Below are 55,165 nucleotides of genomic sequence, written 5' to 3'. Positions count from 1 at the left end.
CGGCGCCGTGCTCTCCGTCGGGCTGGTCGAGTTCCTCCGCCCCGAGATGAAGTTCGATGGGCTCGAGGCACTCGTTGCCCAGATGGACCGCGACAGCGCCGAGGCCCGCCATCTGCTGGACGCCCTATGACCGACCACATCGACCGCAAGGGGCTGGCCCCGCGCTTCTGGGAAAAGAAGCCGCTCACCAAGCTCAATGACAAGGAGTGGGAGGCGCTCTGCGACGGCTGCGGCAAGTGCTGTCTCAACAAGCTCGAGGACGAGGAGACCGGCGAAGTCGCGCTGACCTGCGTGTCCTGCCGCCTGCTCGACGACGAATCCTGCCTCTGCTCAAACTACGAGATCCGGCACCAGTTCGTGCCGGAATGCATCGTCCTGCGCCCCGACAACATCGACGAACACGCCTACTGGATGCCCGAGACCTGTGCCTACCGGCTGCTCTGGCAGGGCAAGCCGCTCTATGACTGGCACCCGCTGATCTCGGGCGATCCCGAGAGCGTGCATGCGGCCGGCGTGTCGATGCGCGGTCGCACCGTGCCCGAGTTCGAAGTCGGCGAGGACGACTGGGAAGACTACATTATCGAGGAGCCCACCTGATGTTCTTTGCCTCCGACAATTCCGGCCCCGTCCCTTCGCAGGTGCTCGAGGCGATCGCCCGCGCCAACGAGGGCCACACCTCGGGTTACGGGTCGGACGCGCTGTCGCTGCAGGTGGCCGATCGCATCCGCGATCTCTTCGAGGCCCCCGAGGCGGCGGTCTACCTCGTGCCGACGGGCACCGCGGCCAACTCGCTGGCCCTGGCGACGCTCTGCCCACCCTACGGCACGGTGTTCTGCTCGCCCGTCGCCCACATCCACGAGGACGAGTGCAACGCGCCCGAGTTCTACTCCGGCGGCGCCAAGCTGACGCTGGTCAAGGGCGGCGACCGGATGACCCCCGAGGCGCTGCGCGCGGCCATCGAGGGCGAGGGCAACCGCGGCGTGCACGGGCCCAAGCGCGGCCCGGTCTCGATCACCCAGCTCACCGAGAAGGGCAACTACTACACGCTGGAGGAGCTGCGCGCGCTGACCGCCGTGGCCCGCGAGTATGGTCTGCCTGTGCACCTCGACGGTGCGCGTTTCGCCAATGCCGCGGTGAAGCTCGGCGCCACCCCGGCCGAGATGAGCTGGAAGTCCGGTGTCGACATCTGCGTCTTCGGCGGCACCAAGAACGGGCTGATGGGCGTCGAGGCGGTGGTGATCTTCGATCCCGCCAGAGCCGAGGAATTCGAGTACCGCCGCAAGCGTGGCGCACATCTCTTCTCCAAGCATCGCTACCTCGCGGCGCAGATGGACGCCTATCTCGAAGGCGACCTGTGGAAAGAGCTTGCCGAAAAGGCCAACGCGCGTTGCGACCAGCTCATGCAGGGGCTGAAGGGGCTGGGGCTGACGGTGCACAATGACACCCATGCCAACATGATCTTCTTCGAGATGCCCCGCGCGGCGCATCGGAAGGTGCTGGAGGCCGGGGCAGTCTACTATCCGTCGGGGGATCTGGAGGGCGACGATGCCGAGCTGCTCACCGGAAGGCTGGTCTGTGACTGGTCGCTGCAGCCGTCGGACGTCAGCGCCTTCCTCGATCTGCTGCGCGATGCCGCCTGAGCGTTCCACGCTCTGAAAGGACACGTGAGGAGCCTGCAAAGGCTCTTCGCTGCCCTTCCGATCAGTTCATGTGGAAGTGCAACTCGTAGCTGCCGTCGACAAAGGCACCGAAGAGATCGGGAATGTCGGGGTGCTCCACCGGCTCGCCGGAATAGTCGGCGATCAGGTTCTGCTCGGACACATAGGCCACGTAGAAGCTCTGATCATTCTCCGCCAGCAGGTGGTAGAAAGGCTGTTCACGGCGCGGGCGCGAGTCCTCGGGAATGGCCTCGTACCACTCCTCGGTATTGCTGAACTCGGGGTCGACATCGAAGACCACGCCGCGGAACGGGTGCTTGCGATGGCGGACCACCTGGCCCAGATGATATTTCGCGCGCGATGTGTGCATGTTCACCTCTGAGAACAATTTTTGACATTTTTGCGGCAAATTGTCCAACCCTCAGGCGGGCCTTGGCGGAAACACACTGTGAACCTCGGGCCGACAGTTTGGCGGAATTTCGCGGACCCAATTGAAGGAATTGTGATTCCAACGCGGCTGGCTTTGCGGTAAAATCCCTGTCAACAAAAGGCAAAAGACTTCCAGAAGAGCAGAAAAAAGCGAGAGGCAGATGAGCAGATGGCTTCGCGCGGCGACGCTGGTGTTGTTGGCCGCGTCCTGCGGAGGCGGCGGTGCAGGCCGCGCCCCGAACAACCTAGAAGACGCATGCGCCATCATCCGTGAGCGACCCCAGTACATCCGCGCGTTCCGCGCCGCGGAGCGCAAATGGGGTGTGCCGGTGCACGTGCAAATGGCGACGATCTATCAGGAAAGCAAGTTCATCTCGGACGCGCGGACGCCGTTCCGCTACGCGCTCGGGGTGATTCCCTATGGCCGGCAAAGCTCGGCCTTCGGGTACAGCCAGGCGCTGGACGGCACCTGGGACGAATACCTGCAGGAAACCGGCCGCTGGCGCGCCGACCGCGACGACATCCGCGACGCAGCGGATTTCATGGGCTGGTACATGGCCGGAAGCCGCGAGCGCCTCGGCATCAGCCTGCGCGACGCGCGCAACCAGTACCTCGCCTACCACGAGGGCCGCGGCGGCTTCTCGCGCGGGACCTACAACAGCAAGTCCTGGCTGCTGCGCGTGGCCGAGGACGTGGGCAACCGCGCCGTGGTCTACGAGGTGCAGCTGGCGAACTGCCGCCAGGCGCGTCGCTGGTGACGCGAAACTGGCGAAACGGAGCTGGTGAGACACGAAAGGCCGGGCATGACGCCCGGCCTTCTCTTTTTGCACCGGCCCCTGCGGGGCGCGCGGTCACTTCACCCGGTTCACGTCGAAGACCGAGTTCGGCAGGTTGGCGTTGTCGAGCGCGCCCAACACCACGGTGGTCTTGCTGCCATTGCCATCGGTGATCACCCATTGCCGCAGCTGCACCGGCTGGCCGGTGAACTTCATCTGGATCGAGCCGCGGTCGGGGTGCTCGGGATCCTGTGCGGTCACCGTGGTGGCGGTGCCGTCGTAGCTGTGCCCGGTCACCATGCCGGCCCGGCCGAGGTTGACGTTCTGCGCCAGGATGATCGACAGCGGCGTCTGGCTCAGCGGGTAGGTCTCGGGCTGACCGCCCAGCTTCTTGTCGAAGACATAGACGGCCCCGGCCCAAGCCAGCACCAGAGCCTGGTCCGGCGGGTTGTACTCGAAGCGCACCTTGCCCGGGCGCTTGATCGAGATCGTGCCGGTCGAGATCGAGCCGTCGCCGTTGATCTGGGTGAACTGCCCCTTTGCGGACTGGATCGAGTTCAGGTACTGGGACACTTCGCCCAGCGAGAGCTTCTGCGCCGCCGCCGGCAGCGTGGTGAGCACCAGCGCCGTGAGCGCGGCGATGAGAGTGCGGATCATTCGTCAGGTCCTTCTGGCCGTGGTCTGCCCTTCTGTCGCACGCCGCGGTGCGGATATGCGATATCAGGCAGGCGTTGAAGCCTATCTAGGGCGTCGGACGCGGCGATCAAAGCCCCACCGGCATCGCGCCGGCGCGGCTCCGCGCAAGAGGGGGCTCCGCCCCCGCCCTGCGGGCTCCCCCGACGTATTTGAAAAGAGAAGAAGCCCGGGAGCGCGCACCCCCGGGCTTCTTCTCTTTGCAAATACGCAAATCCCTGCGCTGCCGCAGGCGCGGCGCCGGGTGGATCCTTATTGCTCGGGCACGAGGATCTCGCGCTTGCCGACATGGTTGGCTGCCGAGACGACGCCCTCGTCCTCCATCTGCTCCACCAGGCGCGCGGCCTTGTTGTAGCCGATGCCCAGCTTGCGCTGGATGTAGGAGGTCGAGCACTTGCGGTCCTTGATGACGATGGCCACCGCCTGGTCGTAGAGCGCGTCCTCGCCGTCGGTGTTGCCGCCGGTATTGAGGCCGAGCACCGCGTCGATGTTGTCGGCCTTCTCCTCATCGGGCCCCTGCACCACGCCGCTGACGTATTCCGGCGGACCGAAGGCCTTGAGATGGTTCACCACCTCCTCGACCTCCTCGTCCGACACGAAGGGGCCGTGGCAGCGGGTGATCTTGGCACCGCCGGCCATGTAGAGCATGTCGCCCATGCCCAGCAGCTGCTCGGCGCCCATCTCGCCGAGGATGGTGCGGCTGTCGATCTTCGAGGTCACCTGGAAGGAGATCCGGGTCGGGAAGTTGGCCTTGATGGTGCCGGTGATCACGTCGACCGAGGGGCGCTGCGTTGCCATGATCAGGTGAATACCGGAGGCCCGCGCCATCTGCGCGAGGCGCTGGATGCAGGCTTCGATCTCCTTGCCCGCGACCATCATCAGGTCGGCCATCTCGTCGACGATGACGACGATGTAGGGCATCTTCCGCGGCTCGAACTCTTCGGTCTCGAACACCGGCTCGCCGGTCTCGTCATCGAAGCCCGTCTGCACGGTGCGCTTGAACATCTCGCCCTTGCTCAGCGCCTCGGCGACGCGGCCATTGTAGCCGTCGATGTTGCGCACGCCCATCTTGGACATCTTGCGGTAGCGGTCCTCCATCTCGCCGACGACCCACTTCAGCGCCACCACGGCCTTCTTGGGGTCGGTGACGACGGGGCTCAGCAGGTGGGGGATGCCGTCGTAGACGCTGAGTTCCAGCATCTTCGGGTCGATCATAACCAGCCGCAGATCCTCGGGTGTCAGCTTGTAGAGCAGCGACAGGATCATCGTGTTGATCGCCACCGACTTGCCCGAGCCGGTGGTGCCGGCGATCAGCAGGTGGGGCATCTTGGCGAGGTTGGCCACGACGGGATCGCCGCCGATGTCCTTGCCGAGCGCCAGCGGCAGGCGCTGGGTGCCGTTGTCATAGTCGCGGCTCGAGAGGATCTCGCGGAACGAGACCATCTCGCGCTTGTCGTTGGGCAGTTCGATGCCGATCACCGAGCGGCCCGGGACCGTCGAGACGCGGGCAGAGAGCGCCGACATCGAGCGGGCGATGTCGTCGGCGAGGCCGATCACCCGGCTCGCCTTGAGGCCCGGTGCAGGTTCGAGCTCGTACATGGTGACCACGGGGCCGGGGCGGACCGAGACGATTTCGCCCTTCACGCCGTAGTCGTCGAGCACCGATTCCAGCATCCGTGCGTTCTCTTCCAGCGCCTCGTCGGAGAGCACGTGGCGCTCGATGTTGTCGGCGCTGGCCAGCAGGTGCAGCGGCGGCAGCTCGTAGTCGATGGCGTTCTCGGAGAAGCCGAGGGTCGGCTGCGCCTCTGCCTGGGCGCGGCGCGAGGGCTGCATCACCTTCGGCTCGGGCTTCTGCACCACCTTGCGGGGCTGGGCGACCGGGATGGCAGGGCGCGGCGTGTCGGCCGGCGCGCCGGTCGACCAGCTCTGGACGTCGTAATCGTCGTCCTCGGCGTCGTCGTCCATGTCGTAGCCCTGGACCGGCGCGTCGTAGCCATCGTCACCGTAGCCATTGTCACCGTGGCCGTCGCCATATCCGTCGTCGTAGTCATCCGAAGTGTAGTCATCGCCCGCGTAACCGTCCTCGGCGGAGTCGTCCTCAGCGTAGACCTGCGCGGCACGCGGGGCCTGCGCCTGCGGCTGCGTAGCGGGCTGCGCCGCGTAGGCAGCCGGGGCGTCCTCGCCGTAGTCGTCGAAATCGCGGAAGTCGTCGTAGCCCTGCCCCGCTGCCTCGGCAGCGTCGTAGGGATCCTCGGCGTGGGTAAAGGGCGCGGGGCCCGAACTCCGGGCATAGCCCTGCGCCTCGGCCATATGCTCGGGGGCCGGCGGCACCGCGCGGGCACCCGGTGCCGGGGCGCGCGAGGCGGTGAGCGGCGGCTCGGCCGGCAGCGCCTGCGCGGCCTGCGCGGCGGTGAGCGGCGGCTCGGCACGCAGCAGCTGCGTCGGTTTGTAGATCAGCGGTGACGGGCCACGTCCGCGGCCCTTGGTCAGCGGCTTGTTCGGGTCCTCGGTGCGGCTGGTGCCGCCGAAGGAGGGCATCGAGGGGCGTTTGCGGCTCTTCACCGCGTGGAGGATCTTGGCGCGGATGCGGTCCTCGCCATTGTCGGGTTCGATCGGCAAGAGCTCGACCTCGTCATCGTAGGCTTCGGGTTCGGGTTCAGCGCGGCGGGTGATGCGGGCCAGCAGGCCCGGCTTCTTCGCCGGCTCGGTCGCGGGGCGCGGGGCGGGCACCGGCGCCGGTGCGGCGGCCTGCTCCCAGGCCTGCATTTGCGCGTAGGCGTAGGCGTCATCCTCGTCGAGCAGTTCGGGCTCTTCGGGTTCCAGCTCCAGCGGCGGCGGCGCGGCGCGGCGCACGCGCGACGCCGGGCGCGGCTGCGGCGCCGGTTCGGGAGCGTAGTCCTGCGGATCGTAGTCGTTCGGCGCCTCGGTGTCGCCGTAGCGTGTTGCGGCCCAGGCCTCGGCCTCGGCGGCCTCTTCGGCACGGCGGGCGCGGCGGTCGGAATGCGCCGTCTGTGCTTTCTGCGCGGCGGCCATGGCCCCGCCCGCGCCGCGGCCCAAGAGGTTCAGCAGCGACGCGTAGGACATGATCAGCCCGACCAGCAGGAAGCGCGAGATGTTCTGCAGCTCGGCCTTGGTGAAGCCCAGCACGAAGGCACCGAGCGCCAACAGCCCCGCGCCCAGGAGCACGGTCAGCAGCTTCAGCCCGAAGCCCGCGCTCAGCGGCAGGATGCCGAGCGCCGTGCCCATCATCATGTCGCCGAAGAGCCCGCCGAGGCCAAAGCTGTGGGTCCATTCCGGCCCGGTGGTCAGCCCCGCGGCATAGACCGAGGCCAGCGCGATCCAGATCGGCGCAAAGACCACGCGCGAGAGAGCGCGCTCGTCGCCGCGGTGCAGGGCGAAGCGCAGTCCCCAGACCAGCAGCACAAGCGCGAGGCCCCAGCTGCCGAGGCCGACGATCATGTAGAGCGGCGCGGCCATCGAGGCCCCGAGCCGGCCAAGCCAGTTCTGCACCGGCGCGTCGGTGGCCGAGAGCCACGACGGATCGTCCGGCGTGTAGGAGCCGATCATCGCCGCCGCCATGAGGCCGAGAACAATCAGGGCGATGCCGCCCAGCTCCCTGCCCCGCTTCTCGATTGCGGCCTGCATGTTGCTGTCGAAGAGCGGGTCACGCCCCTTCACCTGATATGCCATCGCTCGCCTCGTCGTTTTTTCTTATTGCCCGTACAGGCAGTCCCGAATCCGGGTCAGCCCGCGCTCGGTTTCTTCGCGGGAGGCCACCAGTGCCACGCGCAGGAATCCCTTCCCCGGATTTCCCGCCTCGGTGTCACGCGACAGATACGCGCCCGGCAGCACCCGCACGCCGGTTTCCTTCCAGAGCTTCAGCGCCGCTTCCTCGCCGTCCTCGACCGGCAGCCAGAGGAAGAAGCCCGCCTGCGGCGGCATGTAGCCCGGCACGTTGCCGAAGATGCGGTCCGCCAGCTCGAACTTCTCGAGATAGAGCGCGCGGTTTTCGACCACATGCGCCTCGTCGGCCCAGACCCGCTCGGATACGCGCTGCACCGGCAGCGGCAGCGGCGCGCCGGCAAAGGACCGGTGCTGCTTGATCCGGCGCAGGGTTTCGGGCCCGCCCGCCACGAAGCCCGAGCGCAGCCCGGGCAGGTTCGAGCGTTTGGACAGCGAGTGGAAGATCACCACCCGCTCGGGATCGGCGCCCATCTCGGTCGCCACCTGCAGCGCGCCGACCGGGGCCTCGCCACGGTAGATTTCAGAGTAGCATTCGTCCGCGAGGATCTGGAAATCGTGCTTTTCGCCTAGCGCGATCAGCGTCTCCCAATAGGCGCGGTCGGCGACGGCGCCCTGCGGGTTGGCCGGCGAGCAGAGGTAGACCAGCGCGGTGCGCGCCAGCACGTCCTCGGGCAGGCCCGCAATGTCGGGCAGGTGGCCGGTCGCCTCGGTGGCGTTGACGTAGACCGGCTCGGCCCCGACCGACAGCGCCGAGACCGCGTAGACCTGGTAGAAGGGGTTGGGCATCAGCACCAGCGGCTGCTGGCCGTTCTTGGTTTCCGGGCAGAGCGCCATGCCGGCGTTGTAGAGCCCCTCGCGGGTGCCGTTGACCGTGGTCACCTGCGTGTCGGGGTCCACCGTCACGCCGTAGCGGCGGGCGATCCATTCGGCGATATTGGCGCGCAGCTCCGGCGTGCCTTCGTTCGGCGGGTATTTGCCGAACTCCTGGACAGACTCGGCCAGCACCTCGCCGACGAAGGCCGGGAAGGCGTGCTTCGGCTCGCCGATGGTCATGTGGATGACCTCGCCGCCGGGCTCGAAAGAATCGAGCAACGCCCGCAGGCGCGGAAACGCGTAAGCCGGAAGGTTCGAAAACCGTTCGGGGAACATGCCAGTACTGCCTCTGTAAGTCGGGATCGTATGCGCCCCGTTTGCGCCAGAGGATACGCAAGGCAACGGGCTTCGTCTACCGCAACTCCACGCGGCAACGGGTCCGTGGCAGGAATGTCGCAGCGCGGTAAAATTTTCGCCTCGCGGCGGGGCCGCCGGGAATTCCAATGTCACCCCGGCGACTTAGCGAAGCCCTTCCGTCACGGAGGACCCGCTGCAGAAGGGGCGAATCACGTCTCTCTCCGCGGCGATGGACAGGCCGGTCCAGAGCAGCACCGGCCTGCCGTGGCTTCAGGCGAAGTAGTCGCGCAGCATCCGGGTGTAGATCGCCTTGAGCTGGCCGATCTGCGCCACCTCGACGTTCTCGTCCACCTGGTGCAGCGTCTTGCCGACGAGGCCGAACTCGACCACCGGGCAATGGTGCCGCACGAAGCGCGCGTCCGAGGTGCCGCCCGTGGTCGACAGCTCGGGGCTGCGGCCGGTCTCGGCCTCGACCGATTTCGCCACCAGCTCCGAAAGCGGCCCCGGCGGGGTCAGGAAGGCCTCGCCGGAGATCTTGATCGTCAGCTCGGTGCGGGTGCCGAACTCGGCGTCCACCTTCGCGGTCTCGGCGCGCAGCCACTCGGACAGCGAGGCCCCGGTGTGGGTGTCGTTGAAGCGGATGTTCAGGGTTGCGCGGGTCTGCGCGGGCACCACGTTGGTCGCCGGGTTGCCGGTGTCGATGGTCACCACCGCCAGCGTCGAGGGATCGAAATGGTCGGTGCCCTCGTCCAGAACGTGGCTCGACAGCCGGTCCATCAGCCGCGCCATGGCGGGCATCGGGTTGAGCGCGCGATGCAGGTAGGCCGAATGCCCCTGCTTGCCGGTCATGGTGAAATGCGCGTTCATCGAGCCTCGGCGGCCGATCTTCATCATGTCACCCATCTCTTCCGGGCAGGTCGGCTCGCCGACGATGCAGATCGACATGCGCTCGCCTTCACGTTCCATGTACTCGAGCAGCGCCGTGGTGCCGTCCACCGCGTCGCCCTCCTCGTCGCCGGTGATGGTCAGCACGATGGCCCCCTCGGGCGGCGTCTCCCGGACGAAATCCACCGCGGCGGCAGCAAAGGCGGCGACACCGGATTTCATGTCGGTGGCGCCGCGCCCGTAAAGGATGCCGTCCTTCACCTCGGCACCGAAGGGATCCACAGTCCACGCCGCGAGATCGCCCACCGGCACAACGTCGGTGTGGCCGTTGAAGCCGAAGCTCTTGGCGTGGCCCTTCTCGCCCCAGCGGGCGAAGAGATTCGCCACCCCGCCCCGGTCGACCCGCGTGCAGGCAAACCCCGCGGCCTCCAGAAGCCCTTGCAACAGCACCAGCGCGCCGCCCTCCTCGGGGGTCACCGAGGGGCAGCGGACGAGGTCGGCCGTGAGCTGGACGGGATCGGTGGGCTGATGGGTCATGGGCGGATCTCCGGAAAACGTTTGCCCTTGGCTACAGCGCCCGGCGGACGTGTGCAAATGTGATGAAAAGGGCGCAGCGGGGCCTGCCGCCACCACCGCCGACTGACGCTCCGAGGGGTGCGGTGCTACGCTCGCGCAAAACGAGCAGGACCACCCCTTTCATGAGCTGGATCGCGATCGCCGCGGAGCAGACGCGCTGGATCGACAAGCAGGCCTTTGCCGAGGCCCTGGAGACCCGCGGCCGGCGCCTGGAGCGCGGCAGCCTGCTGATCGAGACCCAACTCTCCCCGCGCGCCGAGCCGAAGACGCTGCTGGCCTACGAGCGCGGCTTTCCTTTACAAGCCAGCCTGACCCTTCAGGTGCTGCCGGGCGGCAGCATCGTGCTGGTCGCCAGCCGCGACGGCGAGATCTTTCACACGGTAATCGGCTACCCCGAGGATGGCCGCCCCGAAACGTTGCGGCTGACGCTGTCGTGGGACGCGGGCCGGGAATGGGCGCGGCTGGCGGTGGAACGGCCCGACACCGGGGGCATGGAGCTGCGCATGGTCCAGGCACTTCCGCCGCCGCTCTACGAGGACGTCAAGGCGCTGACCCTGTACCCGCAGCTGCGCCATACCGCGCCCGACCTGCTGTTCTTCGCGGTCTCGGACGAGATCGAACCCGTCGGCCCGCTGCCCAGCCTTGCGGGCGCCACCCCCGTTGCCACGCCGCAGGGGCAGCGCCGCATCGACAGGCTGACCGAGGGCACCGAGGTGCTGACGCCAGATGGACGGATTGCGCCGGTCCTGCGGGCGGCGGCGCGCAGCCTTCCCGCCTTCGGGTCATTCCGCCCGGTACGGCTGCGGGCACCCTACCTCGGGCTCGAACGCGACATCCTCGTGGCACCGCACCAGCGCCTGCTGATCTCGGGCTCCGAGGTTGAATATCTCTTCGGGCGCGAGGCGGTGTTGGTGCCGGCGCAGAGCCTGACCCACGGTTTCGCCGCGCGCTTCGAGACCGGCGCCCCGCTGATCCGCTACCACCAGCTGCTGCTGCCGGGCCACGACACCCTGCAGACCGCCGGCATCGCGGTGGAAAGCCTCTATGTCGGGCGGCTGCGCCGCGATGCTGCAAAGCTCGAGGCCTCGGTCCTCGCGGACATGGATCGCCACGCCATGCCCGAACAGACCCGCGCCGGCTACCAGGTGCTGCGCCCCTTCGAGGCGGTGACCCTTGTCGAAGCGCGCGCCGCCTGACCCACCGGCAGAGGGGGCGCTACCCCTGCAGCCTGCGGCGTCTCCCCCGGGATATTCGGGCCCAGACGAAGTTGCGGACGCGACGGCCACGTACAAGAGAATCGCGATGACGCTGACTTCGGCGCGTGGTACGGCTGCGGCATGAGCAAATTGCCTTCGAAAGCCGAGATCCTCGAGTGGATCGAGGCGCACCCGACCCAGACCGCGAAACGTGACATCGCCAAGGCCTTTGGCATCAAGGGCGCTGCGCGGATCGACCTCAAGCGCATCCTCAAGGAGCTCGAGGCCGAAGGGCACCTGGAGAAGCGTCACAAGACCTACCGCGACCCGGACCGGCTGCCGCCGGTGTCGGTGCTGCAGGTCAAGGCACCGGACGAGAACGGCGATCTTTTCGCCCAGCCGCTCGAATGGCATGGCGAGGGTGTCGAGCCCATCGTGCTGCTGGTGCTGCGCGCCTCCGATCCGGCGCTCGGAGAAGGCGACCGCATCCTGGCCAAGCTGCAGGTGGTGCACGAGGCGGACCACAACTACGAGGCGCGGCTGATCCGCAAGATCGGCGTCAGCCCGCGCAAGATCGTCGGCATCTTCCGCAAGGGCCCCGAGGGCGGTCGCATCGTGCCGATCGACAAGGGCGCCGACAAGGAATGGCTGGTGGCGCCCGACGCCATGGGCGGCGCCAAGGACGGCGAGCTGGTCGAGGCCGAGCAGGCCGGTCCGCGCGCCTCGCGCATGGGGCTGCCGAAGGCGCGCATCGTGATGCGGCTCGGCGATCCCTCGGAGCCCAAGGCCGTCTCGCTCATCGCCATCCACCAGCACGGCATCCCCGACGACTTCCCGCCCAAGGTGCTGGAAGAGGCGGACCGGATGAAACCGGCGGGCCTGAAGGGCCGCACCGACCTGCGCGAGCTGCCGCTGGTGACCATCGACCCGGCCGACGCGCGCGATCACGACGACGCCTGCTTCGCCGAGGCCGACGAGGATCCGAAGAACCCCGGCGGCCACGTGATCTGGGTCGCCATCGCCGACGTCGCCCACTACGTGCTCCCGGGCTCGCAACTCGACCGCGAGGCCAAGAAGCGCGGCAACTCGAGCTATTTCCCCGACCGCGTCGTGCCGATGCTGCCGGACCGGCTGTCGGGCGACCTGTGCTCGCTGCACGAAGGTGTGCCGCGTGCCTGCATCGCCGTGCGCATGGTGATCGATTCCGAGGGCAACAAGCGCTCGCATGAATTCGTGCGCGGCCTGATGCGCTCTCCCGCCTCGCTGAACTACGCCGAGGTGCAGCAGGCGATGGACGGCGAGCCCAACGACAAGACCGGGCCGCTGCTCGAGGATGTGATCCGCCCGCTCTACAACGCCTACTACGCGCTGCGCGCCGCCCGCGACCGGCGTCAGCCGCTGGACCTGGAGCTGCCCGAGCGCAAGATCGTGCTGGCCGAGGATGGCACCGTGGCTTCGGTGAACTTCGTCGACCGTCTCGACGCGCACAAGCTGATCGAGGAATTCATGATCCTCGCCAATGTGGCCGCCGCCGAGACGCTGATCGCCAAGCGCACCCCGCTACTGTTCCGCGTGCACGAGGAGCCGCCGGTCGAGAAGCTCGACGCGCTGCGCGAGACGGCGCTGGCCGCGGGACTGACGCTGGCCAAGGGGCAGGTGCTGAAGACCTCGCATCTCAACAAGCTGCTGCATGATGCGGCGGGGCGCGAGGATGCCGAGCTGATCAACCTCGCCACGCTGCGTTCGATGACGCAGGCCTATTACAACCCCGAGAACTTCGGGCACTTCGGCCTCGCCCTGCGCAATTACGCGCATTTCACCTCGCCAATCCGCCGCTACTCGGATCTCATCGTGCACCGCGGTCTGATCACCGCGCACGGCTGGGGCGACGACGGGCTGAGCCAAGAGGACATCGAGCGGCTGCAGCAGACCGCCGAGCACATCTCGGACACCGAGCGGCGCTCGATGATGGCCGAGCGCGACACCACCGACCGCTATCTTGCGGCCTACCTGTCGGAGCGCGTCGGCGCGGAATTCGGCGGGCGGATCAGCGGCATCGCCAAGTTCGGCGTCTTCGTGAAGCTCGACGAGAGCGGTGCCGACGGGCTGGTGCCGATCCGCAATCTCGGCAACGAGTTCTTCCACTTCGACCGCGACGCCGGAACGCTGATGGGGGCCGACACCGGCACGCTGATCACCCTTGGCCAGCGGGTCCGGGTGAAGCTGGTGGACGTGACGCCGGTGACCGGCGGCATCGGGCTGGAACTCTTGGAACTCGCCGGCGAGGCGGTCGAGGCCCCGCGTCACCGCAAGCCCGCGGGCTACGGGCGGTTCAAGAAGACCCCCGGCAGCAAGCCTGGCGGCAAGGGCGGGCCGAAAGGCAAGGGCGGCAAGGGCAAGGGACCCGCACGCCGCAAGGACGTGCAGGCCCGCGCCAAGGATGCCAAGACGGCGCGCAAGGTCAGCCGGACACGTAAAGCCGATCGTTGAGCGGCGCGTAAAGCGCCTCTCGCCCGCGCGCGACGTAGTCCATGAGCGGCTGCCGCGCGCGGAGCGCCCGGCGCAGCGCGGTCTCACCGGGCAGCCGGTCGATCATGCTCAGCACCGGCAGCACCGAGGCATCGGCGGCGGTGGGCTTCGCGCCAAAGAGCCATGGGCCCTCGCCCAGCACCGCGATGAGCGCATCGAGGTCCATCTCCGCCAGCGTGCAGCGATCCTCTTCCGAGTAGCGGGCGACACCATGCCAGGTCATGCCCTGCCGCTGGCCCTCCTGCACCTTGGCTTCGAGCCCCTCGGGCATGCCCTTGAACACCTCGGGGAAGAACTGCGGCCAGACGCGGGCGTCGAGCCAGCGGTCATGGGCCACCTGCCAGCGTAGGCTCTCTTCGGCCATGCGCATGACCGCGAGGGCCATGCCGCGCGCCGCCAAGTCGAAGCCGGGGAAGAAGTCGGTCCCCTGCGCCTCGAGCCATTTCTGGATCAGCGCGCTGTCGGGCACCACGCCCTGCGGCGTCTCGAGCACCGGCAGCTTGCCATAGGGTCCCTCGGGCATGGGCACGAAGCGCGGCTGCCAGTCGAGGCCGGACATTTCGAGCAGGATCATCGCCTTGGCGCAGAAGGGGCTGTTGGACGGCTCGCCAAGGGTGGGCGGGAAGGAAATCAGGGTCAGCATGGGGATGGGTCCTTTTCGGGACGGGATGAAAGGAGAGTGCCGGCCCCTCGGACCGTAGCCCCCGCTCTTGCCGGAAACTGTCAGCAGGGTGCAGGATGATCGCGCCATGTCCCGTACCGAACGCCTCTTCCAGCTCATGCAGGCGATGCGCCGCCTGCCCGCCCCCGTCACCGCCGCCACACTGGCGCAGGAGACGGGTGTGTCCGAACGCACGCTCTATCGCGACATCGGATCCCTGCGCGGACTCGGCGCGGTGATCGACGGCGAGGCGGGCTACGGTTTCACCCTGATCGAGGACCCGCACCTGCCGCCGCTGTCCTTTGACGAGGACGAGCTCGAGGCGCTGGTGCTGGGGCTGCGCGAGGTTGAGGCGCTGGCCGATCCGGCGCTGGCGCATTCCGCGCGCAACGCGCTGGCCAAGCTGCGCGCCCGCCTGCCCGAGCGGCAGGCCCACCAGCTGCGCCACGCGGTGCTGACCGCGCACCGCTTCTCGCCACCTGCCCCGCCGACCATCGATGCCGCCCTGCTGCGCTGCGCCTGCCGCGAGGAGCGCCACATCCGCTTCGACTACCGCGACGCGCAGGGGGCAGCGACACAGCGCGAGGTGAAGCCGCTGTCGCTGCTTTTGCTCGACAATTCGCACTGCCTGATCGCCTGGTGCCTACTGCGCGAAGACTACCGGACCTTCCGGCTCGACCGGATGGCCGGGATGGCGGTGCTGGAGCTTTCGTTCCGGCCCGAGCGCGTGCCGCTGCTGCGCGGCTTCATGGACCGGATGGAGGCCGAGCAGGGCAGCTGTGCGATCCGGCTCTGAGGCGCATTCCCGTCCGCGGTCTCTTGCCGACAGGGCAAAAAGTGATCGCCGCCGCACCTTCGCAAATCGTCCCATCCGGGGTAGCCTTTTCGTCAATAAGAACACGAGCAGTAGGTGACACCCGATGAAACGGAGCCTTTCCGGCCTTGCGCTGTGCCTGATGGCCACGCAGGTGCAGGCCGAGCGCATAGACGACTATACCGCCCCGGTGATCTCGCAACGCCCGGCGCAGCGCCCCATGGCCTTTGTCGCGGCAAAGCCGGTACAGGTCGCGCAGGTGGTGCCCTCGACCGAGGTCCAGCAGGAGTTCGCGCGCTGGCTTGTCGGCTTCCGCGATCGCGCCCGCGCCGAGGGGATCAGCGAGCGCACCCTGGATGCGTCGCTGCGCAACGTGACGCTTGATGCCGACGCGTTGCACAAGATCAACAACCAGGCCGAATTCACCAAGACGCTCTGGGCCTACCTCGGCTCGGCGGTCTCGGACACGCGCATCGAAAACGGTCGCGCAGCGCTGGCGCAGAATGCCCAGCTGCTGCGCCAGATCGAGGCGCGCTACGGCGTCGACCGGCAGGTGGTGCTGGCGATCTGGGGCATGGAAAGCGCCTATGGCACCCACCGCGGCACGCATCCGGTGATCCCGGCACTGGCGACGCTGGCCTACGGCTCGCGGCGCGGCAAGTTCTTCGAGGGCCAGCTGATCGACGCGCTGCGTATCGTGCAGGACGGCGACACCACCGCCGAGAAGATGACCGGCAGCTGGGCCGGGGCGATGGGGCACACGCAGTTTATCCCCTCCTCCTACCGCGCGCTGGCGGTGGACTGGACCGGCGACGGCAAGCGCGACATCTGGTCGGACAACCCCGCCGACGCCCTCGCCTCGACGGCGCATTACCTTGCCGAGAACGGCTGGATCCACGGCCAGCCCTGGGGTGTCGAGGTACAGCTGCCGCGCGGCTTCGACTACGAGCTCGCGGGCAGCACGAACCGCATGCCCTCGGACTGGGCGAAGCTCGGGGTGGTCGGCATGGACGGTCGCCCGGTACAGGACTTCGGCTCCGCCAAGCTGCTGCTGCCCGCGGGACACAGGGGCGCGGCCTTCCTGACCTTCAAGAACTTCAAGGTGATCTCGCGCTACAACGCCGCCGATGCCTATGTGATCGGGGTCGGGCACCTGGCCGACCGCATCATGGGCGGCGCGCCGATCCGCGCCAGCTGGCCCGATGACGAGCGCGCGCTGACCAGCGACGAGCGCAAGGAGCTGCAGGTGCGGCTGAAACGGGCGGGCTTCGATCCCTCGGGCGTCGACGGGCGTATCGGGCCGATGACCATCAAGGCGCTGCGCGATTACCAGCGCGCGGTGGGCGTGGTGCCGGACGGCTACGCCTCGCTCGAGGTGCTGCACCGCCTGCGCTGAACCGGCTCAGCGGCAGCCCGTGCCACAGCTTCTCTCCAGCGCCCTGACCTGCCGGGCGCTGGGGCTCGGCCATCGATTGGCGCCGCAGGGATCGGCGATCAGCACCAGCCGGCCGTCCTCGCGCTTCAGCAGCGCCGCCATCGGGCCACTCGCAGCCTCGCCGCACCACGGCCCGTAGCAGGACACCCGGAGCGTGATGCGCTGGTCGAAGGGGCGCTTGAAGCCCCCCTGCCCCAGCGCCCAGCCCCAGAAGCGCGCCGGCACCTCCCCGGCGCTGCGCGGCACCGCGCCGGTCTCGAGCACGCCGTTCACCGCGATCCACTCGGTCTGCTCGCTTTCTGCGGCGCGCACGTCGCGCGCCACGTCCGGCGGCAGGCACTTCAGCGCGAAGGCCGGGCCCGCAAGGCACATCAGCAGGAGAGCAAAGGCGCTGCGGATCACAGCTTGTCCCGGAAGGCGGCGATCACCTGCTCGTAGACCGGGCGCTTGAAGGGCACGATCTGGCCCAGCACCTCGTCTGCCTGCAGCCAGCACCATTCCGAGAACTCCGGATGCTCGGTCTGGATGTTGACCTGCGAATCCTCGCCGTTGAAACGCAGCAGGAACCACTTCTGCTCCTGCCCCCTGTAGCGGCCCTTCCAGATGCGCGGGACGATGTCATGCGGCAGGTCATAGGAAAGCCAGCCCTCGGTCTCGGCCTCGACGGTGACCAGTGACGGGTTGACGCCGATCTCTTCCTCGAGCTCGCGCAGGGCCGCCTCCTGAGGTTCCTCACCTTTGTCGATCCCGCCCTGCGGCATCTGCCAGGCGGGCACCTCGCTGTCGAGCCGCTGGCCGACGAAGACGTGCCCCGCGGCGTTGACCAGCATCACGCCGACATTGCGGCGATAGGGCAGCGCAGCGATTTCTTCGGGGGTCATGGTCTTCATCGGAGGCTCCTTGGTTGTGGCCGCACGCTAGCGCCGGAAAAGGGGTTTTGAAAGATCGGACCCGCCCGAAATCAAGCCGAAGGCGCCGGGCGATCGCCGGCCCGACCTGGCGGGCTGGCGCTTTGCACCGTTCGGTATAGCAAGAATGTCGCAACGACCTGGCCGGGATAAAGCGCGGATCTTTTCCGCTTCTGCGCCACCCCACGGGCAGACTGTCACCCAGCTCAAGCTTCGCACACCGGGTTGCCAAACAAAAAAGGCGCGCCCCGCGGGACGCGCCTTTGGTCGTTCTCGGGCAGAAGCCTTACTTATCGGCGGCCTGCGCCTGCTGCATCAGCGCCTGCTCGTCGCCGAGCACGCTGAGGCCCTTGAGGATGTCGATCGCATAGGCCAGCTGGTAGTCGTCCTGGCGCAGCTTGGCGGCGTCCTCGGCCTTGGCACGGTCTTCCTCGATCTGGCGGATCTCGTCCTCGGTCAGGCTGTCATTGTCCAGCGCGCCGCGCAGATCGGCTTCGGAGCGGCTGAAGCCGGGCACCGCGTCCTCTTCGGCCTCCGGCTCGGGCGGCCGCTGTTCGACGACGATATCGGGCGAGACGCCGAGCGCCTGGATCGAGCGGCCCGAGGGCGTGTAGTAGCGCGCGGTGGTCAGGCGCATCGCGCCGTCGCCTCGCAGCGGCATGACCGTCTGCACCGAGCCCTTGCCGAAGCTCTTGGTGCCGACAACCACGGCACGGCGGTGATCCTTCAACGCGCCGGCAACGATCTCGGAAGCCGAGGCCGACCCGCCGTTGATCAGCACCACAATCGGCTTGCCGTCCGACAGGTCACCCTCGGTGGCGTTGTAACGCTCGCCGTCGGCGGCGTTGCGGCCGCGAGTGGAGACGATCTCGCCCTTGTCGAGGAAGGCGTCGGCCACCTTGATTGCCTGGGTCAGCAGGCCGCCCGGGTTGTTGCGCAGGTCGAGCACGATGCCGTTGACCTTGTCCTTGCCACCGGCAGCCTCGATCTCCTTGGCCAGCCCCTCTTCGAGGTTCGGGTAGGTCTGGTCGTTGAAGGTGGTGACGCGCAGAACAACGGTGTCGCCCTCGCGGCGGGTGCGCACGGCGGTGAGGGTGATCGTGTCACGGATGATCGAGATGTCGAAGGGCTCGTCCTCGCCCTCGCGGACCACGGTGATGACGATCTCCGAGCCGACCGGCCCGCGCATCTTGTCCACCGCCTCGTCGAGGTTCAGGCCAAGCACCGACTCGCCGTCGACATGGGTGATGAAGTCGCCGGCCTGCACGCCGGCCTCGGCGGCAGGGGTGCCGTCCATCGGCGAGACGACCTTCACGAAGCCGTCTTCCTGGGTGACCTCGATGCCGAGCCCGCCGAACTCGCCGCGGGTCTGCACGCGCATGTCGGCGGCATCGTCCGGCGGCAGGTAGCTCGAATGCGGGTCGAGCGAGGTGAGCATGCCGTTGATCGCGGCCTCGATCAGCTTCTTGTCATCCACTTCCGACACGTATTGCGCACGGATGCGCTCGAAGATGTCGCCGAAGAGGTCGAGCTGCTCGTAAACGCTGGTGTTCTTCTCGGCTTCCTGGGCCAGCAGCGGGCCGACGAATTGCGTCGTCGCCACAACGCCTGCCACGGTGCCGCCCAGTGCGGCCATCAGAAACTTGTTCATCCTCAGATCATCCCTTGTCGCTGGCGAACCATTCTAGCGGGTCCACGGGGGCGTCGCCCTCTCTTACCTCTATATACAGGGTCTCCGTGCGTCCAGCGCCGGAACCTTCACGTGACGGTGACGCCCCGTCCGCTGCTGCATCTCCCATCAATCCGACCGGCGCGCCTTCGGGCAGGATCTCTCCGGTCTCGGCGTAGCTCTCGTCGAGCCCTGCCAGCACGAAGAGCAGGTCCGGCTGCGGCTCCAGAATGGTCACGAGACCGTAATCGAGCAGCGGGCCCGAATAGCGCACGGTGGCGGCGGTGGGGGTGGTGACGATGGCCTGCGGCAGCGTGGCGAGCACGATCCCGGGACGCGAGACCCCGGCGGCATCGCTCTCTCCGGCGGCACGCAGCACCTGCCCGCGGACCGGCAGGGGCAAGCTGCCCCGGCGCGCATCGACCGGCGGCAGCGCGTTCGGGGCCTCGCCCTGCGCGATGTTCGACAGGCCCGAGGCGAAGCCTTCCAGCGTCTCGGTGGCCGCGATCAAAATGGCGGTGCGCACCGGGTCCTCGGTGAAGCGCATCGGCAGGTCGGTACGGTCGGCGACCGCCTGGCTGAGTTCGGTGCGCGCCACCTGAACCCCCGCGAGACCCTCACGCAGGGTCTGCGCAGCGCTTTCCTGCAGGGCGCGGAGCTGTGCCACCTCGTCGAGATCCGAGCGCAGGGCCCGCGCCTCCTGCGCCAGCCCCGGCGTCACCGCGGCGAGCAGCATGCCCGCCCGCGCCGAACCCACGGGCCCCGCCGGGTGCAACAGCGCCTCTGGCGCGGCGCTGCTGCCGAGGCTCGACAGAACGCCCAAGAGCTGCGCCACCTCGCCCTCCTGCGCCGCAAGCCGGCGGCTCAGCTCGGTCTCTCGGACGGCAGCGTCCCTCAGCCCGTCACGCAGCGCGGCAAGCCCGTCCTCATAGGCCTCGACCGTGCGGGTCAACGCCTTGACGCGGTCGCGCGCGGTATCCGCCTGATCCAGCTGCACCGAGGCCTCTTCCAGCGCCCGCGCCGCGGCACGGGCGGCCTCGCCCGGGGCCTGCGCCAGCGCCGGGCCCGCCAGAAGGCATAGGATCAGCGCCGCGGCTCTCATCTGTCGATCAGGCTCGTCCCGGTCATCTCCTCGGGCTGCGGCAGGTTCATCAGCTGCAGCAGCGTCGGGGCGACGTCGGCGAGGATGCCGTCATGCACCGTCGCACCCTCGGGCCCGCCGAAGAGGATCACCGGCACCGGGTTCGTCGTATGCGCGGTGTGCGGGCCATCGGTCGCTTCGTCCCACATGGTCTCGCAGTTGCCGTGATCGGCGATGACCACCATCGCGCCGCCGACCTTCTCCAGCGCCGCGACCACCTTGCCAAGGCCCTCGTCCACCGCCTCGCAGGCCTTGATCGCCGCATCGAGATCGCCGGTGTGGCCGACCATGTCGGGGTTGGCAAAGTTGGTGACGATCAGGTCGTAGCCCTTCTCGATCGCATCGACGAAACGCTCGGCCACCTCGGGCTCGGACATCTCGGGCTGCAGATCGTAGGTCGCCACCTTGGGCGACTTGGGCATGAAGCGGTCCTCGCCTTCCTCCGGGGTCTCCTTGCCGCCGTTGAGGAAGAAGGTCACATGCGGATACTTCTCGGTCTCGGCGAGGCGGAACTGGGTCAGCCCGTGCTTTGCCACCCATTCGCCCAGCGTGTTGACGATCACCCGCTTGGGGTAGGCCGTGGTCATGTAGGCGTTGTGCTTGTCGCTGTACTCGACCATGCCGAGCAGCGCCGAGAGCTCGGGCTTGTCGCGCTCGAAGCCGTCGAAATCCGGCGCGCCGATGGCGGCCAGGATCTCGCGCGCCCGGTCGGCACGGAAGTTGAGGCAGAAGAACCCGTCGCCCGCCTTGATGCCCTCGTAGCCGTCGATGACAGTGGCCGGGATGAACTCGTCGGTCTTGTCCTTGGCGTAGCTCTGGCTGACGGCGGTGACCGCGTCGGGCGCGCTTTCACCCTCGCCCTTGATCATCGCGTCATAGGCCGTTTCGATCCGCTCCCAGCGGTTGTCGCGGTCCATGGCGTAGTAGCGGCCGATCACGGTGCCGATGCTGGCGCCCTCGGGCAGACTGCCCGCAAGGTCCTTCACGAACCCCTCGCCCGATTTCGGCGCCACGTCGCGGCCGTCGGTGATCGCGTGCAGCACCACCTCAAGACCCTGATCGACAAGCAGCTTCACCGCTGCCTTGATGTGTTCGATATGGCCGTGCACCCCGCCATCCGAGACCACGCCCATCAGGTGCGCGCGGCCGCCCGCGTCCTTCACCTTGCCGGCAAAGGCGAGGATCGCCTCGTTCTTGAAGAACGACCCATCCTCGATCGCGAGGTCGATCTGGCCCAGATCCATCGCCACCACACGGCCCGCGCCGATGTTGGTGTGACCGACTTCCGAGTTGCCCATCTGTCCGGTCGGCAGGCCCACGTCCGGTCCGAAGGTGGTCAGCGTGGCATGCGGGCAGGTGGCGTAGAGCTTGTCCATGGTCGGCGTCTTGGCCAGCGCCGGGGCGTTGTACGCCGTCTCGTCGCGCAGGCCCCAGCCGTCGAGGATGGTCAAGACAACGGGTTTCGGAGTGGTCATGCTCAAACGCCCTTTTTCTCGCGAGGTTGCGGCAGGTGTAGCAGGGCGGCGCGGCGATGTGGAGGGCCGCCGCGCGCCGGGCTCAGCCGAAGATCAGTTTCGGCACGAAGAGCGAGATCTGCGGCACGTAGGTGATCAGCAGCAACACGAGGATGTTGACCACGACGAAGGGCCAGACCCCGGCGATGATCTGCGCCACCGGCTTGCCCAGCGTCGAGGAGGCCACGAAGATGTCGAGCCCGAAGGGCGGCGTGATCATCCCCAGCGAGATGTTCAGCGTCACGATCATGCCGAAGTGCACCGGGTCGATCCCCAGCGACTGCGCCACCGGGAAGAGCGGCGGCACGAGGATCAGCATCGCCGAGTTCGGATCGATGAACATGCCGGCGATGAAGAAGCAGACATTGGCCACCATCAGGAAGGTGATCCAGCCCGCATCGACCTGATCGAGCATCCCGATGATGCCGTTCGGCACCTGCGCCAGCGTCACGAAGAACGAGATCAGCCCGCCCATCGCCAGCAGCACGAAGATGATCGCGGTGTTGATGGCGCTGCGCTCGGTGATCGCGAAAAGATCCTTCCACGTCAGGCTGCGCAGGATGACGGCCTCGATGACGATGGCATAGACCACGCTGACCGCCGCCGCCTCGGTGGGGGTGATGATCCCCGAATAGATGCCGCCGAGGATGATCACCGGCATCCCCAGCGCCCATTTCGCCTGCCAGATGGCGCAGAGCCTTTCGGACCACGGCAGGCGCGGCTCGCGGGTCACGCCGCCCTTGCCCGCCTCGAGCCAGACGAAGAGCGCGAAGGCGAGGCCCAGCACGATGCCCACCGCCAGGCCACCCGCGAAGAGCTGCGAGATGGAGGTGCCGGTCATCCAGCCGTAGACGATGAGGGTGATCGAGGGCGGGATCAGCAGCGAGGTTTCGGCGCTGGCGACCAGCAGGCCGAGGCTGAACTTGTCCGAATACCCGGCCCGCCGCATCTCGGGATAGACCATCCGTCCCATCGCCGCGACCGTCGCCGGCGCCGAGCCCGACACCGAGCCAAAGGCCATGGAGCCGCCCACGACCACATGGCCGATGCCGCCGCGGGTGTGGCCGACGAGGGCCTTCACCACGTTCACCAGTTGCGCGGCGATCTGCCCCGCGCCCATCAGGTTGGCGGCGAAGATGAAGAAGGGGATGGCCAGCAGCGTCGTGTGGTCGATGCCGCCGACGATCTTCTGCACGATCGCCGGATCGGGCAGCTTGGCGTAGAAGATTTCCTTGTAGGCCAGCGCCGGAACACCCAGCACCAGCAGCATCTCGAAGCCTGCAAGCAGCAGGACCACGGCGAGGAGTACTATGAGGAAGATCATTCCGCCGCCTCCTGCGCCGTAAAGCGGTCGATGAGACCGAAGAGGCTCAGCCCGTAGCGCAGCGCGAGTAGCAGGAAGCCGATGACCGGCGCGAGGTAGATCAGTCCCATGGGAATGCCCAGAGTCGGCGAGGTCTGCCCGGACTTCAGCACGAATTGTACCATCTGCACGCCGAGCCAGGCCACGTAGAGCGAGAACAGCAGCCCCACGGTGTCGATCCCCCGCAAGAGCCAGCGCCGCGCGCCCTCGGGCAGCTTGTCACGCAGGTTGGTGATGCCAACGTGCTTGCCGCGTTCCAGCGCGAGGCCGAGCGCGAGGAAGACGAGAAAGAGGTTCATCAGCCGCACGGCTTCCTCGATCCAGGCAAAGCGGCTGGCCATGGTGCCGCCGAATTCCCGCATCAGAACCGAGCCGAAGAACAGTGCCACCATGGTCAGGAAAAGCACCACGAGGATCGTGCGCTCGACCTTTCGCAAGAGGGTGAGAAGGGGCATGGGCGGTCTCCGGGTCTTTCGCGAGCGGCTTGCAAAGAGGCGCCCGAGAAACCCGGGCGCCCTGTGAGGTCTTGGAATGTCTGCGGCGCGTGGCGCGGCTTACTTGGCGGTGGCCTCTTCGTAGGCGGCCAGCAGCGCCTTTCCGGTGTCACCGGCCATGGCAACATAGGCTTCCGACGCCGGGCCCCAGGTCAGTTCGCGCAGCTCGGCGCGCTCTTCGGGACCGGCGACGCGGACGTTGGTGCCGGAGTCCTTGATCACCTGCAGCGCCTCTTCGACGGCGGCGGCCTTGTGGGCGGTCAGCTCCGGGATAACCTCGGTGAAGGCGCCCTTGATCACGTCCTGGTACTCGACCGGCAGGCTTTCCCAGAACATCGGGTTGAACAGCACCACGTCTTCCATCGCGCCGTGATCCGAGATCACCACGTTCTCCTGCACCTCGTAGAACTTCATGTTCTTGATGGTGTCGAGCGGGTTTTCCTCGCCGTCCACGACGCCGGTCTGCAGCGAGGTGTAGAGCTCGCCGAAGGGCAGCGCGATGGCCGAGGCACCCAGCGCGTTGAACTGCTCGAGCAGGATCGAGCTGTCCATGACCCGGAACTTCTGGTCGGCGAAGGCGGCGAGATCGTCCAGCGGCTTGTTCGACGAGAACTGCTTCTTGCCGTTCGGCCAGAGGGTCAGCGCGACCATGCCCTTGTCGGCGAAGGTCGCCAGCAGCGCCTGACCGAAGGGACCGTCGCGCAGCGCCTGCGCCTCGGCGGCGTCCTCCGGGATCAGGTAGGGAATGTCGAGGATCGAGACCGCCGGGTTGAAGCCGCCGAGGAAGGCTGCGGGGGCTACGGTGCCCTCGATGGTGCCGAGCTGCACGCCCTCGTTCATCTGGCGCTGGTTGCCCAGCTGGCCCTGCGGGAAGATCTGCAACTCGACCGCGCCCTCGGTGCGTTCCTTGACCAGCTCGGCGACCTTCTCGAGGTGCACGTGGCGGCTCTGCGCGGTGCTTTCGAGGTGGCCGATCTTGGCCACGAACTCCTGCGCCGATGCGGCTCCGGATGCGAGGGAAAGCGCAAGCGCGAGCGCGGCGCTGGCAAAGCGGGTCTTGACCATGCGGGGTACTCCAGAATTTTGAACGCCACTAGCTATCGGCGGGTCGGGGTGCAAGTCAAAGCGAACCGCCCGCGATGCAGGCGCACAAGCTGCAATGGCCCGTTTCTTGGGCGCCGCGCGCGGCATCGCGGGAGACCAGCAGAATTCCGGGAGAGAAAAAAGCGGCCCGCCCGGTTGGAAACGGGCCGCAGTGAGATGCACTCCCCTCTCAAAAAAGTGCATCGTTCCTGGGTTCCTGGCGCGCGCCGAACTCAGCCGGCGCGGCGCAGCCGCGTCAGCGGGCCGGAAATCCGGCAGCCCGGCGGCGTCGTGCTGGCCTGAACCCGCGGCTCGGCGAGCCATTTTTCGCATTGTTCCACCAGGGCGCATCCGCGGCAGGCGGCAACCATCACCTCGTACTCCTCAGGGCGCAGCCGTCCTCTGCGCATCTGCTCGGCAAGGTTCAGCCCCATCACCCGCGCCACGCTGCGCGCCATCCAGAAATGCCGTGCCTCATCACCCAACATGGGTCACACCCCGTGATCGAGTTCGCCCTGCAGCGCCGCGAAAGTGCGGCGGTTGACGCAGTCCTCGGGGCAGGTCCGCAGCGCGTCCTGCTCGCTCTCATCGTTGTCCAACTCGGCCCGAAAGTCGAGCCAGTGGTCGCAGTCCTCGGACCACAGACAGCCACGGCAGCGGCCGACCATCCCGGCCCAGTCGCGCTGCGGCAACACCCCCAGGCGCTGCGCCTCGGCAAGGTCGACGCCGGTCGCGCGGGCCATGCGCTGCACGCGCCAGTAATGCGTGCGTTCATCGCCGAGCGGGAACGGGCGCGGACCGCGTAGCATGTTGGCCGAGATCATCGCCTCACCCCCCGGACAGCTGCCGGAACAGGTCGGCGTTGCGGCAATAGCTCGGAGCCGCGGCAACGGTGCCGTCGCGAGTGGCGAGCCAATGCTCGCAATCGCCCGGCTTGTGACAGCCGGTGCAAGCCAGAACGGCATCCTCGAGCGCGGCGAAACTGAGCCGGCCACGCATCATCTGCTCCTCGAGATCGACCCCGACCGTGGTGGCCATGGAATCGACAAGGCCGGCATGGCGTTTGAAATCCTTTGCTCCGGGCATGGCGCTTCTCCCTGTTGCAAGGCCCTTGCGGGCTTACCTCGGGTCGGAGCTTAGCAGACCGGGTTCGGACCGCCCTTGATGCACATCAACGTCAGACCCCACCGCCGGACCGATAGGCCTCGACAGTGCGCCGGACCGCCTCGATTCGCGCGCCGTTCGGCGGGTGGGTCCCCAGGAAACGGTTGCCCGGATCCGGCAGGCGCTCGAAGAACCGCGCCCCGCGAATCGCATCGAACCCGCTGCGCAGGGTGATTACCGTTCCCAGCTCGTCCGCCTCCAGCTCGTAGTTCTTGGTAAAGGTGCGGGCCCCCACCGAGGCGCCGAATTCCTCGGCGCTGCGCACGGACGCCTCGTCCGCGCCGGTCATCGCCGCGATGCCCGAGAAGATGATCGCACCGATGGCCGCATCTTCCTGCACGCGGTCGAGGTGGCCAAGAATGTGGTGCGAGGCCTCGTGCCCCATGACGAAGGCCAGCTCGTCGGCGTTCTGCGCCTCGCGGATCAGCGCAAGGTTGAAGGCCAGTACCGGCCGCCCCTGGCTGTCACGGGTCTGGAAGGCGTTCGGCGTCTCGTCCGGGCGGTCGTCCACGACGATGAGAAAATCGCAGTTCGTGCCGCCGCGCGTGTAGTTTCGGCATTGGTTCTCGGCCACCGGCTCGACCCTGTGGACCACCTCGGTGAACTGCTGCGCCGCGCGGGAGCCGGTCCCCGAGAGCGGATCGCTGCCCCGCGTCGGGACCGAGGAGATCGGCGCCACGGTACAAGCCGAGACAAGGCCGGAGGCGAGGACGAAGAGGAGAGGCAGTAGTCGGCGCATGCGGCGGGTCGCTCCGGTTCGGGTCATGAAGGCAAGGATAGGCGGCGGCGCGCCCCGGCGCCAGTGCAGCGCGCGCAGGGTGGCAGCATTGTGCTTTCAGTGCGCCCCCCGAGGCTTTGCGGAGGCATCGTAGATTTTGTGGATTGTGCGGTGCGGGGCGGCAGGTCTAGGCTGCTCTCATGTTCAGTGTAGAGCACGAATTCGACGCCACCGTGGTCACCCTCGTCGACGAGGGCGAACCGCATCTGCAGGAAGACGTCATTGTCTCGAGCTTCGAGGAATGCGTCACGGTCGAGCAGTATGATCCGCGCACCGACAGGGTGAACAAGATCACGCTCTCGATGACCCAGATGCGTGATCTCGCCGCCGCGATCAGCCTGCCCGAGGGCGTCTACACACGGCAGCCTGAAGACGGCGAGGGGTAATCACCCCTCGACCCGGAAGGCCTTGTCCCGCGACGTCGCGCCGCGGACCAGCGTGAGCCGTGACTTCGGCACCCCCAGCGCCTTGGACAGCAGCTTGACCACCGCCTCGTTTGCCTTGCCGTTCTCCGGAACGGTGGTGACATAGACGCGGATCTGCCCCTCCTCCTCGCGGATCTCATTGCGCGACGCCTTGGGCGTGACGCGCAGCTCCAGCACCGTGCCCGGCGCGGCGAGATGGGTGAGGTCGGGCTTGGCCATGGCGGGGCTCCTTCGCGACCCGTCTAGCATTCAAGAGGCAGAAGAGCACGACCTCCGGGCCGCTCTGCTCTCGGACCACTACAAAGACTCCTTCCCCGGGCCGCAAGGCAAAGTCACCAGACGAGCGATCATCCAAAGTGGCACGAACGGCTCAAGCCCGTTGAACGCTGCCCGCCCGGCTCGACTTGCACCCGGCTCATTGGCCCCGCACGTTGCAACCGGTTGAATCCGCGCCGCCAAAGCCTGACATAGGGGGCAACTGAATGAGGAGACGGCGATGCTCACCCCCAACCCGCAGGCGATGGACTTCCTGCTCAGCCGGCGCTCGCGCCCGGCCAAGACCCTGACCGGACCGGCGCCGGACCGCGAGGCATTGTTGCCGCTGCTCACCGCCGCCGCGCGCACGCCGGATCACGGCAAGCTCGAGCCCTGGCGCTTCATCGTGCTGGAGCGCGGCGCGCTCGACCGCATGGCCGGGGCGGTCACCGCCCGCGCCGCCGCGCTGGGTGTCGACGAGGACCAGGCTGCCAAGGCCCGCGCCGCCTTTGCCGACAGCCCGCTCTGCGTCGCGGTGATCGAGGTGCAGAAGGACAGCCCGAAAATCCCGCCGCTGGAACAGACCTATTCCGCCGGGGCCGTTTGCCTCGCGCTGCTTAACGCCGCGCTGGCCTCGGGCTGGGGCGCCAACTGGCTGACCGGCTGGGCCTCGCACGACCGCGCCTTCGTCGAAGAGACGCTTGGACTGGCCGAAAACGAGCGCGTTGCGGGCTTCATCCACATCGGTACCGAGACCTCCGCCCCACCGGAGCGCCCGCGCCCCGACCTCGAAGCGATCACCACCTGGATGGACGCATGATCCCCGCGTCCTTCCTCGCCGCCATCGGCCAGATCGGCGACCCGCGTTTCCGCTCTGTGCTCCTGAAGGGGCTCGGCCTGACTATCGGGCTCTTCGTGCTGATCTATTTCGTCTTCGTCACCGTCGTCGGCTGGTTGGTCGGCGACACTGTCTCGCTGCCTTGGATCGGCGAGGTCACCTGGGTCGACACGGCGATCAGCTGGGGCGCCGTGCCGCTGATGATGTTGCTCTCGGTGGTGCTGATGGTGCCCGTCGCCTCGGCGATCACCTCGTTCTTCCTCGACGACGTGGCGCAGGCGGTCGAGGACCGACATTACCCTTCGCTCGGCCCGGCCTATGAGGTGAGCTGGGGCGAGGCCCTGCGCGACACGCTGAGCTTCCTCGGCGTGATGATCGCCGCCAACCTCGTGGCGCTGGTGCTCTACATCTTCTTCGCGCCCTTCGCGCCCTTCATCTTCTGGGGGCTGAACGGCTTCCTGCTGGGACGGGAATATTTCACCCTCGCGGCGATGCGCCGGGTCGGGCGCGAGCAGGCGACCGTGCTGCGTCGCCGCCACCTCGTGACGATCTGGATCGCCGGGGTGCTGATGGCACTGCCGCTCTCCGTGCCGCTGGTGAACCTGCTGATCCCGATCCTCGGGGCGGCCACCTTCACCCACCTCTACCACCGGCTGCAGGGCGAACGCCCCGCCGGCTAGACAAACAGGCTAAACTCCCGGGCTGGCGGGGTCACTCGCCAGCCGTCACCGGCGGTCCCATCCGGTTGAACATCCAGCCGTCGATGTCCCGGACGCTGATCATCCCGCTGAAGATGATCCCCGCGAAAATTCCCCAGAGCACCACCGAGATGCCCGTTGTGATCCACGCCTTGCGCTTGAGGTTGTGCACCTCGGGGCTGCCGGCGTGGGTGCCGGGGACGACCTCACCAAGATCCCCCTGCGTCTTGAGCCGCACGGGAATCACGCAAAGGAAGGTCATGAACCAGATGACCGCGAAGAGAACGATGCCGGAGGTGATTGCCATGACGCGTTCTCAGACCTGTTCCAGCTCGACCAGCGTGCCCTGGAAATCCTTCGGATGCAGGAACAGAACCGGCTTGCCATGCGCGCCGATCTTCGGCTCGCCATTGCCGAGCACCCGCGCCCCCTGTGCCTTCAGGTGATCGCGCGCGGCGAGGATGTCATCGACCTCGTAGCAGACATGGTGGATGCCGCCCGAGGGGTTCTTGTCCAGGAAACCCTTGATCGGGGATTCGTCGCCGAGCGGGTAGAGCAGCTCGATCTTGGTGTTCGGCAGCTCGATGAAGACCACCGTCACACCATGGTCCGGCTCGTCCTGCGGTGCACCGACAGATGCCCCCAGCGTGTCGCGGTACATCGCCGAGGCGGCCTCCAGGTCCGGCACGGCAATGGCGACATGGTTGAGACGACCGATCATGACACTCTCCCTCGAATCCTCGCGTCGCCCGGTTATCGCGCGACGGGGCCCTGCCCCGCAAGCGGGTGCGTCCATTAACCGCCCATTAGCCAAGGGGGCGCAGGATGGTCGCGCCCGGCCACGGCATCACAACGACCGAACCGACCGATCCAAGCGGAGAAGGCCAGCATGACCGACAGTGAGATGACCAATAGCGAGATGACTGGCAGAGAGCTGACCGGTAGCGACCGAAATTCGCCCTTTCCCCCTCGGCCGACCGCCACGCGGCCGCTGCTCGGCATGACCGTGCTCGCGGTGGAAGACAGCCGCTACGCCTGCGATGCGCTGCGTCTCATGGCGCTCCGCAGCGGCGCACGGATTCGCCGGGCGGACTGCCTTCAGGCGGCGCGGCGGCACCTGTCGCTCTATCGTCCCACCGTGGCGGTGATCGATCTCGGCCTGCCCGACGGGTCGGGCGTTGATCTGATCGCCGAACTGGCGGTGCGCAGTCCGCGCCTGCCGGTGATCCTCGGAATCAGCGGCGACCCTTTCGCCGAGAACATGCTGCGCGCCGCCGGGGCCGACGGGTTTCTCGAAAAACCCCTGCGCAGCCTGCTGGACTTCCAGAACGCGATCATCTCGGCGCTGCCCGACAGCCGCAAGCCCGGCGGCATCCGGCTGGTATCCGACGACCCGATCCATCCCGACCCGCTGGCGTTCCAGGATGACATCGCCCATGCTGCGGCGTTGCTTCAGAAGGCTGCCGAGCCGTGGCTGGTAGACTACCTCGCGCAGTTCCTGACCGGTCTCGCCCGCTCCGCCGATGACCCGACGCTGGAAAGCGCCGCGCTCGCGCTTGCGGCGGCACGTACCGAACAGCGCCAGACGGCGCAGGCGGTCGCGCGGCTCGCCGCGCTGCTGCAGCACCGCATGGCAGGTCGCCTCGCAATCTGAAGAGAGGCGTCGCAAACGCCGCCCGGAACCGGGCTGGCCCATCGCGCGTTTCGGGCTCGACTGCTATCTTCCGCGGAGAGCCCCCATGACCTCGATCTACGACGCCATCAAGAAGGACCATGAAACCCACCGCGCCCTGCTCGACCGCATCGACGCGACCGAGGGCAACAGCTCCGAGCGGCGCGAAGCCTGGGAGACCTTCTATCGCGACATCAAGTCCCACTCCGCCGCCGAGGAAGAGGAATTCTACTCGGAGCTGATGAAGCACACTTGGGGTCAGGACGCCGCCCGCCACTCGGTCCACGAGCACGCCGAGATGGACGAGATTCTCGAGGAGCTGAACGAAATGGACATGTCCTCGCCCGGGTGGCTGACCCGCTTCCGCACGCTCAAGCACGACTACGAGCACCACATGGAGGAAGAGGAGGAGGAGGTCTTTACCCGTGCCCGAAAGGTCGTCGGCGAAGAGGACAACGACGCCTACGGCAAGCGCTTTCTCGACCGCAAGGAAAAGGAACTTGGGCTGATCGAGAAGAAAAAGGAAGATCATCTGGAAGACTGAACTGGTCCCCGGGCGGGGTGCAAAGGCCCCGCCCCCTGAGCCAGCGCCCGGCCCGACCAAGCCGACCACCGGAAGCATTCAAGCGCGCCTGTACCGCGGCGATGGCGGGCCCGCACGGCGGGGCTGCGCTGATCAACGTCGAGGCAATTTCCAGCTTTCCCCAGCGTCGAATCGTTCCATTTTTGTTCGCGACCTGACATAGAGCGCGAATGCCCTGCGCGGGGCGCGAAAGCCGCGTGACATTTGCTCGAGCTGGGGGCTATATTTCGACGATGACACAAAGCGCCGCGCAACATCTGTCCGAGTTCCTGGGGGAAGACCGGTTCGCCACCGTGATGGCGGATCCGCCGTGGCGGTTCACCAACCGCACCGGCAAGGTGGCCCCCGAGCACAAGCGCCTGGCGCGCTATCCCACGATGACGCTGGAGGAAATCTGCGCGCTGCCGGTGGCCGACCACCTGCAGGACACGGCGCATTGCTACCTCTGGGTGCCCAACGCGCTGCTGCCCGAGGGTCTGCAGGTGCTCAGCTCCTGGGGCTTCGAGTACAAGTCGAACATCGTCTGGCACAAGATCCGCAAGGACGGCGGCTCCGACGGGCGCGGTGTGGGCTTCTACTTCCGCAACGTGACCGAGCTGCTTCTCTTCGGCACCCGCGGCAAGAACGCCCGGACCGAAGCCGCGGGACGTCGCCAGGTCAACATGATCCAGACCCGCAAGCGCGAACATTCGCGCAAGCCGGACGAGCAATACGCGCTGATCGAGAGCTGCTCGAAAGGGCCCTATCTCGAAATGTTCGGACGTGGCGTGCGCGAGGGCTGGACGGTCTGGGGCAACCAGGCCGACGCCGACTACAAGCCCACCTGGAAGACCTACAGCTACAATTCGAGCGTCGCGGCGGAGTAACCGCGGCGCAGTTCCGCCCGGACTCAAAGCGAAGCCACCCGGAAATCGCCTGCCGGTCCCGGCGGGATGGCGCTTTTCCAGCGAAGCGCACCGCTCGAAAGTCATCCGGACGTGGCTGGATCAAAGCGCAAACCACGCATGTAGCTGCGCCCCCCCCACGGGCTGGCACGCGCCCGGCTATCCTCCGCCCATCAGCCCAGCAGGATCGCGTCCGGCAGGCCGATCAGCACCAGCGGGCACGGATTGCCGACGCCGCGGCGCACGCGCTCTTCCAACTTCGACCAATGGGTCGTCGCGGTGCCGAACTTGTCGGCCACGAACTTGCGGGCAAAGGCTTCGGGGAAGGTCATGCCCTTGGCCACCTGCGCCTCGACCGCGGCGCGCTGCTTGGCTGTGCGATCACCGATACCGAGCCGCTGCAGGTCCTCTTCGGACTGCAGCCCCTGCGCCTCGAGCCAGCCGCGGATGCGCGGCAGCATGCGGTCCTGCAACGTCGAGCCGCGGGTCACCACGATCCCCAGAGAGATCGCCGACTGCGCGTGCAGGCGCTGGAAATTCTCGAGATCGCGGTCGAAGAACGGGTCCTTGTTGTTCCACTCGATCTCGAGCGCCAGCCGCCCCGCCCCGGCGCGGCGCACGTGGTCGATCTCATGCGAGATCGCCTCGCGCTCAACGCCGTCGACGATGGTCTGAACAAGGAAGTTGTGCTTTTCCCAGCCGCGGGCGCTGAGCGCGCGCCGCAACCTCTGGGTCTGCCCCGACTCGCCGCCGCCGCCGGCGATCAGCTCTGAAAGTTCGATTGTGAACTCCGAGAGCGTCTCGACCAGCTCGGCGGTCTCCTCGGGGAAGTCGACGCTCAGGATCGCCGCGGCGTGGTTGCGCACTTCGACATCGAAGCCGCGGGATCTGAGCGTCTCTAGCATGGGTGTCACTCCTGCGGGATGACCCGCAGCGACAATTCCATCAGCTGGTCCGAGGCAGGCACGGAGGGTGCCTGCATCATCAGGTCCTCGGCGCGCTGGTTCATCGGGAACATGATGACCTCGCGGATGTTCTGCTCATCCGCCAGCAGCATAACGATCCGGTCGATGCCGGCCGCGCAGCCACCGTGCGGCGGGGCGCCGTAGTGGAAGGCCTGATAGAGAGCGCCGAAGCGGCTCTTCACCTCGTCCTCGCCGTAACCGGCGATTTCGAAGGCCTTGAGCATGATCTCCGGCTTGTGGTTCCGGATCGCGCCCGAGACCAGTTCGTAGCCGTTGCAGGCGAGGTCGTACTGGTAGCCACGCACGTCGAGCGGATCGCCGTTCAGCGCGTCCATGCCACCCTGCGGCATCGAGAACGGGTTGTGCTCGAAGTCGATGTCGCCGGTCTCGTCGTCCTTCTCGTAGATCGGGAAGTCGACGATCCAGGCAAAGGCGAAACGGTCGGTCTCGGTCAGGCCCAGCTCGGCACCGATCACGTCGCGCGCCTTGCCCGCCACGCGCTCGAAGCTCGAGGGCTTGCCGCCGAGGAAGAAGGCCGCGTCGCCGACGTCGAGGCCGAGCTGCTGGCGGATCGCCTCGGTGCGCTCCGGGCCGATGTTCTTGGCGAGCGGGCCGGCCGCTTCGATGCCCTCGCCCTGGTCGCGCCAGAAGATGTAGCCCATGCCGGGCAGACCCTCTTTCTGGGCAAAGGCGTTCATCCGGTCGCAGAACTTACGCGAGCCGCCGGTGGGCGCGGGGATGGCCCGGACCTCGGTGCCTTCCTGCTCGAGCAGTTTGGCGAAGATCGCGAAGCCGGAGCCGCGGAAGTGCTCGGAGCAGTCCTGCATCTTGATTGGGTTGCGCAGGTCGGGCTTGTCGGTGCCGTACCACTTCGCCGCATCGCGGTAGGAGATCTGCGGCCATTCGCCGGGGGCGTCGACCTTCCGGCCACCGCCGAACTCCTCGAAGATGCCCGCGATCACCGGAGAGATTGTGTCGAAGACGTCCTGCTGCTCGACGAAGCTCATCTCCATGTCGAGCTGGTAGAAGTCGGTCGGCGAGCGGTCGGCGCGCGGGTCCTCGTCGCGGAAGCAGGGCGCGATCTGGAAGTACTTGTCGTAACCCGACACCATGATCAGCTGCTTGAACTGCTGCGGCGCCTGCGGCAGCGCGTAGAACTTGCCCGGGTGCAGGCGCGACGGCACGAGGAAGTCGCGCGCGCCTTCGGGCGAGGACGCGGTAATGATCGGCGTCTGGAACTCGCGGAAGTTGTTGTCCCACATGCGGCGGCGGATCGAGGCGACCACGTCCGAGCGCAGGGTCATGTTGCGCTGCATGCTCTCGCGGCGCAGGTCGAGGTAGCGATAGCGCAGGCGGGTCTCTTCCGGGTACTCCTGCTCGCCGAAGACCATCAGCGGCAGCTCGTTCGACGCGCCCAGCACCTCGATCTCGCGCACGAAGACTTCGACTTCACCGGTCGGGAGCTTGGGGTTGACCAGCTCGGGATCGCGGGCCTTCACCTCGCCGTCGATGCGGATGCACCACTCGGAGCGCACCTTTTCGACGTCCGCGAAAGCGGCGCTGTCGGGGTCGCACAGGACTTGCGTGATGCCGTAATGGTCGCGCAGGTCGATAAAGAGAATGCCGCCGTGATCGCGGATACGGTTCACCCAGCCGGAGAGACGGACGGTCTCGCCGACGTTGGCCTTGGTCAGATCTGCGCAGGTATGGCTGCGATAGGCATGCATGGCTCTTGCCCTTCGGAAACTGCTGGAAAGTTAGGCGCCGATACACCGCTAGAGCCGCGGGAAGTCAAGGGAGCCGCTCAGGATTTGCCATAATTCGTTCATGCTGTAACGTCTGGGAACCTTTTTGCGATTCCAAACGTTTTCGATCGTTTGCAAACAACAAGAGACAGTGGGGGTCCGGCAATGTGGCAATCCGTCCTCGAACGCATTCTGAAAAGACTCATTGTGGAAGGCCGGTTGCGGGTCACCTGGCCCGACGGCACCAGCCGCGACTACGGCCCCGGCGGGGGACCGACCGCCGAGGTGTCGCTCACCGATGACAGCATCATCAGGGAGCTTTGCCGGAACCCGGTGATGGCGCTCGGCGAAGGCTACACGGACGGCAGAATCGACTGTGCCCCGCACAAGCTCTACGAGTTCGTCGCGCTTCTGGTCCGCAACCAGCAATCGGGGAAGATGCCCAGCTGGTTTACCGCCATGGACCGGACGCGGGTTGCCCTGCGCGGCATCGAGCAGCGCAACAACCCGCTGCGCTCGCAGTCCAACGTAAAGCACCACTACGACATCTCCGACGACCTCTACCGGCTCTTCCTCGACGAGGACATGCAATATTCCTGCGCCTACTTCGCCGATCCGGACGTCAGTCTCGAGGCGGCGCAGAAGGCCAAGAAGGACCATATCGCGCACAAGTTGTTGCTGAAGCCCGGCATGAAAGTGCTCGATATCGGCTGCGGCTGGGGCGGCATGGCGCTGACCTTGGCGCGCGACTACGGCGCACATGTCACCGGGGTCACCCTGTCCGAGAACCAGCTCGCCACCGCCAAGCGCCGCGCCGAGGAGGCCGGGCTTGCGGACAGGACCGAATTCCGCCTGCTCGATTACCGCAAGATCGAGGACCGCTTCGACCGCATCGTCTCGGTCGGGATGCTTGAACACGTCGGCTATCCCCACCTGCAGGAGTATTTCTCGAAAGTGCAGGATATGCTGACGTCCGACGGTGTCGCTCTGATCCACACCATCGGCCACACCGCGCCGCCTGTGCCCACCTCGCCGTGGATCGACAAGTACATCTTCCCCGGCGGCTACGTGCCCAGCCTGTCGGAAGTGTCCGCCGCGATCGAAAGATCGGGGCTCTGGGCCACCGACGTCGAGGTGCTGCGCGGCCACTACGGCCCGACACTCAATCACTGGCGCCGGCGCTTCGAAACGGCGCTTCCGAAAGTGCGCGAGCTTGGCTACGACGAGCGCTTCATCCGCATGTGGCGTCTCTACCTGGTGGTCTGCGAGGCGGCCTTCGAGGAAACCCGGCAGGGCGTCTTCCACCTTCAGCTGTCGAAGAAGCAATACGCCGTGCCGACGACGCGCGACTATCTGCACGGGCACAGCGAAGCGGAACTGCTGCACGCCGCGCAGTAGGAATGCCGCACTATTGGCCGGCAACCGCCGGCCCCGTCCGTGGCTTGTGTGTATCCGGACCGGGGCGCAGAGCGAGCGGTGCGCCCGACCCGGATTCCGGCACCGGGTGGCGGCAAATTCCCCTCCCCTAAATGACCTGACGGCACTCGAACCGTCGTACCGCTGTCATGCCCATTTGCTTTGCAGAAGGAAACAGGGCGGATCTGGGGTTGCGTGGGCAAAGCTTCTGTCTATAACGCACGACAATTTGCGGGGAGCGGCGACTCCGTCGCGCGCTGCCCCCTGCCCGACCGCGACAGACATGACATGAAGGTGCCCCCATGCCTAAAAGAACCGATATCAAATCCATCATGATCATCGGAGCGGGGCCCATCATCATCGGGCAAGCCTGCGAATTCGATTACTCCGGTGCCCAGGCCTGCAAGGCGCTGCGCGAAGAAGGTTACCGGGTCATCCTGGTGAACTCGAACCCGGCCACGATCATGACCGACCCCGAGCTCGCCGATGCCACCTACATCGAGCCGATCACGCCGGAAGTGGTTGCCAAGATCATCGAGAAGGAGCGCCCCGACGCGCTGCTGCCGACGATGGGCGGCCAGACCGGCCTCAACACCTCGCTGAAACTCGAGGAAATGGGCGTGCTCGAGAAGTTCGGCGTCGAGATGATCGGTGCCAAGCGCGACGCCATCGAGATGGCCGAGGACCGCGCCCTGTTCCGCGAGGCGATGGACCGCATCGGCCTCGAGAACCCGCGCGCCACCATCGTCACCGCGCCGAAGAAAGCCAACGGCAAGGCTGACCTCGACGCGGGCGTGGCCATCGCGCTGGAAGCGCTGGAAGACATCGGCCTCCCGGCGATCATCCGCCCCGCCTTCACCCTCGGCGGCACCGGCGGCGGCGTGGCCTACAACCGCGAAGACTACATGCACTACTGCCGCTCGGGCATGGATGCCTCGCCGGTGAACCAGATCCTCGTCGACGAGTCGCTGCTGGGCTGGAAAGAGTATGAAATGGAGGTCGTCCGCGACAAGGCAGACAACGCGATCATCGTCTGCGCCATCGAGAACGTCGATCCGATGGGCGTGCACACCGGCGACTCGATCACCGTGGCCCCGGCGCTGACCCTGACCGACAAGGAATACCAGATCATGCGCAACGGCTCGATCGCCGTGCTGCGCGAGATCGGCGTCGAGACCGGCGGTTCCAACGTGCAATGGGCGGTGAACCCCGAGAACGGCCGCATGGTCGTGATCGAGATGAACCCGCGCGTGTCGCGTTCCTCGGCGCTCGCGTCCAAGGCCACCGGCTTCCCGATCGCCAAGATCGCCGCGAAGCTCGCCGTCGGCTACACGTTGGACGAACTGGACAACGACATCACCAAGGTGACCCCGGCCTCCTTCGAGCCGACCATCGACTATGTCGTCACCAAGATCCCGAAATTTGCCTTCGAGAAATTCCCGGGCTCCGAGCCCCATCTCACCACCGCGATGAAGTCGGTCGGCGAGGCGATGGCGATCGGCCGCACCATCCACGAATCGCTGCAGAAGGCGCTGGCTTCGATGGAATCGGGTCTCACCGGCTTCGATGAGGTCGATATCCCCGGCGCGCCCGAGAAGTCGGCGGTGATCAAAGCCATCGGCCAGCAGACCCCGGACCGCATGCGCACCCTCGCGCAGGCGATGCGCCATGGTCTGACCGATGACGAGATTCACGCCGTGACCATGTTCGACCCGTGGTTCCTTGCCCGCATCCGCGAGATCGTCGAGGCCGAGGAGCAGGTCCGCAAGGAAGGCCTGCCGACCGACGCCGACGGCCTGCGCGCGCTGAAGATCATGGGCTTCACCGACGCCCGCCTCGCCAAGCTCACCGGCTTTGCCGAAAAGGACGTGCGCAAGCGCCGCAACGACCTCGGCGTCGTCGCCAGCTTCAAGCGCATCGACACCTGCGCCGCCGAGTTCGAGGCGCAGACCCCCTACATGTACTCGACCTACGAGATGCCGATGATGGGCGAGGTCGAATGCGAGGCGCGCCCCTCGGACCGCAAGAAGGTGGTGATCCTCGGCGGCGGTCCCAACCGCATCGGCCAGGGCATCGAGTTCGACTACTGCTGCTGCCACGCCTGCTTTGCGCTGACCAACGCCGGCTATGAGACCATCATGGTCAACTGCAACCCCGAGACCGTGTCGACCGACTACGACACCTCGGACCGCCTGTACTTCGAGCCGCTGACCTTCGAGCACGTGATGGAAATCCTGCGCGTCGAGCAGGAGAACGGCACGCTGCACGGCGTGATCGTGCAGTTCGGCGGCCAGACCCCGCTGAAGCTGGCGAACGCGCTCGAGGCCGAGGGCATCCCGATCCTCGGCACCACGCCCGACGCGATCGACCTCGCCGAGGACCGCGAGCGCTTCCAGGCGCTGGTCAACCAGCTGGGCCTGAAGCAGCCGCGCAACGGCATCGCCTCGACAGACGCGCAGGCGCTGGCCATTGCCGAGGACATCGGCTTCCCGCTGGTGATCCGCCCCTCCTACGTGCTGGGCGGCCGGGCGATGGAGATCGTCCGCGACATGGCGCACCTCGAGCGCTACATCGCCGAGGCGGTGGTGGTCTCGGGTGACAGCCCGGTGCTGCTCGACAGCTACCTGTCGGGCGCGACCGAGCTCGACGTCGACGCGCTCTGCGACGGCGAAGCCGTGCACGTCGCCGGCATCATGCAGCACATCGAGGAAGCCGGCGTGCACTCGGGTGACAGCGCCTGCTCGCTGCCGCCCTTCTCGCTCTCGGACGAGATCATCGCGCAGATCAAGCAGCAGACCGAGGCGCTGGCCAAGGCGCTCAACGTCGTCGGCCTGATGAACGTGCAGTTCGCGATCAAGAAGAACGAGCAGGGCGTCGAGGAGATTTACCTCATCGAGGTGAACCCGCGCGCCTCGCGCACCGTGCCCTTCGTGGCCAAGGCCACCGACAGCGCGATCGCCTCGATCGCCGCGCGGATCATGGCGGGCGAGAAGCTCTCGGCCTTCCCGCTGCGCGCGCCCTACCCCGAGAACGCCGATTACGACACGGCGCTGCCGCTGGCGGATCCGATGACCCTGGCCGATCCGAACATGCCGTGGTTCTCGGTGAAGGAAGCCGTGCTGCCCTTCGCCCGCTTCCCGGGCGTCGACACCATCCTCGGGCCGGAAATGCGCTCGACCGGTGAAGTCATGGGCTGGGACCGCTCGTTCCCGCGCGCCTTCCTCAAGGCGCAGATGGGCGCAGGCACCCACCTGCCGGAAGAAGGCGCGGTGTTCATCTCGATCCGCAACGAGGACAAGACCCCGCAGATGATCGAGGCCGCGCAGATCCTGTCGGACCTCGGCTTCAAGATCCTTGCCACCGTGGGCACCGCGAAGTTCCTCGAGGCGGCCGGGATCACCTGCGAAGTGGTCAAGAAGGTCTACGAGGGCCGTCCCAACGTGGTCGACCTGCTGAAGGACGGCGGCGTTCAGCTGGTGCTGAACACCACCGAGGGCGCGGCGTCGATCTCCGACAGCAGCGCCATCCGCTCGGTCGCGCTCTATGACAAGATCCCCTACTTCACCACCGCCGCAGGTGCCCATGCCGCGGCGCAGGCGATGCAGGCCCGCGAAGAGGGCGAGCTGGTGGTCAAGTCGCTGCAGGCGTAAGCCTTCGGGATCAGAGACAGCAAAGGGGCGGGAAATTTTCCCGCCCCTTTTTTGTCCGACGGTAGCCGGGCGAGCGCCTGCCCGTGGGGTGGCGCTGCAACGCCGGAGCTGCGCGCTTTATGCCAGCCAGATCCGGACGGCATGCGAGCGTTGCGTGACAATGACCAAGCGCCAGCCCGCCGGGACGGGCAGGCGCTCGCCCGGCGGCTTCGCCTTGACTCCGGGCGGGCTCACACCCCCAAATACCGCTCCGCCACCTCGCCCTTCACCTCGGCGAAGACCCCGTCCCAGACCGAGCGCCCACGCTCCAAGATCACTGCGCGGTCGGCGACCTGCGCCAGCTCCGCCAGCGCCTTGTCCACCACCAGGATCGACAGACCGCTGTCGCGCTTGAGCACCCCCAGCGCATCCCAGATCTCCTGCCGCACCAGCGGCGCCAGCCCCTCGGTGGCCTCGTCCAGCACCAACAGCCGCGGGTTGGTCATCAGCGCCCGCCCAATGGCGAGCATCTGCTGTTCGCCGCCCGATAGCGTGCCGGCAACCTGGCCGCGCCGTTCGGCGAGGCGGGGGAACAGCGCCTCGACCTTCGCCTGATCCCATGCGCCGGGACGTGCCGCAGCGATCAGGTTCTCGGTCACCGAAAGATCGCGGAAACACCGCCGGCCCTCGGGCACCAGCCCGACCCCCAGCCGCGCCACCCGGTGCGAGGGCAGCTTGCCGATGTCCTGCCCGGCAAAGCGCCGGACACCGCCCGCCGCCATCATCCCGCAGAGGCAGCGCACCGTGGTGCTCTTGCCCATGCCGTTGCGGCCCATGAGCGCCAGAACCTCGCCCTCGGCAATTTCCAGCGACACGCCGAAGAGCGCCTGCGACGCGCCGTAGGAGGCGGTCAGATCGTGCAGTTCCAGAAGGCTCATTCCGCATCTCCAAGGTAGGCGTCACGCACCTCCGGGCTGCGCCGGATCTCGTCCACCGTGCCGGTGGCGATGATGCGCCCGTAGACCAGCACCGAGATGCGGTCCGCGAGGGCAAACACCGCGTCCATGTCGTGCTCGATGAGCAGGATCGGCGCCTCGGCGCGTAGCCGGTCGAGGATGCCTGTCAGCTGCTGCGAGCCCTCGCCGCCGAGACCTGCCATCGGCTCGTCCATCAGGAAGGCCCTGGGCTGCAGCGTCAGCGCCACCGCCACCTCGAGCTGGCGGCGCTGACCGTGGCTCAACTCGCTGACCACGGTGGCGGCGTGCCCCGCGAGCCCCATGCGCTCGAGCGCGGCCATCGCCCGGTCGCGCAGTTCCGCCTTTTTCAGCGCCGGACGGAAGAAGCGATAGGGCGAGCTGGTCGCCCCCAGCGCGCCCAGCACCGCGTTCTGCAGCACCGTGTCCTCCATCGCCAGCGCCGAGACCTGGAAGGTGCGCGCCAGCCCGGCGCGGGCGCGGGCCATGGTGCTGAGCCCAGTGACGTCCCGCCCGAGGAAGTGCACCGTCCCCTCGTCGGGCGCGATATTGCCCGAAAGCTGCTTGATCATCGTCGACTTGCCCGCGCCGTTGGGGCCGATCACCGCGTGGATCTCGCCGGGGCGCAGGTCGAGCGTGATGCCGTCCGACGCGCGCAGCGCGCCGAAGCTCTTCACCAGCCCGCGGGTTTCGAGAATGGCGTCAGTCATGGGCCTTCTCCCGTCCTGCGATCAGCCCGACAAGGCCACCGCGCGCAAAGAGCACCACGGCGAGCAGCAGCAGCCCCAGCCAGATGTGCCAGAACTCGGACATGTCGCCGAGCCAGTGTTCGAGCATGACGAAGACCGCCGCGCCGACGACCGGGCCGAACAACCGCCCGACGCCGCCGAGGATGATGAACACCATGATCTCGCCCGAGGTCTGCCAGCTGAACATGGTCGGGCTGACGAAGCGGTTCAGATCGGCAAAGAGCGCGCCCGCAAGCCCGGTGATCGCGCCGGAGATGACGAAGCCCACCAGCCGCAGCCGCTTGGGGTCGAGCCCCACCGCCTGCACCCGGTCCGGACTCTGCCGCGCCGCGCCGAGCGCAAGGCCGAAGGGGCTGCGCGCCAGCAGGTGCGCGCCCAGGAGCACGATGCAGAGCACCGCATAGCTGAGGCCGAAGAACTGGATCGGGTCGAGCGTGTTCAGCCCCGGGAAGCCGTTGCGCACGTAGATCGACAGACCGTCCTCGCCGCCATAGGCGCTCCAGGAGATCGAGAAGAAGTAGAACATCTGCCCGAAGGCGAGCGTGATCATGATGAAGTAGACGCCCGAGGTGCGCAGTGCCAAGAGCCCGATCAGCAGCGCCACCAGCGCCGAGGCCAGCACCGCCACCAGCCAGATGAAAGGCATCGAGGTCGAGCCCTCGAAGAGGAAGGGCCATTCGAACATCGGCTCGTAGTTCTGCACGTGGCTGGCGAGGATGCCCATGGCATAGCCGCCGATGCCGAAGAAGGTGGCATGGCCGAGGCTCACCAGCCCGCCGAGCCCCAGCGCGATGTTCAGACCCACGGCGGCCAGCGCGAGGATCGCGGCGCGAGTGGCGAGCGTGATGGTGAATGGCTCGCCCATGAGATGCGCGGCCAGCGGCACGAGGCCGAGCGCCAGCAGCACCACGGCCCCCAGAAGACGTTCGCGGCTCATGATTTCGCTCCGAATAGTCCGGTAGGCTTCCAGACGAGCACCGCCGCCATCAGCACGTAGATCGCCATCGAGGCCAGCGCCGCGCCGGTCTGCGTGGCGGCGGCGGGGTCCATGAAGAGCCCGAAGATCTGCGGCAGGAAGATGCCGCCCAGCGTGTCTGTCAGCCCCACGAGGATCGCGCCGACCAGCGCGCCCTCGATCGAGCCGATGCCGCCGATGACGATGACCACGAAGGCGAGGATCAGCACCGGCTCGCCCATGCCCACCTGCACCGACTGGATCGCGCCCACGAGCGCACCCGCCAGCCCCGCCAGCGCAGCGCCGAGCGCGAAGACCAGCGTGTAGAGCCGGGCGATGTCAACGCCGAGCGCGGCGATCATCTCGCGGTCGTTCTCGCCGGCGCGGATGCGGATGCCGAGCCGGGTGCGGGCGATCAGCCAGAACAGCAGCGCGGCGACCACGAGACCCATGCCGATGATGAACAGCCGGTAGAGCGGGTACTGGATGCCCCCCGGCAGGGTGACCGGCCCCGAGAGCGCCTCGGGGATGTCGAGATAGAGCGGGAAGGAGCCGAAGATCCAGCGCGTGCCTTCCGAGAAGATCAGGATCAGCGCGAAGGTGGCCAGCACCTGGTCGAGGTGGTCGCGGTCGTAGAGCCTGCGGATCACCAGCCGCTCGACCAGCGCGCCCGCGGCGGCGGCGGCGGCCAGCGCCGCGACCAGGGCCAGCAGGAAGGAGCCGGTCACGGCGGCGGTGGCGGCAGCGGCGAAGGCGCCGACCATGTAGAGCGAGCCATGGGCGAGGTTGATCAGCCCCATGACGCCGAAGATCAGCGTCAGGCCGGCGGCCATGAGGAACAGCATCACGCCCGATTGCAGGCCGTTGAGGACCTGCTCGGCGATGAGGATGGGGGTCATTCTGTGGTCCGTCTCAATTCAGCAGCGGGGCGCCGCCCGCGTCGCCCGACCCGCGGGCCGGCATGGAAGGCGGCCCTTCGCGCCTTTGCACGAAGGGCCGCATCCGTCTGAATTACATCTTGCACTCGTCCTCGTAGGCGTGGCCACGATCCTCGATCGCCGTGCCGACGATCTTGTTGGTGAGGATGTCGCCTTCCTTGATCACCTCGCGGACGTAGATGTCCTGGATCGGGTGATGGCTGGCCGAGAACTCGAAGTCGCCGCGGACCGAGGCGAAGTCGGCCTCTTCCAGCGCGGCGCGGAAGGCGTCCTTGTCGGTGATGTCCGCCTTGTCCATCGCCGAGAGCATCAGCAGCGCGGTGTCGTAGCCCTGTGCCGAGTAGAGCGAGGGCAGACGGTCGTACTTGGCGAGATAGGCCTCGACGAAATGGGCGTTGGCCTCGTTCTCGAGGTCTTTGTTCCACTGCGAGGTGTTCTTCACGCCAAGCGCCGCATCGCCCACTGCTTGGAGGATGTTCTGATCGAAGGAGAAGGCCGGGCCCACCAGTGGCAGGTCGACGCCGCTGTCGGCATATTGCTTGAGGAAGGAGATCCCCATGCCACCGGGCAGGAAGAAGAACACGCTGTCGGCACCCGAGGCGCGGATCTGCGCGATCTCGGCGGCGTAGTCGGTCTGGCCGAGCTTGGTGTAGATTTCACCGGCCAGTTCACCCTTGAAGAAGCGCTTGAAGCCGTTGAGCGAATCCTTCCCGGCCGGGTAGTTCGGCGCGAGGATGAAGGTCTTCTTGAAGTCGGCGCTGGTGGCATAGGCACCCGCCGCCTCGTGCAGGTTGTCGTTCTGGTAGGAGACCGAGAAGTAGTTGGGGTTGCAGCCCTTGCCGGCCAGCTGCGCCGGTGCGGCGTTGGTCGACAGGTAGAACAGGCCCTGCGCCGTCGCCGAGGGCACCACCGCCATGGCAAGGTTCGACCAGACGATGCCGGTCAGCAGGTCGACCTTGTCGGACTGGATCATCCGGTCGGCGATCTGCACGGCAACGTCGGGTTTCTGCTGGTCGTCCTCGACCACCACCTCGAGATCGTCGCGGCCTGCCTCTTCGACCGCCAGCATGAAGCCGTCGCGGGTGTCGATGCCGAGCCCGGCACCGCCGCCCGAGAGCGTGGTGATGAGGCCGACCTTGACCTCGGCCGAGGCTGCAGAGGCGCAGGCGAGGAGCGCCACGGAGGCGAGAAGTTGTTTGAGCATGAATAACTCCCTGGTTTTCTTCGGGGCCGCCTCTTGCGTGCGGCCCACAATTTTTTGTGAGGCTCAGTCTTCGACAGACGCGCTGGAAATACAATGGAAGAAAAGCTGCTGATCCGTCTCACGTGATCTTTTCTCACCGCCGCCAAGTCCTGTGCTTGTCAGGCAGCCTGCGATGCGGGAAGACTTTAGACATGAAAGAGTCCCGTCCCGAGACCCAGAGCTTGCCGAGGCTGCGTCTTCGCATCCTTTTCGGCACCGACGCCATGCTCGGCCCCGGCAAGGCCGACCTGCTGGAACATATCCGCGCGACCGGCTCGATCGCCGCCGCAGGGCGCGCCATGGCGATGAGCTACAAGCGCGCCTGGAGCCTCGTCGAGGAAATGAACCGCGCCTTCCGCGCACCGCTGGTCGACAGCAGCCGAGGCGGTGCCAAGGGCGGCGGCGCGCATCTCACCGCGACCGGCGAGGAGGTGCTGGCGAACTACCGTGCGCTGGAGGACATCATCGCCGAGGCCGGGGCGGACCGGATCGAGACCCTGCAGGGGCTGCTGCGTGATGCACCGACAGCGCCCCCCGATATTCCCGAGGGGAAATAACGCTTGCCCGGGCGACCCTTGATTGCGATATGTTCACCGAAACATATCACTCTCCAAGGTTTTCCTCCCATGCATTTTGCCCGCCGCCTCCGCCCGGCGCTTGCCGCCATGCTGCTCTCCGCCCTGCCGCTCGCCGCACAGGCAGAGGAGCTCGTCGTCTTTGCCGCCGCCAGCCTGAAGAACGCCATGGACGAGATCGCCCCCGCCTTCGAGGCGCAGACCGGCCACGAGGTCACCGTCTCGCTCGCCGGCTCCTCGGCGCTGGCGCGACAGATCCAGCAGGGTGCGCCCGCCGATGTCTTCATCTCTGCCAACGAGGGCTGGATGGACACGCTGGAAGAGGACGGGCTGCTCGCCCCCGGCAGCCGCGTCGACCTGCTGCGCAACTCCATCGTGCTGATCGCCCATGGCGCGGAGGCCGCGCCCGTCGAGATCACCCCGGCGCTCGATCTGCCGACGCTGCTCGGCGACGGCCGGCTCGCCATGGCGCTGGTCGACGCTGTGCCCGCGGGTATCTACGGCAAGGCGGCGCTGGAGAGCCTCGGCCTCTGGGATAAGGCGCTGCCGCAGGTGGCGCAGGCCGACAACGTGCGCGCCGCGCTGGCGCTGGTCTCCACCGGTGAGGCACCGCTCGGCATCGTCTATGCCACCGATGCCGCCGCCGACGACAAAGTCTCGGTGATCGGCACCTTCCCCGAAGACAGCCATCCGCCCATCGTCTACCCGGTCGCCGGTCTGGCCGGGCGCGACAGCGCGGCGGGGGCGGCCTTCCTCGACTACCTGCACGGCCCCGAGGCCCGCGCTGCCTTCGAGGCGCAGGGCTTCGTCATGGTGCCGCAGCCCGGCACCGGTGGCTGAGGCATGGATTGGCTCGGTCCGGAGGAATGGCAGGCGGTGCGGCTCTCGCTGCGCGTCTCGCTCTGGGCCACGCTCTTCGGCCTGCCCCCGGCCCTGCTGGCGGCCTACGCGCTGGCGCGCTGGCGCTTTCCGGGCAAGCAGTTGCTCAACGGTCTGGTGCATCTGCCGCTGATCCTGCCGCCTGTGGTTACCGGCTACCTGCTGCTGCTGACCTTCGGCACCCGGGGCCCCATCGGCGGCCCGCTGCAGGAGATCGGCGTGGTCTTTGCCTTCCGCTGGACCGGCGCGGCGCTGGCCGCCGGGGTGATGGCCTTCCCGCTGCTCGTGCGGGCGATCCGCCTGTCGCTGGAAGCCGTCGATCCAAAGCTCGAACAAGCCGCCGCCACGCTCGGCGCCTCGCGCCCCTGGGTCTTCGTCACCGTCACCCTGCCGCTGATCCTGCCCGGCATCATCGCCGGGGCGGTGCTCGGCTTTGCCAAGGCCATGGGCGAGTTCGGCGCGACGATTACCTTCGTGTCGAACATCCCCGGCCAGACCCAGACCCTGCCTTCGGCGATCTACGCCTTCCTGCAGGTGCCCGGAGGCGAGGGCGCGGCGCTGCGACTGGTGGCCATCTCGGTCGCCGTGGCCATGTCGGCGCTGCTGCTCTCGGAATGGCTGGCACGACGGGCGCAGCGGCGGGTGAGCGGCACATGACGCTCTCGGTCGCCCTGCAGCACCGCTTCGGCGGCTTCAACCTCGACGCGCGGTTCGAGGCCCCGGCAGGGATCACCGTGCTCTTTGGCCGGTCCGGTTCGGGCAAGACCACCATCGTCAACGCGGTCGCCGGGCTGCTCCGCCCCGAGGCGGGCCGTGTCGCGGTGGACGATCTGCTGCTTTTCGACACCGCGCAGGGCCGCTGGCTGCCACCGCACCGGCGGCGCATCGGCTATATCTTTCAGGAGGGGCGGCTGTTCCCCCACCTGTCGGTGCGCCAGAACCTGCGCTACGGTGCCTGGTTCTCGCCGAAACGCGGGACGCCAGCCGAGTTCCGCCGTGTCGTCGAGATGCTCGGCATCGGCCCGCTGCTCGACCGCCGTCCCGGCGCGCTCTCGGGCGGCGAGAAGCAGCGGGTCGCCATCGGTCGCGCGCTGCTCTCCAGCCCGCGCATGATCCTTGCCGACGAGCCGCTGGCCGCGCTTGACGAGGCGCGCAAGTCCGAGATCCTGCCCTATTTCGAGCGGCTGCGCGACGAGGCGGCGATCCCGATCCTCTTTGTCAGCCATTCCGCCGCCGAGGTCGCCCGGCTGGCGACAACCGTGGTCGCGCTGGAAAATGGACGGGTCACCCGGCAGGGCCCCGCCGCCGAGGTGCTGGCCGATCCGGCGGTCACCCCGCTCGGCGCGCGCGCCGCCGGGGCGGTGCTGAGCGCCACGGTGGTCCGGCACCATGACGACGGGCTGACAGAGTTGGACGCGGGCGGCACACCGCTGTTCATTCCTCACCTTGGGGCAGCCCCCGGTACGGCGGTGCGGGTGCGCATCGCGGCGCATGAGGTGATCCTGTCGCGCGAGCGCCCGGTGGGGCTGTCGGCTCTGAACATCATCGCGGGACGGGTGCAGGAGATTCGCGCCGGCGACGGGCCGGGGATGCTGGTCTCGCTCGACACCCCGGCGGGACGGGTTCTGGCGCGCATAACCCGGCGCTCTGCAAAGGCGCTCGGGCTTGGCCCCGGCACCTCCTGCCACGCCGTGATGAAATCGGTCGCGGTGGCCCCCGAAGACATCGGCGGACCTGTCAGAAATACCAGTCCGGGATTGCACTAATATCTGGATTCCCATATGTTTCAGGCAGTAAATGCGTGGATTTTTAAATGGTTCTCCAGGTTGATCCCTCCGCAGGGACGGGTTTCGGCACCTCACCTGAGCACAGGATTTTCAGGATCCTGAGGGATGGAATCTGCCGTAACCGCATTCCGACGGGCACCCGCATCCTGCTCTCGGGTGTGGCCGATGAAAGGGGTAACTCCCCTGAAACCGTCGCCGGCGCCTTCGTATTGCTGACCGAAGACGGCCTTGTCGAGGGAATGGCGCGCGATCAGGTCACCGTTCTGCCGATCTCCGAGCGGCGGCTGCGCGACACCGTTTTCCTGCGCGAACAGACCGAAGCCGAGATCGTCCGCCGGGTCGCCCGCACCGCGGACACGGATCTCCTGACCGAGCTGCGCGAGCAAATCCTGCGCCAGAAGCTCGTCGGCCTGCGCGGCCCGCGCGACCTGCTCCGGCTCGACAACCGCTTCCATCGCACGTTGGCGGAACGGGCGGGGCTCGGCAGCATCTGGCCGCATCTCGAAGCGTGGAAGCTCTACACCGACCGCGTTCGATTTGCCGTCGAACGCAGCCTGGACACCGCCGAGATGATCAGCCAGCACAGCGCCATCGTCGACCGCATCGCGCTGCAGGATGCCGAAGGGGCCGCCGCGGCGATGCGGTACCACGCGTCCGGCGTGCTCCGGAAACTCTCCGAATACCGCGCATCCCAGCCGGATCAGTTCCGCGACTGATCCGCGTTCGGTCCGGACCTCATCCTTGCGGCGTCATCCCCGGGCGGGCCTTGAAGCGCTTGAGACCCAGTGCCCGCTCGCGCAGGATGATGGCGATGCCCGAAGCGACGACAATCGCCGAACCGACCAGCATCAGCACCGTCGGGACCTCGGCAAAGACCAGGTAACCGATGAGGATCGCGAAGAGGATCGAGGCATAGTCGAAGGGGGCCAGCAACGCCGCCTCGGCGCCCTTGTAGGCCGAGGTCAGGCAAATCTGGGCGACCCCGCCGATCAGACCCGCCGCGATCAGCATCATGAGCGTGACCGGCTCGGGCATCACCCAGCCGAAGGGCACGGTCAGCAGCGACAGCAGCGTCGTGGTCAATGAGAAGTAGAAGACGATGGCCGAGGTCTGTTCGGTCTGCACCATGCGGCGGATGTGGATCTGCACGAGCGCCCGCAGTACCGCCGAACTCATGACACAGCCGATGCCCCAGAGCACCGCGGTGCTGACCTCGGAGACGGTCAGCAACGGGACCATGATCACCAAAACGCCGAGCAGCCCGATAAGCACGGCCGATATCCGGAACAGTCGCACCGTTTCGCCCAGCAGCACCGCCGCAAAGATCACCGTCAGGGGTGGCGCCGCGTAGCCGAGCGCGGTCACCTCGGGCAGCGGCAGCAGCCCCAGCGCCGCGAAGTTGAACGCCATGGCACCGCTGCCGACGATGCCGCGCAGGAAGTGCGACATCGGGCTGGCCACGTAGAGACCTGCCTTCATGTCGCCGCGCAGCAACAGCCAGCCTACGATCACTGGCAAGGCAAAGAAGGAACGGAAGAACACCGCCTCGCCAGTCGGCACCTCGGCGGAGGTGAACTTGACGATGGCAGACATGATGACGAAGAGCACCACCGAGGTGAGCTTTAGCGCAATGCCGCGCAGGGGGGACATGTCGACTCCGGGCGATGCGCCGAAAGGGAAAAATCCCGCCTACACTGGCGCTTGGCCACGGCAAGGTCAACCGGTCGGCGTGCCTTCGGCCTCAAGGCAGTGGCGGCGGAAGGCGCGCTTGAGCATGTCGAGCTCGGCGCGGAGCAACGACATCTCGGCCCGAATGTCATCGGCCAGCGCCTCGCCCGCAATCAGTGTAAAGCTGTCGAGGAGCTCGCCGCTGGCCGCCTCGCGGATCAGGAAGGTCTGCACCCCGTCGCCGATCGCCTCCACCGGCACCGGCACTTCCAGCGCCCAGCGTCCCGGCGCGCCCATCTCGGCAAGGGTGACGCCGCGCAGCGGCATGTCGTCGAGCGTGACGCTGATCTCGGGCTGGCTGCCGGCAGGACCGCTGAGCAGCCCGTGCCAGACACCCTCGCGGAACCGGGTCTTGGTCAATACATGGTCACTCATCGCGCATCCCCGCTCAGAACTCCGCCCGCGGGCGGCGGCTGAAGGTCAGGTCCCGCAGAATGACCTCGTTCATTTCCGGCCCCTCGAAGATCAGGTCGAGCCACATGCTCTCGACCCGTTTCTCGTTGAGCCGCGTGTAGGCAAGATCGAACTCAACGTTGATCTCCTCGGCGTTCAACGGCAGCTCGCGCACGATCTGCTCGGTGTTCGGCCCATGCCGGATGTTGAGCCGTGCGAAGATTTCCAGCGGCTTTTCCATTTCGACGATGGTCTCGGCCCGGATCAGGTGGCGGCGGCTGAGCCCATTGCAGGCCTCGGGCGGCAGGTCGACCGCCAGTGACAGGTAGGAGCCGCTGAACCGGAAGACATCGAGCCGCAACCCATAAGGCGCGAGGTCGGATTCCCGAAGGTTGCGTATCTGCCGCAGGGTGATCTCGGAGCGCGGGCAATCATGGAACAGCGTCGCCTCGGCCCCGAGCGGCGCCTTGACGGGCACCGAGGCAATGCCCGGCTGCGGCAGCGGCCCGCGCCAAAGCTCGGGGCGCCAGGCCCAATCGGCATCGGCGGGGCGCGGAAAGGCCTGATTGCCGATGAGCGGTAAGGCGAGCCGCTCGTCGGCGACATGCAGCAGCTCGTCGAGGCGCGTGCGCAGGCGGCGGGCGGCACTGCGCTGGCCGCGCAGCTCCGCAAGCGGCATCTCGGGCGCGGCATCCGCCAGCCGCGACCATCGCCGCAGCGATGCGCCCTGCAGCGCCTGCCGCATCCATCCGCCGCCCCAATGCCCTGCCATGCGTCTCCGACCCTTCAACCCCACACCGCACGCCACTGTCGGCGTGCATGTCGGTTGTTATGGCAAATCCCTGCGCTCGAATAAACGGGGCGGCGATGCGTGGCGCGCTCAGCGTTGCGCCGCCGCCTCGGGGCTGAGCGCGGTGATCCGCGCGCGGACCGCCCGCAGCATCTCGGCGCCATCGCCTCCGGCCAGCGCACCGTCCTGCGGCGCATAGAGCGCCATGACGACGAGCCGCCCGTTCAGGCGAAAGGCACCACGCCAGTAACGCGGATCGCCCTCGGGCAGCACCCGGTTGCCACCGGCGGCCAGATGCACCAGCGACAGCCCGTCCCGCACGCCGCCGCCAGCGATCGGCGACTGCCCAGCCTCGGCGGCCATGACCTCGGGCGAGGGCAGCGCGCCGGAAGGCCCGGCGGAGCCAACCGTCACCGTCAGCATCATCGGATCGACAATCCCCCCGGTCTCGCCGCCACTGAGGTTCTGGCAGGAAGCCAGCACGACGAAGCCGCGCCCTGCGCTGCGATCGAGCGTCACCGGGTCGATGCAATAGCCGGCGGGCCCGGCAACGATCACCGCGCCGTTCTCGAGCGCCGCCTGCTGCAGCGGTGGGCGGCGCGTGACCTCGCAAGCCGCCAGCGCGGCCAGCGCCAGCAGCGCCGCGCCGCATCGCGAAAGAAGAATGTGGCTTTTTCCGGTAATCGACATCATCCATCCGGGTTAGCGAAGCCCCCGAAACCGCACAAGCAGCAAAGCCGTGACCGCGGCTGCATGCTCACTTTCCCGCGCATTGACAGGCTTGCCCAAGCACCTGAACATCGGAGGAAAAGGACGACCCACATGTGCCCCGCCCCCGCCGGCCCCTCGCCCGTACCCTTGATCTCCGGCCCCCGGGCCCGGCGATGAGATACGCCCCCTTCGCGCAGATGACGCAGGCCGCGCGCCGGCCGCAGCTCTGGCGGCTGGCGCTCGGCGTCGTGATGGTGGTGGCGGTGAGCTTCCTGCTCGGACAAGTGCTCTTCGGCCTCGTCATGTTGATGGTGCCCGCCGGCAGCAGTGCCGCATTGGCAGAGGCCATAAGCCGCGCCGATACCCCTGCGGGAATGCTTGTGCTGCTGCTTTCGATGGGCGGCCTCGGGGTCGGCGCGGCGGTGGCGGCCCGCGTGGTTCACGACCGCGCGCCGCGCTCGCTGGTGGGTCCGCCACCTCTGGCGCTGTCGCAGTTCCTGCGCACAGGGCTCGCCGCAGGCGGGGCCGCTCTGCTTGGTGCGGTGCTGATGGTCTGGGCCCTGCAGCAGCCCCTGCAACCCGGGCTGCCGCCGCTGCGCTGGCTGGCGCTGCTGCCCCTCGCCCTGCCGGCGATCCTGATTCAGACCAGCAGCGAGGAGCTGCTGTTCCGCGGCTACCTGCAGAGCCAGCTTGCCGCGCGCCTGCCGCAACCCTGGGTCTGGCTGACCGTGCCATCGGCGCTCTTCGCGCTCGGGCACTATGCCCCCGGCACCTATGGGACCGCCGCCACCAGCGTGGCGATCTGGGCCTTCCTCTTCGGCCTCGCGGCGGCCGATCTCACCGCGCGCTCGGGCACGCTCGGCCCCGCCATCGCCCTGCATTTCGTCAATAATATCGTGGCGCTGGCGCTTTTCGCACCGCAAGGCGACATGTCGGGCCTTGCCCTGCGGCTCTGGCCCTTCGGCCCATCGGACACCGAGGCGCTGATGCGGATGCTGCCGATGGATCTGGTCACCCTGCTGGTGAGCTGGCTGGCCGCGCGGCTCGCGCTCCGTCGCTGAGCGCGGCGCAGGCATCCTGCGGACCTGCAGGCCACGATTGCATTTCCCCTGCCTCTTGCTTAAGTCACCGCCAACACAAAAACGCTGAACGCCGCACGGAACGCTCGGAACACAAGGGCAGCACCGCATGAACTGGATTACCAACTACGTCCGTCCCCGGATCAACTCGATCTTCTCGCGCCGCGAGGTGCCCGAGAACCTGTGGACCAAATGCGAGTCCTGCGGGACGATGCTCTTCCACCGCGAAGTTGCGGACAACCTCGGGGTCTGCACCAGCTGCGGCCACCACATGAACATCACCCCGCGCGCACGCTTCAGCGCGCTGTTCGACGGCGGCGTGTTCAACGAGATCGCCGTGCCCGAGCCGATCACCGATCCGCTGCAGTTCCGCGACCAGAAGAAATACCCCGACCGGATGAAGGCGGCGCAGAAATCCACCGGCGAGCGCGAGGCCATGCTGGTCGCCGCCGGTGAGATCAACCGCACCCCCGCGGTCGCCTGCGCGCAGGACTTCTCGTTCATGGCCGGCTCGATGGGCATGTACGTCGGCAACGCCATTGTCGCGGCGGCCGAGGAAGCGGTGAAGCTGAAGCGCCCGCTGATCCTGTTCTCCGCTGCGGGCGGCGCGCGTATGCAGGAAGGCATCCTGTCGCTGATGCAGATGCCGCGCACCACCGTCGCCGTGCAGATGCTGCGCGAGGCCGGGCTGCCCTATATCGTCGTGCTGACCCACCCGACCACCGGCGGGGTCACCGCCTCCTACGCGATGCTGGGCGACGTTCAGATCGCCGAGCCGGGCGCGCTGATCTGCTTCGCAGGCCCGCGGGTGATCGAGCAGACCATCCGTGAAAAGCTGCCCGAGGGCTTCCAGCGCGCCGAGTACCTGCTCGAGCACGGCATGCTCGACCGGGTCACCGATCGTCGCGAGCTGAAGACCGAGCTGACCACAATCCTGCGCATGCTGCTGGGCATGCCGCCAGCCGTCGCAGGCGACCTGCCCGCTCCCGGCGAAGAGCCCCAGCCCGCGCCCGCGCCCAAGGCGGAAGCCGAGGCCAAGCCCGCGAAGAAGAAATCCGCCAAGTGAGCGACGTGGCCAGCGTGACCGGAACGCCCGGCTCGGACGCCATCCTCGACCGGATGATGTCCCTGCACCCCAAGATCATCGACCTGACGCTCGACCGGGTCTGGCGGCTTCTGGAGGCGCTGGACCATCCCGAGCGCACCCTGCCCCCGGTGATCCACCTTGCCGGGACCAACGGCAAGGGCTCGACCCAGGCAATGATCCGCGCCGGTCTCGAAGCCGATGGCAAGCGCGTGCATGCCTATGTCTCGCCGCACCTCGTGCGCTTCCACGAGCGCATCCGGCTGGCCGGAGAGCTGATCTCGGAGGAGGCGCTGAGCGCCGTGCTCGACGAGTGCTGGGAGAAGAACCAGCGCGAACAGATCACCTATTTCGAGATCACCACCTGCGCCGCGCTGCTGGCCTTTGCCCGCACCCCCGCGGATTACACGCTGCTGGAAACCGGTCTCGGCGGCCGGCTCGACGCCACCAACGTGGTCGAGCAGCCCGCGCTGACCATCCTCACGCCGATCTCGCTGGATCACCAGCAGTACCTCGGCGAGACACTGGCCGAGATCGCCGGCGAAAAGGCCGGCATCCTCAAGCGCGGCGTGCCCTGCGTGGTCGGCCCGCAGCCCGAAGAGGCGATGGAGGTCATCGAGGCCCGCGCCGCCCGGCTCGGCGTTCCGCTGCTGGCCCACGGTCAGCACTGGCATGTCTGGGAAGAGCGCGGCCGCATGGTCTACCAGGACGAGACCGGCCTGCTGGACCTGCCGCTGCCGAACCTGCCGGGCAAACACCAGCTGTCGAACGCCGGGGCCGCACTGGCCGCGCTGCGCCACCTCGGGTTCGGCGAAGAGGCCTGCGAGGCGGCGGTGACCACCGCCGACTGGCCCGCACGGATGCAGCGCCTGACCCAAGGCCCGCTGATCGCCGCCGCGCCGCAGGCCGAGATCTGGCTCGACGGCGGGCACAACCCCGCCGCGGGCGAGGCGCTGGCCGAGCACATCGCCCGGATGCCGCGCCGCCCGACGCATCTTGTCTGCGGCATGCTGAACACCAAGGACGTGAGCGGCTACCTGCGCCCGCTCGCCGCCGTGGCCGACAGCCTGACCGCCGTGTCGATCCCCGATGCCCCGGCAACGCTGGAGGCCGAGGAGACGGCGCGCGCCGCCCGCGCCTCGGGGCTGCGCGCCCATGCGGTCGCCGACGTGCCCGCCGCTCTCGCCGCGATCACCGCCGAAGAGCCCCGCGCCCGCATCCTGATCTGCGGATCGCTCTACCTCGCCGGTGCGGTGCTGCGGGAAAACGGCTGATAAACAGGCTGACCTAGCGATACTAATAGTGGTGGTTCGAAAAAATCGGACTCTTAGGGTTCGTTTAACCAACTATATCTTGACGGATCACAAGAACGTCACCTACGCTTAGAGGTGTAAGGTTTTGCTTCACTGCAATCTGCGCGGCGGAGCACATCGGGGACAGTCAGAGCGACGGGGCGGTGCCAGCCAAGACGGCACCCTAGGGACAGGACA

The 55,165-nt window shown here is 67.5% G+C and carries 56 protein-coding genes (1 of these 56 cut by a window edge); 24 read left to right on the top strand and 32 right to left on the bottom strand.

The annotated features are described in order from the left end of the window. The 3 genes in view from BM397_RS16450 to BM397_RS16440 are tightly spaced (each overlapping or abutting the next) and all read left to right on the top strand, a layout consistent with a single transcriptional unit that may run on beyond the window. Positions 1–130: the end of a bifunctional riboflavin kinase/FAD synthetase gene (locus BM397_RS16450; RefSeq protein ID WP_092426056.1), read on the top strand. 803 nt of this gene lie to the left of the window's left edge; only the last 130 of its 933 coding nucleotides appear in the window; its start codon lies beyond the left edge, outside the window; it ends in the stop codon at positions 128–130. Beyond that, positions 127–597, top strand: coding sequence for a YcgN family cysteine cluster protein (locus tag BM397_RS16445; RefSeq protein WP_092426054.1), 471 nt, complete (start codon positions 127–129; stop codon positions 595–597). Before BM397_RS16450 ends, BM397_RS16445 begins: the two co-directional genes overlap by 4 nt. Further along, positions 597–1,640 (top strand): threonine aldolase family protein, encoded by a 1,044-nt coding sequence (locus tag BM397_RS16440; RefSeq protein ID WP_092426052.1) that lies wholly within the window; start codon positions 597–599, stop codon positions 1,638–1,640. The genes BM397_RS16445 and BM397_RS16440 overlap by 1 nt, the downstream gene beginning before the upstream one ends. A 61-nt stretch (positions 1,641–1,701) precedes the next feature. Here the strand turns inward: BM397_RS16440 and hspQ are convergent, their stop codons facing one another. After that, positions 1,702–2,028, bottom strand: a complete 327-nt coding sequence (gene hspQ / locus BM397_RS16435; RefSeq protein ID WP_092426245.1) for a heat shock protein HspQ — start codon at positions 2,026–2,028, stop codon at positions 1,702–1,704. A 220-nt stretch (positions 2,029–2,248) separates the two neighbouring features. Between hspQ and BM397_RS16430 the strand changes: the two genes are divergently transcribed. Then, positions 2,249–2,845: a transglycosylase SLT domain-containing protein gene (locus tag BM397_RS16430; RefSeq protein WP_092426051.1), complete on the top strand. Its 597-nt coding sequence runs from the start codon at positions 2,249–2,251 to the stop codon at positions 2,843–2,845. A gap of 93 nt (positions 2,846–2,938) precedes the next feature. On the opposite strand, the gene BM397_RS16425 is transcribed toward BM397_RS16430, so the two are convergent. From BM397_RS16425 to dapE, 4 genes are all read right to left on the bottom strand, one after another. Further along, positions 2,939–3,520 carry a LolA family protein gene (locus BM397_RS16425; protein ID WP_092426049.1) on the bottom strand — a complete coding sequence of 194 codons (582 nt, stop codon included), beginning with the start codon at positions 3,518–3,520 and terminating at the stop codon, positions 2,939–2,941. Between the two features lie 288 nt (positions 3,521–3,808). After that, positions 3,809–7,246: a DNA translocase FtsK gene (locus BM397_RS16420; protein ID WP_092426047.1), complete on the bottom strand. Its 3,438-nt coding sequence runs from the start codon at positions 7,244–7,246 to the stop codon at positions 3,809–3,811. A 21-nt stretch (positions 7,247–7,267) separates the two neighbouring features. Continuing rightward, positions 7,268–8,449: an aminotransferase class I/II-fold pyridoxal phosphate-dependent enzyme gene (locus BM397_RS16415; protein ID WP_092426045.1), complete on the bottom strand. Its 1,182-nt coding sequence runs from the start codon at positions 8,447–8,449 to the stop codon at positions 7,268–7,270. 291 nt (positions 8,450–8,740) lie between these two features. Beyond that, positions 8,741–9,892, bottom strand: coding sequence for a succinyl-diaminopimelate desuccinylase (dapE, locus tag BM397_RS16410; protein WP_092426043.1), 1,152 nt, complete (start codon positions 9,890–9,892; stop codon positions 8,741–8,743). Between the two features lie 161 nt (positions 9,893–10,053). Between dapE and BM397_RS16405 the strand changes: the two genes are divergently transcribed. Both BM397_RS16405 and rnr read left to right on the top strand, forming a co-directional pair. Beyond that, positions 10,054–11,127 carry a Hint domain-containing protein gene (locus BM397_RS16405; protein WP_092426041.1) on the top strand — a complete coding sequence of 358 codons (1,074 nt, stop codon included), beginning with the start codon at positions 10,054–10,056 and terminating at the stop codon, positions 11,125–11,127. A gap of 141 nt (positions 11,128–11,268) precedes the next feature. Next, the gene (gene rnr / locus BM397_RS16400) at positions 11,269–13,617 is read left to right on the top strand and encodes a ribonuclease R (RefSeq protein WP_092426039.1); all 2,349 of its coding nucleotides are present in this window, start codon (positions 11,269–11,271) and stop codon (positions 13,615–13,617) included. Here rnr and BM397_RS16395 read toward each other — a convergent pair. Continuing rightward, positions 13,589–14,299, bottom strand: coding sequence for a glutathione S-transferase family protein (locus BM397_RS16395; protein WP_176806703.1), 711 nt, complete (start codon positions 14,297–14,299; stop codon positions 13,589–13,591). The genes rnr and BM397_RS16395 overlap by 29 nt on opposite strands. Positions 14,300–14,405: 106 nt before the next feature. On the opposite strand from BM397_RS16395, the gene BM397_RS16390 reads away from it, so the two are divergent. After that, positions 14,406–15,113 carry a helix-turn-helix transcriptional regulator gene (locus BM397_RS16390; RefSeq protein ID WP_092426035.1) on the top strand — a complete coding sequence of 236 codons (708 nt, stop codon included), beginning with the start codon at positions 14,406–14,408 and terminating at the stop codon, positions 15,111–15,113. A 124-nt stretch (positions 15,114–15,237) separates the two neighbouring features. Continuing rightward, positions 15,238–16,527, top strand: a complete 1,290-nt coding sequence (locus tag BM397_RS16385; protein WP_092426032.1) for a lytic murein transglycosylase — start codon at positions 15,238–15,240, stop codon at positions 16,525–16,527. Between the two features lie 6 nt (positions 16,528–16,533). Here the strand turns inward: BM397_RS16385 and BM397_RS16380 are convergent, their stop codons facing one another. The 12 genes from BM397_RS16380 to BM397_RS16325 form a co-directional block, all read right to left on the bottom strand. Further along, positions 16,534–16,968, bottom strand: a complete 435-nt coding sequence (locus tag BM397_RS16380) for a hypothetical protein (protein WP_092426030.1) — start codon at positions 16,966–16,968, stop codon at positions 16,534–16,536. Beyond that, positions 16,965–17,447 carry an RNA pyrophosphohydrolase gene (locus tag BM397_RS16375; RefSeq protein ID WP_092426243.1) on the bottom strand — a complete coding sequence of 161 codons (483 nt, stop codon included), beginning with the start codon at positions 17,445–17,447 and terminating at the stop codon, positions 16,965–16,967. The genes BM397_RS16380 and BM397_RS16375 overlap by 4 nt, the downstream gene beginning before the upstream one ends. 313 nt (positions 17,448–17,760) lie before the next feature. Further along, positions 17,761–19,125 carry a S41 family peptidase gene (locus BM397_RS16370; protein WP_092426028.1) on the bottom strand — a complete coding sequence of 455 codons (1,365 nt, stop codon included), beginning with the start codon at positions 19,123–19,125 and terminating at the stop codon, positions 17,761–17,763. A 7-nt stretch (positions 19,126–19,132) separates the two neighbouring features. After that, positions 19,133–20,245, bottom strand: a complete 1,113-nt coding sequence (locus tag BM397_RS16365; RefSeq protein WP_092426026.1) for a murein hydrolase activator EnvC family protein — start codon at positions 20,243–20,245, stop codon at positions 19,133–19,135. Then, positions 20,242–21,759, bottom strand: coding sequence for a 2,3-bisphosphoglycerate-independent phosphoglycerate mutase (gene gpmI, locus BM397_RS16360; protein ID WP_092426024.1), 1,518 nt, complete (start codon positions 21,757–21,759; stop codon positions 20,242–20,244). Before gpmI ends, BM397_RS16365 begins: the two co-directional genes overlap by 4 nt. Before the next feature lie 82 nt (positions 21,760–21,841). Continuing rightward, the gene (locus tag BM397_RS16355) at positions 21,842–23,122 is read right to left on the bottom strand and encodes a TRAP transporter large permease (protein ID WP_092426022.1); all 1,281 of its coding nucleotides are present in this window, start codon (positions 23,120–23,122) and stop codon (positions 21,842–21,844) included. Then, positions 23,119–23,616 carry a TRAP transporter small permease gene (locus BM397_RS16350; protein WP_092426020.1) on the bottom strand — a complete coding sequence of 166 codons (498 nt, stop codon included), beginning with the start codon at positions 23,614–23,616 and terminating at the stop codon, positions 23,119–23,121. The genes BM397_RS16355 and BM397_RS16350 overlap by 4 nt, the downstream gene beginning before the upstream one ends. Before the next feature lie 99 nt (positions 23,617–23,715). Further along, positions 23,716–24,720, bottom strand: coding sequence for a TRAP transporter substrate-binding protein (locus BM397_RS16345; protein WP_092426018.1), 1,005 nt, complete (start codon positions 24,718–24,720; stop codon positions 23,716–23,718). Between the two features lie 251 nt (positions 24,721–24,971). After that, entirely contained in the window at positions 24,972–25,226 is a 255-nt protein-coding gene (locus BM397_RS16340; protein WP_245696105.1) for a DUF6455 family protein, read from the bottom strand. Between the two features lie 3 nt (positions 25,227–25,229). Next, entirely contained in the window at positions 25,230–25,562 is a 333-nt protein-coding gene (locus BM397_RS29725) for a DUF6455 family protein (RefSeq protein WP_245696104.1), read from the bottom strand. 4 nt (positions 25,563–25,566) lie between these two features. Continuing rightward, complete coding sequence (locus tag BM397_RS16330; protein ID WP_092426016.1) at positions 25,567–25,824, bottom strand: DUF6455 family protein; 258 nt, start codon at positions 25,822–25,824, stop codon at positions 25,567–25,569. A 91-nt stretch (positions 25,825–25,915) separates the two neighbouring features. Next, entirely contained in the window at positions 25,916–26,641 is a 726-nt protein-coding gene (locus BM397_RS16325; protein WP_092426014.1) for a M48 family metallopeptidase, read from the bottom strand. A 179-nt stretch (positions 26,642–26,820) separates the two neighbouring features. Between BM397_RS16325 and BM397_RS16320 the strand changes: the two genes are divergently transcribed. Beyond that, entirely contained in the window at positions 26,821–27,066 is a 246-nt protein-coding gene (locus tag BM397_RS16320; protein ID WP_092426013.1) for a DUF8831 family protein, read from the top strand. On the opposite strand, the gene BM397_RS16315 is transcribed toward BM397_RS16320, so the two are convergent. Further along, on the bottom strand, positions 27,067–27,324 hold the full coding sequence (locus BM397_RS16315) for a DUF167 domain-containing protein (RefSeq protein WP_092426012.1): 258 nt from the start codon (positions 27,322–27,324) through the stop codon (positions 27,067–27,069). A 277-nt stretch (positions 27,325–27,601) separates the two neighbouring features. Between BM397_RS16315 and BM397_RS16310 the strand changes: the two genes are divergently transcribed. Further along, on the top strand, positions 27,602–28,180 hold the full coding sequence (locus BM397_RS16310; RefSeq protein ID WP_092426011.1) for a nitroreductase family protein: 579 nt from the start codon (positions 27,602–27,604) through the stop codon (positions 28,178–28,180). After that, positions 28,177–28,878, top strand: coding sequence for an EI24 domain-containing protein (locus BM397_RS16305; protein ID WP_092426010.1), 702 nt, complete (start codon positions 28,177–28,179; stop codon positions 28,876–28,878). The genes BM397_RS16310 and BM397_RS16305 overlap by 4 nt, the downstream gene beginning before the upstream one ends. 31 nt (positions 28,879–28,909) lie before the next feature. Here BM397_RS16305 and BM397_RS16300 read toward each other — a convergent pair whose 3' ends face one another. Beyond that, positions 28,910–29,203 (bottom strand): DUF1467 family protein, encoded by a 294-nt coding sequence (locus BM397_RS16300; RefSeq protein WP_092426009.1) that lies wholly within the window; start codon positions 29,201–29,203, stop codon positions 28,910–28,912. A 9-nt stretch (positions 29,204–29,212) separates the two neighbouring features. Further along, positions 29,213–29,617 carry a methylmalonyl-CoA epimerase gene (gene mce, locus BM397_RS16295; protein ID WP_092426008.1) on the bottom strand — a complete coding sequence of 135 codons (405 nt, stop codon included), beginning with the start codon at positions 29,615–29,617 and terminating at the stop codon, positions 29,213–29,215. Positions 29,618–29,785: 168 nt separating this feature from the next. On the opposite strand from mce, the gene BM397_RS16290 reads away from it, so the two are divergent. From BM397_RS16290 to BM397_RS16280, 3 genes are all read left to right on the top strand, one after another. Beyond that, entirely contained in the window at positions 29,786–30,550 is a 765-nt protein-coding gene (locus BM397_RS16290; protein WP_425425945.1) for a response regulator, read from the top strand. Positions 30,551–30,635: 85 nt separating this feature from the next. Beyond that, positions 30,636–31,112, top strand: coding sequence for a hemerythrin domain-containing protein (locus BM397_RS16285; protein ID WP_092426006.1), 477 nt, complete (start codon positions 30,636–30,638; stop codon positions 31,110–31,112). A gap of 272 nt (positions 31,113–31,384) precedes the next feature. Then, positions 31,385–32,017: an MT-A70 family methyltransferase gene (locus BM397_RS16280; protein ID WP_092426003.1), complete on the top strand. Its 633-nt coding sequence runs from the start codon at positions 31,385–31,387 to the stop codon at positions 32,015–32,017. Between the two features lie 191 nt (positions 32,018–32,208). On the opposite strand, the gene BM397_RS16275 is transcribed toward BM397_RS16280, so the two are convergent. Next, positions 32,209–32,940: a BglII/BstYI family type II restriction endonuclease gene (locus tag BM397_RS16275; protein ID WP_092426000.1), complete on the bottom strand. Its 732-nt coding sequence runs from the start codon at positions 32,938–32,940 to the stop codon at positions 32,209–32,211. A 5-nt stretch (positions 32,941–32,945) separates the two neighbouring features. Beyond that, positions 32,946–34,727, bottom strand: a complete 1,782-nt coding sequence (aspS, locus tag BM397_RS16270) for an aspartate--tRNA ligase (RefSeq protein WP_092425998.1) — start codon at positions 34,725–34,727, stop codon at positions 32,946–32,948. A gap of 183 nt (positions 34,728–34,910) precedes the next feature. On the opposite strand from aspS, the gene BM397_RS16265 reads away from it, so the two are divergent. Beyond that, positions 34,911–36,143, top strand: a complete 1,233-nt coding sequence (locus tag BM397_RS16265) for an SAM-dependent methyltransferase (protein ID WP_092425995.1) — start codon at positions 34,911–34,913, stop codon at positions 36,141–36,143. Between the two features lie 320 nt (positions 36,144–36,463). Then, the gene (carB, locus tag BM397_RS16260; RefSeq protein WP_092425992.1) at positions 36,464–39,811 is read left to right on the top strand and encodes a carbamoyl-phosphate synthase large subunit; all 3,348 of its coding nucleotides are present in this window, start codon (positions 36,464–36,466) and stop codon (positions 39,809–39,811) included. Between the two features lie 230 nt (positions 39,812–40,041). Here carB and BM397_RS16255 read toward each other — a convergent pair whose 3' ends face one another. From BM397_RS16255 to BM397_RS16235, 5 genes are all read right to left on the bottom strand, one after another. Further along, the gene (locus tag BM397_RS16255) at positions 40,042–40,728 is read right to left on the bottom strand and encodes an ABC transporter ATP-binding protein (RefSeq protein ID WP_092425990.1); all 687 of its coding nucleotides are present in this window, start codon (positions 40,726–40,728) and stop codon (positions 40,042–40,044) included. Then, on the bottom strand, positions 40,725–41,474 hold the full coding sequence (locus BM397_RS16250) for an ABC transporter ATP-binding protein (protein ID WP_092425988.1): 750 nt from the start codon (positions 41,472–41,474) through the stop codon (positions 40,725–40,727). Before BM397_RS16250 ends, BM397_RS16255 begins: the two co-directional genes overlap by 4 nt. Further along, entirely contained in the window at positions 41,467–42,450 is a 984-nt protein-coding gene (locus tag BM397_RS16245) for a branched-chain amino acid ABC transporter permease (RefSeq protein WP_092425986.1), read from the bottom strand. The genes BM397_RS16250 and BM397_RS16245 overlap by 8 nt, the downstream gene beginning before the upstream one ends. Next, positions 42,447–43,367: a branched-chain amino acid ABC transporter permease gene (locus BM397_RS16240; protein WP_092425983.1), complete on the bottom strand. Its 921-nt coding sequence runs from the start codon at positions 43,365–43,367 to the stop codon at positions 42,447–42,449. The genes BM397_RS16245 and BM397_RS16240 overlap by 4 nt, the downstream gene beginning before the upstream one ends. A 112-nt stretch (positions 43,368–43,479) precedes the next feature. Further along, positions 43,480–44,610 carry an ABC transporter substrate-binding protein gene (locus BM397_RS16235; RefSeq protein ID WP_092425981.1) on the bottom strand — a complete coding sequence of 377 codons (1,131 nt, stop codon included), beginning with the start codon at positions 44,608–44,610 and terminating at the stop codon, positions 43,480–43,482. A gap of 191 nt (positions 44,611–44,801) precedes the next feature. On the opposite strand from BM397_RS16235, the gene BM397_RS16230 reads away from it, so the two are divergent. From BM397_RS16230 to BM397_RS16210, 5 genes are all read left to right on the top strand, one after another. After that, a complete protein-coding gene (locus BM397_RS16230; RefSeq protein ID WP_092425978.1) occupies positions 44,802–45,206 on the top strand; it encodes a winged helix-turn-helix domain-containing protein in 405 nt (134 codons plus the stop codon). A 69-nt stretch (positions 45,207–45,275) separates the two neighbouring features. Next, positions 45,276–46,064 carry a molybdate ABC transporter substrate-binding protein gene (modA, locus tag BM397_RS16225; protein WP_092425976.1) on the top strand — a complete coding sequence of 263 codons (789 nt, stop codon included), beginning with the start codon at positions 45,276–45,278 and terminating at the stop codon, positions 46,062–46,064. Positions 46,065–46,067: 3 nt separating this feature from the next. Beyond that, entirely contained in the window at positions 46,068–46,760 is a 693-nt protein-coding gene (gene modB, locus BM397_RS16220; RefSeq protein WP_092425974.1) for a molybdate ABC transporter permease subunit, read from the top strand. Further along, positions 46,757–47,869, top strand: a complete 1,113-nt coding sequence (gene modC / locus BM397_RS16215; protein WP_092425971.1) for a molybdenum ABC transporter ATP-binding protein — start codon at positions 46,757–46,759, stop codon at positions 47,867–47,869. Before modB ends, modC begins: the two co-directional genes overlap by 4 nt. Before the next feature lie 47 nt (positions 47,870–47,916). Continuing rightward, complete coding sequence (locus BM397_RS16210) at positions 47,917–48,606, top strand: GntR family transcriptional regulator (protein WP_092425969.1); 690 nt, start codon at positions 47,917–47,919, stop codon at positions 48,604–48,606. 19 nt (positions 48,607–48,625) lie between these two features. Here BM397_RS16210 and BM397_RS16205 read toward each other — a convergent pair whose 3' ends face one another. The 4 genes from BM397_RS16205 to BM397_RS16190 form a co-directional block, all read right to left on the bottom strand. Continuing rightward, the gene (locus BM397_RS16205) at positions 48,626–49,540 is read right to left on the bottom strand and encodes a DMT family transporter (RefSeq protein WP_092425966.1); all 915 of its coding nucleotides are present in this window, start codon (positions 49,538–49,540) and stop codon (positions 48,626–48,628) included. Positions 49,541–49,606: 66 nt separating this feature from the next. Next, a complete protein-coding gene (locus BM397_RS16200; RefSeq protein WP_092425964.1) occupies positions 49,607–49,993 on the bottom strand; it encodes a hypothetical protein in 387 nt (128 codons plus the stop codon). A 13-nt stretch (positions 49,994–50,006) separates the two neighbouring features. Continuing rightward, on the bottom strand, positions 50,007–50,783 hold the full coding sequence (locus BM397_RS16195; protein ID WP_176806699.1) for a DUF6478 family protein: 777 nt from the start codon (positions 50,781–50,783) through the stop codon (positions 50,007–50,009). A 108-nt stretch (positions 50,784–50,891) separates the two neighbouring features. Then, positions 50,892–51,491, bottom strand: a complete 600-nt coding sequence (locus BM397_RS16190; RefSeq protein ID WP_092425962.1) for a hypothetical protein — start codon at positions 51,489–51,491, stop codon at positions 50,892–50,894. A 194-nt stretch (positions 51,492–51,685) separates the two neighbouring features. Between BM397_RS16190 and BM397_RS16185 the strand changes: the two genes are divergently transcribed. The 3 genes from BM397_RS16185 (at position 51,686) to BM397_RS16175 (ending at position 54,949) form a co-directional block, all read left to right on the top strand. Then, positions 51,686–52,573, top strand: a complete 888-nt coding sequence (locus BM397_RS16185) for a CPBP family intramembrane glutamic endopeptidase (RefSeq protein WP_092425959.1) — start codon at positions 51,686–51,688, stop codon at positions 52,571–52,573. A 127-nt stretch (positions 52,574–52,700) separates the two neighbouring features. Next, on the top strand, positions 52,701–53,657 hold the full coding sequence (gene accD, locus BM397_RS16180; protein WP_092425957.1) for an acetyl-CoA carboxylase, carboxyltransferase subunit beta: 957 nt from the start codon (positions 52,701–52,703) through the stop codon (positions 53,655–53,657). A gap of 53 nt (positions 53,658–53,710) precedes the next feature. Then, positions 53,711–54,949, top strand: a complete 1,239-nt coding sequence (locus BM397_RS16175; protein ID WP_092426237.1) for a bifunctional folylpolyglutamate synthase/dihydrofolate synthase — start codon at positions 53,711–53,713, stop codon at positions 54,947–54,949. Positions 54,950–55,165: the final 216 nt, after the last annotated feature.

This window comes from Alloyangia pacifica (genome assembly GCF_900116195.1).
In the GTDB taxonomy this organism is placed as follows: domain Bacteria; phylum Pseudomonadota; class Alphaproteobacteria; order Rhodobacterales; family Rhodobacteraceae; genus Salipiger; species Salipiger pacificus.
Note: the sequence above shows the minus strand (reverse complement) of the source record. Positions and strands in the feature narration are given on the sequence as shown.

Coding starts and splice junctions, on each gene's coding strand:
- BM397_RS16415 (WP_092426045.1), bottom strand. CDS start 8,449: ATGTTCCCCGAACGGTTTTCGAACCTTCCGGCTTACGCGTTTCCGCGC.
- accD (WP_092425957.1), top strand. CDS start 52,701: ATGAACTGGATTACCAACTACGTCCGTCCCCGGATCAACTCGATCTTC.
- modB (WP_092425974.1), top strand. CDS start 46,068: ATGGATTGGCTCGGTCCGGAGGAATGGCAGGCGGTGCGGCTCTCGCTG.
- BM397_RS16445 (WP_092426054.1), top strand. CDS start 127: ATGACCGACCACATCGACCGCAAGGGGCTGGCCCCGCGCTTCTGGGAA.
- modA (WP_092425976.1), top strand. CDS start 45,276: ATGCATTTTGCCCGCCGCCTCCGCCCGGCGCTTGCCGCCATGCTGCTC.
- BM397_RS16395 (WP_176806703.1), bottom strand. CDS start 14,299: ATGCTGACCCTGATTTCCTTCCCGCCCACCCTTGGCGAGCCGTCCAAC.
- dapE (WP_092426043.1), bottom strand. CDS start 9,892: ATGACCCATCAGCCCACCGATCCCGTCCAGCTCACGGCCGACCTCGTC.
- BM397_RS16375 (WP_092426243.1), bottom strand. CDS start 17,447: ATGACCCCCGAAGAAATCGCTGCGCTGCCCTATCGCCGCAATGTCGGC.
- BM397_RS16440 (WP_092426052.1), top strand. CDS start 597: ATGTTCTTTGCCTCCGACAATTCCGGCCCCGTCCCTTCGCAGGTGCTC.
- rnr (WP_092426039.1), top strand. CDS start 11,269: ATGAGCAAATTGCCTTCGAAAGCCGAGATCCTCGAGTGGATCGAGGCG.
- gpmI (WP_092426024.1), bottom strand. CDS start 21,759: ATGACCACTCCGAAACCCGTTGTCTTGACCATCCTCGACGGCTGGGGC.
- BM397_RS16385 (WP_092426032.1), top strand. CDS start 15,238: ATGAAACGGAGCCTTTCCGGCCTTGCGCTGTGCCTGATGGCCACGCAG.
- BM397_RS16420 (WP_092426047.1), bottom strand. CDS start 7,246: ATGGCATATCAGGTGAAGGGGCGTGACCCGCTCTTCGACAGCAACATG.
- BM397_RS29725 (WP_245696104.1), bottom strand. CDS start 25,562: ATGATCTCGGCCAACATGCTACGCGGTCCGCGCCCGTTCCCGCTCGGC.
- mce (WP_092426008.1), bottom strand. CDS start 29,617: ATGATCGGTCGTCTCAACCATGTCGCCATTGCCGTGCCGGACCTGGAG.
- BM397_RS16185 (WP_092425959.1), top strand. CDS start 51,686: ATGAGATACGCCCCCTTCGCGCAGATGACGCAGGCCGCGCGCCGGCCG.
- BM397_RS16305 (WP_092426010.1), top strand. CDS start 28,177: ATGATCCCCGCGTCCTTCCTCGCCGCCATCGGCCAGATCGGCGACCCG.
- hspQ (WP_092426245.1), bottom strand. CDS start 2,028: ATGCACACATCGCGCGCGAAATATCATCTGGGCCAGGTGGTCCGCCAT.
- BM397_RS16250 (WP_092425988.1), bottom strand. CDS start 41,474: ATGACTGACGCCATTCTCGAAACCCGCGGGCTGGTGAAGAGCTTCGGC.
- BM397_RS16245 (WP_092425986.1), bottom strand. CDS start 42,450: ATGAGCCGCGAACGTCTTCTGGGGGCCGTGGTGCTGCTGGCGCTCGGC.
- BM397_RS16315 (WP_092426012.1), bottom strand. CDS start 27,324: ATGGCCAAGCCCGACCTCACCCATCTCGCCGCGCCGGGCACGGTGCTG.
- BM397_RS16390 (WP_092426035.1), top strand. CDS start 14,406: ATGTCCCGTACCGAACGCCTCTTCCAGCTCATGCAGGCGATGCGCCGC.
- BM397_RS16340 (WP_245696105.1), bottom strand. CDS start 25,226: ATGTTGGGTGATGAGGCACGGCATTTCTGGATGGCGCGCAGCGTGGCG.
- BM397_RS16275 (WP_092426000.1), bottom strand. CDS start 32,940: ATGCTAGAGACGCTCAGATCCCGCGGCTTCGATGTCGAAGTGCGCAAC.
- BM397_RS16330 (WP_092426016.1), bottom strand. CDS start 25,824: ATGCCCGGAGCAAAGGATTTCAAACGCCATGCCGGCCTTGTCGATTCC.
- BM397_RS16200 (WP_092425964.1), bottom strand. CDS start 49,993: ATGAGTGACCATGTATTGACCAAGACCCGGTTCCGCGAGGGTGTCTGG.
- BM397_RS16300 (WP_092426009.1), bottom strand. CDS start 29,203: ATGGCAATCACCTCCGGCATCGTTCTCTTCGCGGTCATCTGGTTCATG.
- BM397_RS16195 (WP_176806699.1), bottom strand. CDS start 50,783: ATGGCAGGGCATTGGGGCGGCGGATGGATGCGGCAGGCGCTGCAGGGC.
- aspS (WP_092425998.1), bottom strand. CDS start 34,727: ATGCATGCCTATCGCAGCCATACCTGCGCAGATCTGACCAAGGCCAAC.
- carB (WP_092425992.1), top strand. CDS start 36,464: ATGCCTAAAAGAACCGATATCAAATCCATCATGATCATCGGAGCGGGG.
- BM397_RS16370 (WP_092426028.1), bottom strand. CDS start 19,125: ATGAACAAGTTTCTGATGGCCGCACTGGGCGGCACCGTGGCAGGCGTT.
- BM397_RS16265 (WP_092425995.1), top strand. CDS start 34,911: ATGTGGCAATCCGTCCTCGAACGCATTCTGAAAAGACTCATTGTGGAA.
- BM397_RS16290 (WP_425425945.1), top strand. CDS start 29,786: ATGACCGACAGTGAGATGACCAATAGCGAGATGACTGGCAGAGAGCTG.
- BM397_RS16345 (WP_092426018.1), bottom strand. CDS start 24,720: ATGGTCAAGACCCGCTTTGCCAGCGCCGCGCTCGCGCTTGCGCTTTCC.
- BM397_RS16240 (WP_092425983.1), bottom strand. CDS start 43,367: ATGACCCCCATCCTCATCGCCGAGCAGGTCCTCAACGGCCTGCAATCG.
- BM397_RS16430 (WP_092426051.1), top strand. CDS start 2,249: ATGAGCAGATGGCTTCGCGCGGCGACGCTGGTGTTGTTGGCCGCGTCC.
- BM397_RS16280 (WP_092426003.1), top strand. CDS start 31,385: ATGACACAAAGCGCCGCGCAACATCTGTCCGAGTTCCTGGGGGAAGAC.
- BM397_RS16235 (WP_092425981.1), bottom strand. CDS start 44,610: ATGCTCAAACAACTTCTCGCCTCCGTGGCGCTCCTCGCCTGCGCCTCT.
- BM397_RS16320 (WP_092426013.1), top strand. CDS start 26,821: ATGTTCAGTGTAGAGCACGAATTCGACGCCACCGTGGTCACCCTCGTC.
- BM397_RS16255 (WP_092425990.1), bottom strand. CDS start 40,728: ATGAGCCTTCTGGAACTGCACGATCTGACCGCCTCCTACGGCGCGTCG.
- modC (WP_092425971.1), top strand. CDS start 46,757: ATGACGCTCTCGGTCGCCCTGCAGCACCGCTTCGGCGGCTTCAACCTC.
- BM397_RS16425 (WP_092426049.1), bottom strand. CDS start 3,520: ATGATCCGCACTCTCATCGCCGCGCTCACGGCGCTGGTGCTCACCACG.
- BM397_RS16325 (WP_092426014.1), bottom strand. CDS start 26,641: ATGCGCCGACTACTGCCTCTCCTCTTCGTCCTCGCCTCCGGCCTTGTC.
- BM397_RS16175 (WP_092426237.1), top strand. CDS start 53,711: ATGATGTCCCTGCACCCCAAGATCATCGACCTGACGCTCGACCGGGTC.
- BM397_RS16205 (WP_092425966.1), bottom strand. CDS start 49,540: ATGTCCCCCCTGCGCGGCATTGCGCTAAAGCTCACCTCGGTGGTGCTC.
- BM397_RS16285 (WP_092426006.1), top strand. CDS start 30,636: ATGACCTCGATCTACGACGCCATCAAGAAGGACCATGAAACCCACCGC.
- BM397_RS16355 (WP_092426022.1), bottom strand. CDS start 23,122: ATGATCTTCCTCATAGTACTCCTCGCCGTGGTCCTGCTGCTTGCAGGC.
- BM397_RS16230 (WP_092425978.1), top strand. CDS start 44,802: ATGAAAGAGTCCCGTCCCGAGACCCAGAGCTTGCCGAGGCTGCGTCTT.
- BM397_RS16405 (WP_092426041.1), top strand. CDS start 10,054: ATGAGCTGGATCGCGATCGCCGCGGAGCAGACGCGCTGGATCGACAAG.
- BM397_RS16190 (WP_092425962.1), bottom strand. CDS start 51,491: ATGTCGATTACCGGAAAAAGCCACATTCTTCTTTCGCGATGCGGCGCG.
- BM397_RS16365 (WP_092426026.1), bottom strand. CDS start 20,245: ATGAGAGCCGCGGCGCTGATCCTATGCCTTCTGGCGGGCCCGGCGCTG.
- BM397_RS16310 (WP_092426011.1), top strand. CDS start 27,602: ATGCTCACCCCCAACCCGCAGGCGATGGACTTCCTGCTCAGCCGGCGC.
- BM397_RS16210 (WP_092425969.1), top strand. CDS start 47,917: ATGGTTCTCCAGGTTGATCCCTCCGCAGGGACGGGTTTCGGCACCTCA.
- BM397_RS16350 (WP_092426020.1), bottom strand. CDS start 23,616: ATGCCCCTTCTCACCCTCTTGCGAAAGGTCGAGCGCACGATCCTCGTG.